We start from the raw sequence: 53,242 nt of genomic DNA, 5'->3' as shown, positions 1-53,242 counted from the left end.
ACCGCTGCCAGGCGTCTGAACACCACTCACGCCACCGTGGCCCGTCATATCGAGGCCATCGAAAAGAGCCTCGGCACCGCGCTGTTCGTCCAGCACGCCCAAGGCTACGAAATGACCCCGGCAGGCGAGGCGCTGCTCAAGCACGCCGAAGCCATGGAAAACGTCGCGCTGCTGGCTCAGGAAGAAATCACCCAGTCCACCGCGCCGCTGGGCAAGATCCGCGTCGGCGTCACTGAGGGGCTGGGTATCAAGTTTCTCGCCAGCCGCATGATCGGCCTGTTCGAACGCTATCCGGGGCTGGAAGTGGAAATGGTCGCCGTGCCGCGCTTCGTCAGCATCCTCAACCGCGAGGCGGAAATCAGCATTCATCTGGAGCGCCCGGCCGCCGACATGCTGGTCACGCGCAAGCTCACCGACTATCGGTTGGCGCTCTACGCCAGCCAACGCTACCTCGACAACGCGCCGCCGTTGCGCAGCCGCGAAGACCTCGCGCGGCATGCATGGATCGGTTATGTCGATGATCTGTTGTTCAGTCAGGAACTGATGTTCCTCAACAGCTTCTGCCGCAGCCCGCGCGTGGTGTTCCATAGCACCAGCGTCATCGCCCAGCAGGAAGCGGCGCGCTCGGGATTGGGCATTGCCGTGCTGCCTTGCTACATGGCCGCGTCGGACCCGGATCTGGTGGCGTTGTTGCCGGATGACAGCATCGAGCGCAGTTACTGGATCAGCACCCGGCGCGAGCTGCACAAATCGGTGCGGCTGCGGGTGGTCTGGGATTATGTCGTCGGCCTTTGCGAAGCGGAGCAGGGCCTGCTGCGCGGATAGTCCCACCCCACAAAAATCCCCCAGTGGGAGCGGGCTTGCTCGCGAAAGCGGTATGTCTGTGGCATAGGTATCGACTGACACTACGCCTTCGCGAGCAAGCCCGCTCCCACAGGGGGCTGCGGTTGTTGCCGGATGAAAGCATCGAGCGCAGTTACTGGATCAGTACCCGGCGCGAGCTGCACAAATCGGTGAGGCTGCGGGTAGTCTGGGACTATGTGGTGGGGTTGTGCGAAGCGGAGCAGGGGCTGTTGCGCGGATAGTCCAGCCCACACAAATCCCCCAGTGGGAGCGGGCTTGCTCGCGAAAGCAGTATGTCTGTGACATAGGAATCGACTGACACTACGTCTTCGCGAGCAAGCCCGCTCCCACAGGGGGTTCTGCGATGTGGCTTGAATCCGGGGTTGAATAATATATGGATATCCGTATATTCGGTTTTCCATATGTTCGAGCCCGCCCCCATGCTCACCCCCACCGAACTGTTCAAAAGCCTGGCCGATGAAACCCGTGTCCGCGCCACCTTGCTGATTGCCGAGCAGGGTGAGCTGTGTGTCTGCGAGCTGATGTGCGCCCTCGACGACAGCCAGCCGAAAATCAGCCGCCACCTCGCGCAACTGCGCAGCAATGGGTTGTTGCTTGATCGCCGTCAGGGCCAGTGGGTCTATTACCGGCTCAACCCGGATCTGCCGGATTGGGTTCGGCAGATCCTCAAGGTCACGGCCACGGCCAACACCGATTGGCTCAAGGACAATGCCTGTCGCCTGCACAACATGGATGGTCGTCCTGCCCGCGAAACCGCGTGCTGCTGAACTTCAAATATTCCCGGAGCTATCCATGCGTGTCCTGTTCATGTGCACGGCCAACAGTTGCCGCAGCATCCTTTCCGAGGCCGTGTTCAATCATCTGGCACGCGAGGGTTTCGAGGCTGTGAGTGCCGGCAGTTTCCCCAAGGGCCAGGTGTTACCACGCAGCCTGGCGACTTTGCAACAGGCTGGTATCGCTATCGACGGTTTGTACAGCAAGGGCAACGACGCCTTCGAAGGCAACCCGCCGGACATCGTCATCACCGTCTGCGACAAGGCTGCGGGCGAAACCTGCCCGGTGTACTTCGGGCCGGCGATCAAATGCCATTGGGGGCTGGAAGATCCCTCCGATGTGATTGGTGATGAGGCGGCAGTGGATGCGGCGTTCCGTGCCACCGTGGCGATCATCGAGCGCCGCTGCGCAACCTTCCTCGGTCTTCCTTTCAAAACACTCAGCCGCGTTGAGCTTCAGCGCGAACTGGATCGCATCGGCTCCCTCTGAGCCGGAGGACATATGTCAGAGCATCTGCCCAATCTTGATCACACCTTGTTCGAAGGCCGGAACACGCCACCTTCGCACGAACATCAACCGCGCATCCTGCTGCTCTACGGCTCGACCCGCGAACGCTCCTTCAGCCGTCTGCTGGTGGAGGAGGCCGCACGCTTGCTGGAGCACTTCGGTGCCGAGACGCGCATCTTCAATCCGTCCGGTCTGCCGTTACCGGACGACGCCCCGGTCGACCATCCCAAGGTGCAGGAACTGCGCGAGCTGGTGTTGTGGTCGGAAGGTCAGGTCTGGTGTTCGCCGGAACGCCACGGCGCGATGTCTGCGGTGTTCAAGGCGCAGATCGACTGGATTCCGCTGGAGCTCGGCGCGGTACGTCCGACGCAGGGCAAAACTCTCGCGGTGATGCAGGTCTGCGGCGGTTCGCAGTCGTTCAACGTGGTCAATCAACTGCGCGTGCTGGGGCGCTGGATGCGCATGTTCACCACCCCCAATCAGTCTTCGGTGCCCAAGGCGTTCACGGAATTCGACGAGGCGGGGCGCATGAAACCTTCGCCGTTCTATGATCGCGTGGTCGATGTGATGGAAGAGCTGGTGAAGTTCACCGTGCTGCTGCGCGAGCGCCAGGATTTTCTGGTGGATCGCTATTCCGAGCGCAAGGAAAGTGCCGAGCAACTGATGGCGCGGGTCAATCAACGCTCGATCTGAAATGCACAAACCTTCTAGCCTCAACCCGCCAATTGTGGATTACTGGCCCCAGCCCACCACTGTACGCACGCCATGAGCAACTGGATCGACCTTGCCCGCGACCGGGAAACCGGCATCGAAACCCTGCACGCGCATTTCGCCGGGCACGCGCACGCCTACGATCCGCACTGGCATGAAACGTATTTGATCGGCTTCACCGAGCAGGGCGTGCAGCGCTTCAACAGCCGTCGGGCGCGGCATGACAGCACGCCGGGCAAGGTTTTCATGCTGGAACCCGGCGACATCCATGACGGTGATGCGCCCAGCCCGGACGGCTTCACCTATCGCATGCTCTACCTGCAACCGGCATGGCTGGAGCAGGCGCTGGACGGTTTGCATCTGGGCAGTTATGGCAGCGGCTTGCCGGGGATCGGCAGTGTGCTCAACGATGATCCCGAACTGGCCCGGGCCACCTTGTTTGCGTTCAATGCGCTGCATCAGCAGGACGTGCGCATGGTGCGCGATGTGGCGCTGGATGCGTTGCTCGAACGACTGGCGATTCATCTGTACCGGCGACCGCAACCGACCACTGCCAACCGCGCGCCACTGATCGCCCGGCAGGCACGCGATTACCTGGTGGCCTACCACGAACAGGACATCAGCCTGCAAACCCTGGCCGACGTCTGCGGCACCGACCGCTTTCGCCTGACCCGCGCGTTCAAGGCAGCCTATGGACTCGCGCCACACGCGTGGCTGATCCAGCTGCGTCTGAGCCGTGGCCGGCAGATGCTTGCCGCCGGCATGCAGCCAGTGGAAGTCGCCGGCCGCCTCGGCTTCGCCGATCAAAGCCATCTCGGCCGCTGGTTCGTGCGTGCCTACGGCATCACGCCGGGCGCCTATCAGCAACGCGCCATCGGCACGTTTGGACGCTGAACAAACGTTCAAGACCGTCACCTTGCTCAACCATCACAGTGGGCCCTGACTTTCTACAGGGCCGTGCCATGCTTGCGTTCATCCTCTTTGCCTTCGTTGCCTCGATCACCCCGGGGCCGACCAACCTCATCGTCCTCAGCACCAGCGCCCGACGCGGCTGGCGGCCGTGCCTGCCGATCATTCTCGGCGCGGGGGCGGGTGCCGCGTCGTTGGTTTGGGTGGCCGGCGCTGGCGCCAGTACGCTGATGCTGCCCGGTGTGCGCCCGGTGATCAGTGCGCTGGGGATGGGCTGGATGCTGTGGCTGGCGTGGCAGATTTTCAACGCCCCCGTTACCGCCATCGACCCGGAAGCGGGGGAAACCAAGACTGAACTGGGTTTGATCGGCGCAGCCTTCTTGCAGTGGGTAAACCCCAAATCGTGGTTCATGGCGATTGCCGTGATCAGCGTGTTTACCGCGCAGGGGCAGGGGTTGAATGCGCTGTGTCTGGCGTTCTTTCTGGTGTCGTTGCCGTGCCTCGGCGTCTGGGCGTTGTTGGGGCGTGGGGCGGCGCGCTGGCTGAGCAATCCGGCGCAGTTGCGCTGGCTGAACCGGATTCTGGCGGTGTTGCTGGTGGTGTCATCCGCCGCTGCGTTGCTGCACAACTGAGGCGATGGTTTGAGTGAGATAACAGAGGTTTTTTTCACAAAATTTGCAGGTGAAGTGACGATAATGAGCGGGCAATCTGCAGGGGGTCTTGAGGCTGCGAGGGCAGGGTGGTGCAATCGGTTCGCCCTGCCATTGCGATGAGACCCTCGCTCACGACAATCACGAGGCACGTTATGACTCGCGACACCGCCGTAACCCGTTATGGAAAACTCTCAATCACCCTGCACTGGCTAATGCTGGCGCTGTTCGTCGGCGTTTATGCCTGTGTCGAAATCAAGGGCTACATGCCCAAGGGCAGCGAAGCGCGCGGCCTGCTGATGGGCTTCCACGGCCTGTTCGGCACGAGCATCTTCGTCCTGGTCTGGGTGCGCCTGCTCGGCCGCTTGACCCCGCGCCCGCCGATCACTCCGAAGCCGCCAGCCTGGCAGACCGGCATCTCGCACCTGATGCACCTGGCGTTGTACGTGCTGATGATCGCCACGCCGATCCTCGCCTGGCTGATGCTCGCTGCCGCCGACAAACCGTTCCCGTACTTCGGCTTCCACGTTCCGGCACCGGTCGCCATCGACCCGGACTTCGCCAAACAGCTCAAGTACTGGCATGAAACGCTGGGCAGCGCCGGCTACTGGCTGATCGGCTTGCACGCGGCGGCGGGGCTGTTTCACCACTACTGGGTGCGGGATAACACGCTGGTGCGGATGTTGCCGGGGCGCACGGAATAACCCTGACCTCCTTCAACCCCCAATCCCTGTGGGAGCGAGCTTGCTCGCGAAGGCGTCGTGTCAGCCGGCATCATCACTGACTGACACACTGCCTTCGCGAGCAAGCTCGCTCCCACAGGTTTTTGTGGCGTCTGGCAGGACGGGAAAGTTGCCGCAATCGTACTTCGCGTCCACTCTATGACCTGCCGACAAGGAGCGTCGCCGACCCTCCGTCGTGATCCAAGGGAGCTTGCAGCATGAGCGAAGACAACAAGGTAAAAGGCCCGGCGTCGTACTTCCCCTCCATCGAAAAAAAGTACGGCCAGCCCATCGATCACTGGCTGAACCTGCTCGCCGGCATTACCGACAAGAAACACATGGAACTGGTGGCGTGGCTCAAGGATGAACACGGCATGGGCCACGGCCATGCCAACGCGCTGGTCGCGCACCATTTGGCCGCAGGCAAACAGTGAGGGCAGGGCAGCGATGAACTTCACCCACAGGCCAGTGACGGCCGACGACGTCAAAACCCTGTGCGGCTTTCCGCAGGGCGTTCAAGAGTTGTACTTCATGTTCCCGAAAGCGCAGTACCCGCTGACGGAAGAACAAATGCACACCGCGATCAGCCAGCGCTTCGACTCCACGGCATTTCTGGCCAACGGCGAATTCGTCGGCTTCGCCAACTTCTACCGCGCTGAGCACGAGGGCGTCTGCTGCATCGGCAACGTCATCGTCGCGCCTTACGCCCGTGGCCAGGGCGTCGCGCGCTACATCGTCGAAACCATGACTGCGGTCGGCTTTGAAAAGTATCAGGCCAGGGAAGTGCAGCTGTCCTGTTTCAACGAAAACACGGCGGGGTTGCTGCTCTACCCGAAACTCGGCTTCGTGCCGTTCTCCATCGAAGAGCGTGCTGCGCCGGGTGGCAGGCGTGTGGCGCTGATCAACATGACGCGCGGTCGAGGCCAGAGTTCGAACTTGTAGCCGCGGCACCATACGGTCGATTCAGAAGCTTCCAGTCGCCAGAGGTGTGGGACTAAAATCCATGGTTACTTGATTGTTGGGGGCTGTTTGCCAGGTCGCGTCGCTGGGATTGCTGTCACTGCGGACGATACATTTCCACTCCACGACATCACCGGGTTTTGCGTTACTGAATTTTATCTTTCCGGACCAAGAGGGGGAGGGGGACGGCGTGAGTCGAACCGCTCTGGCCGGGTCCCAATTCCCTAACTCCGGCCGATCACCCACCGCATAGACGCTATAGCCTTGTGTCGTGACGCCGTTATCACAGCGGAAATTCGCCTCAAGCGAAATATACGTCCAGGTGGCACCGGCATAGCCAATAATTGGCTGCAAGGCCAGCAGCAGAGCACTCAGTGGCAACAAGTATCGAATGCGGCCCATGATCAGTTCCTCAGTTTTCCTACAGTCGGGCCAGCTTAGCCCTGCGAAAACTGTAAGAGACCTGTAAGAACTGACAGTCCGTCAGACTCCTTTGCGATACCGTCACTGGCGCCTTATTCCCACAGGCACCCGAGCCGTGCGCGGAACCTGTGGGAGCTAGCCTGCTAGCGATGGCGCCCGCCCAACCGCCACATAACCTGCTGAATCACCAAGGTCTCGACCATGCCAAACACCACAACACGCCTGACCTACCGACGCCCACAACAAGCAGACCTGCCCACCGTTTTCGCGATTTTCGGCGACCCGCAAACCAACCTGTTCAACCCCGCCGGCCCCATGACCGACGTCGCCCAGGCCGGAGCACTGCTGGATCGCTGGCTGCAACACTGGGAAACCCACGGCTACGGATGGTGGGCAATCAGCAGCGCACAAGCCCCTGGGCAGATCCTCGGATTCGCCGGCATCGCCGCCCATGACTACCTGGGCAAACAGGTCATCAACCTCGGCTATCGCTTCGCCGTCGAAGCGTGGGGCCACGGCTATGCGACAGAGGCCGCACAAAATGCGCTGACCCACGCCTTCAATCATCTCGGCTTGCCCGAGGTATTCGGTCTGGTCAGGCCTGACCACACCGCCTCAATCCGCGTCCTGGAAAAGATAGGCATGTGCCGCTTCGGCGAACTGGACGATGTCCCCGGCAAAGCCCCCAGCCTGGTATTCCGAATCCAGCGAGATGCCCGCTGATTCGACCCACCTCCCTCTGTAGGAGTGAGCCTGCTCGCGATGACGCCAGTCCAGCCCCCACCAATCTCAATCCAGCCAAAAAACCCTGTGGGAGCGGGCTTGCCCGCGAAGACGTCTGCCCAATCACCCCATCAACCACTGACCGAAATAAACAGAAAAATCACCCACGTTTAAACGAAGCCTCACGTAACCACCCAAGCCCTACAACGCCTTGCGCCATCGCCTACGAGTACGCCAGAATCCGCCGGCTTGTGCGTCTAGGGCGCGGGTTCTATCGTCTGTCGGTCACTGAAAAACAGTGATCGGGTTTGGTAGCCCTGAGTTCTCGTAGATTGCATAAGCATCATGATCTGCAGTGTCTGTCCGACACGGCTTTATGGTGGTCATGCACAGGGCGTCTTCGGGCGCGCCGGTTTTCTACGTCCCGGTCTACCAACCTGCGCATGGCCGCCACCCTCGTTTGGTAGCGAGAGTGATGGCTCCCTTTTTTGACGTAGGAGCTTCACCATGATCAAACCAACACCCAACCCGCCAGAAACCGACCTCGCATCGCCCTACGAATCCCTCGATTCCAAAAAACTCCACGAAGCCGCCGAACGCGCCCTCGACCATTACCTGTCCCCGGCCACCCAAATCATGGCCAGCCCGCACAAACCCGAACCCATGTACCTCGCCAACCCGAAGTGCGACACCGAATCCCTGCTCGCCAACGCCAGCGAAACCCTCGGTTCCGCCAGCGAAATGCTCAACAACTTCGCCGCCATGCTCGACACCTCCCACCGCAAGACCGCACTCTGCATCGCCCAAGTCGTCATGCTCGGCGAACTCGCCGTAAACCAGGCCCTCGACAACGTCGAAATCGCCCACTAGCCATGCTCGTGCGACGAGCCCGAACCCTCGTCGCACCACACGGTCTCAACCGCGCTGGCACAGGGCCACGCCTTGCGCCCCCAAGCCTCGGCTGGCACCCTTCGGCCCGTTCTTCAAGGATCAGAACAAGGAATCAAGGATTGAGTGGCTACGTTCCCAACCCCCCGAAAAACTTCCGCTACGAAGAAGCCAAACCCGTCGATATTCATGCCCAGCGTTGGGCGGAGTATGAGAAGCATGGGAAAGAGCCTGCGCGCGAGCCTGAGAAAATCGGCATTGCGTTGAGGATTGGGGTTTTCTTTGATGGTACTGGTAACAATGCGAATAACACGGCAGCAGGGTTGCTGTGTGGTGCGCAGCATCCGATTGCGCCGCAGGATATTCCTGCGAGTTGCATGCCTTACATGAGTGATCCGGATAGCAGTTATGGGGCCGGCCTCACGAATGTTAAAAAACTGCATGATCTGTATAAAAAGACTGAAAAAGCGGAGGGCTCAGGGGCCTTCAAATGCATTTCACGTCCCATCTATGTTGACGGAATAGGCACCGTCAGCAATAAAAAAGACAGCACGGTGGGCGCTGGCACGGGGCGAGGTGATACCGGTGTTGCAGCGCGTGTGCAGGCGTCTTTCGCGCAAATCAAACAAACCATTGATGAGGCCCTGCAAGATAGTCCCGGCAGTGAAATAGTGTCGCTGACTTTTGATACGTTTGGCTTCAGCCGTGGCGCCGCAGCTGCCCGGCACTTTTCCAATGAAATCGTGCGAGGCAAGCAGGGTCCACTAGGGAATTTGCTGAACATCTACGCCCGAGATTTCAGCCGAAATTTTGATAGCCAATACGGAAACGGTATCAAGATGGGATTTATAGGCCTGTTCGACACAGTGCCATCCATTGCCGGCTTCACCAATCTTGGTCAAGTGACAAGTCCTATTGCTCCCGGTGTGAAGCTTTACCTGGACCGCAGGTTCTTCAAAGATGTTGTCCATCTCGTTGCTCGCGATGAGTGCCGAGTGAATTTCGCGCTCAGCCGTGTTAAGCCCGACCATCCGGAGTACACCCTTCCCGGCGTTCATTCGGATATCGGTGGAAGCTACCTCGATGAAGTCGAGGAATGCGTGCTGGTCAGCCCCATGCAAGCCCTTGATGTCTCTGTCCAAACTGACGTCGCGACTACGTCGATCTACCGGGATGCTGCACGCCTGAAAAGTCAGTGGGTTGCCAAAGGGTGGCCTGAGCATCTTCTGGAAGTTGTGACACCCACCGCGCTCGTGCTCCCGAGGGACAACCAAGATCGACTGGCTCCTAGAGAAAAACGCGTGTACGCCGCGCTGCAGCTCAAAAGGCCAGTCAGCGGTAAGCTTTCACTGGTTTACTTGAGAGTCATGTATCAACTGGCAAAGGAAAAGGGTGTCCAGTTCATCGACATGCCAGAAAACGATGAGTACGCGGTTCCGCAAGAACTACAAGCCTTGTGTGATCGTTTTGTTGCCGGTGATTACAAAACCACTGATGAGGAAGAAACACTGCTTAAGCTCAAATACATCCACACCTCTGCAAACTGGAATCACCCCCTCGGAAGAAATGACGGCAGTGGCATTGAGGCCGTTTACATCAACGCTCCGGCGGCAGACGCAATTCGCGTACAACACCCACACGTACCTGATTGGAAGCTTTGGTAATGAGAGCATTGATTGTTCTGCTGGGCATTTTTCTGTTGGCAGGTTGCCAGACGGGCGCAGCCGAAAGTGGCGAAAGTGACCCTAAATCTCCTTGGTGGCAGTTAGGGTTTGTAGAGCCGGACTACATGAAGGTTTGGGTAGAAGACAGCTCAGTCCTGGACATCAAAAATAGAACGTTTTTCAAGGCGGGCGGAAGCACCGCTGCCGGAGGTGAACCAGAAGATGGCACAGAGTCAGCCCGTGGTTGGGGCACGGTCAGTGGTTCTGGTATTCCGGTAACCGGTGCCGATCTTCCCAAACTCATCTTTGTTCGTTGGCAGTCCATATCAGAGCAGAAAACCTACAAAGGTTTTATTGAAATTCCAGAATCAGCGAGGCAATTGATGGTGGATTCAACGCACCAGCGCTGCCCGGAAACTCCTGAAAGGACCGCTCGGTACATGGCTTCGCTTTACGTGGGGCTCGCCCCGGGTGGGGTACTTCAAGCATGGGTCAGAGACTCATGTCACCGACCGATCCAAGTCGCTCATGCCCAAGGCGAACTTGAACCGCTAGGCCCGGAGCAGGGGAAGCACGGCGGGCGCTATGCCTATCCAGTCAGTGAAAAGTCCAAGCGATATATCGAGAAATTCGGCATTCCTTACGGGAGTTGGTAAACGGTAAACCAATGAAGCTAAGCATTGTGGCGGTATGCGTGTTGTTACTAAGCGGCTGCCAGTCTGCCTCTCCGCTTTCCGTAAAAAACGACCCGAAAGCCGATTCGTGGGAGCTTGCGTTCACCGAACCCTATTACATGAAGGTCTGGGTTGAGGACAGTGCCGTCGAAGACATAAACGGCAAGCTATTCACGCGCACGGGAGAAGGCACAGCCGCTGGTGGTGAACCAGAGAATGGCAAAGAGTCCGCGCGCGGTTGGCATGCGGTAGGCGCGGCTGCGAAACCAGTGATTGGCGCTGGCTTGCCCAAACGCATTTACGTGCGCTGGCAATCCATCGTCGAGCCGCAGACCTATAAGGTTTGGGTGGATGTGCCTGAAGAGGCGAGGCAGCTGATGGCGCAATCGGTCAGTCAGCGGTGCCCGGAAACACCCGAGGAACAGGCCAGCTACAGCGCATCTATTTATCTGGGATTGGCTCCAGGGGGCGTTGTACAAGTTTTTGTTCGAGACGAGTGCCATCGCCCAGTGAAAGTCGCTAGAACAAAGGCAGAGGTTGAACCGCTAGGGCCTAATCAAGGTAAGAACCAAGGGCGCTATGCGTATCCCGTCAGCGAAAAGTCCAGGCGGTATATCGATAAATTCGGCATACCGTACGGGAGTTGGTAATCCTTAAACCAATGAAACAACTCATTACGATACTTTGCGTTTTGTTGATCTCAGGGTGCCAAGAAACTGATCCACTCTCAGCCAAAAATGACCCGAAGTCCGAATGGTGGGAGCTGGCATTTACTGAGCCGGACTACATGAAGGTCTGGGTTGAAAACAGTTCTGTTCAAGACATTAACGGCAGGATTTTCTACAAAACCGGCGGCGGCACCGCTGCAGGGGGAGAGCCTGAAGATGGAACAGAGTCAGCCCGGGGATGGACTGGCGGGGTTGGCGGCAGCGGGAGGAGGGTGATAGGAGCAGACCTGCCAGTTCGAATCTGGGTCCGTTGGCAATCAATTGTCGAACAGAAAACCTGGCAAGCATGGGTAGATATTCCGGAAGAGGCCAGGCAGTTGATGGTGACGTCCGTCAATCAGCGCTGCCCGCGAACTCCCGATCGGCAAGCAAGATTCATGGCATCGGTTTATCTCGGCCTGGCTCCCGGCGGTATCGTGCAGGTTTGGGTAAGAGACTCATGTCATCACCCAGTCAAGGTCGCGCGAGCACAGGCGGAAATTGAGCCACTGGGGCCGAGCCAAGGTAAGAACGAAGGACGGTACGCCTATCCTGTGAGTGAAAAGGCTAAGCGGTATATCGACAAGTACGGCATTCCATATGGAAGTTGGTAGTCGTGACAAATACTTGAATGGATCATTTGTAATGAAAGCAACGATTGCACTGCTGGGCGCTTTATTGTTGTCCGGCTGCCAAAGCAGTGGCCCAGAAACAGGCGAAAATGACCCTAAATACCCATGGTGGGAATTAGTGTTCGTTCAGCCGAATTACATGAAGGTCTGGGTAGAGGACAGCTCCGTCCAGGACATCAATAACAGAGTCTTCTTTAGAGCTGGCAAGAGCACGGCAGCCAGTGGAGAGCCCGATATCAGCACGGAATCTGCCCGTGGTTGGGGGACTGTGTCGGGGAGCGGGATGCCTGTGACAGGCGCCGATCTTCCAAAACTGATCTTTGTCCGCTGGCAATCCATAACAGAGCAAAAAACCTACAAAGGCTTCATCGAAATTCCGGAAGAGGGCAGGCAACTGATGGTGAAGTCAACACACCAGCGTTGCCCGGAAACACCGGAGAAAACTGCTCGCTTTATGGCGTCACTTTACGTGGGGCTCGCTCCCGGCGGCGTACTCAAAACATGGGTTAGAGATTCATGCCGAAATCCGGTTGAGATTTCTCGCGGTCAAGGGGAGATAGAGCCTCTGGGGCCGGAACAGGGGAAGCATGGTGGTCGTTACGCCTATCCGGTAAGTGAGAAGGCTAAACGCTACGTCGAAAAGTACGGCATTCCGTATGGAAGTTGGTAGGCGACACTTCTCTTGCCTGTCTTTCAGGGCGTTTGTCTTGAGTGAGTCACCTTTTTGACAGCTATCGCGTCAATGCTGAGCTCAACGAAGGTTCGCTTTCGGCCAATAGCTGTCTGTCGTAATCGACCGAAATCGACCCAGAGCGGACGTTGTCACTGCACCCGGCGTCTAGTAGAAAGGTCATCTCCAGTTCCACGTACTGAAACGAATTTATGACTACTGACTATGGTCAACGTGTTTGTAATCGATGCGGCGATTCAATTACTGGTTACTGTCCATCAATTGAAACGCTAGCGATCATCGGGGCTTTCCACGAGAAGGGTGATCAGGCGGTAGTAAATGAGATAGTCCTCCGAGAAAATATTGATCCTAATGTTGTCTGGGAATATTTCCGCCATCGGATGAGGCCTCTTTGCGAGCAAAAAATTGCCCGATGCTCATTCTGCGGAGGGCAGTTGAGGACTTGGCGTGCGCGTCAATGCATGCACTGTTTTAGGGAGTGGCACTGACGCAGGCGATTATCGAGCTGAATTTTCAGATTCTGAACTGCATTCTTCCTACTTCTGACTGACCGCTATGTGGCCGGAAACCGCCGTACCTGGCCTACCGTTTTCGGCCAAAAGCTGTACTTGCACAGCCTAGTGGCAAAACAGCAATTTTTGCGATAAGGCCGACGGAAAATGGCCGCCAGCGGGCCATTCAATGAGGATTCCACGTATGCCCACTTCGCTAACCTTTAGGTACCACAATGAAGTCGTATCGCAAGTTGATTTCAGCAATAGAGGCGTTTGATCGCTGGGAGCAGCCATGGGAGTTTTATGAGTCGGTATCATCTGCACCATCACTCGACACAAATGACCTCGAACAACTGCGGCGTGCCTGGGGTACTGCAATAGAGAGAGAATGGCTTGCGAGCAAGGACTTTGCCGACGGCTGCTCGCTTGCAGACGCTCGTCTTGCGTCGGGATTCCCATGGCTATCGAACAAAGCACGACAGCAGCTTGTCAACGGCGCTTCCTATCAATGGCTGTAACGCTTAACAGCTCGCCGAAGGCTGGATCAGCATTGGTACATCTTGTTCAACAGCCCATTATCTGAATGATAGTCAGGGTCGGTTCCAGCCCTTCGCTACAAGGCAACAACTGGCAGAGATCGGCCAAAAGCGGATATCGGCAAGCTACCGCTGTCGGCCAAAAGCAGTCATCGCGACGCTGCCGTACGATACACGCCTACCGGTAGATCATTAGGGCTTACCCATGCAATTTCATGGTTTCGAATTCGGGCATATTGAGGTTGAGATTCAAAACCGTGCGTATGACCTTCATAACTTCTACCAAGCCAGCACCATTAATTACGACATCGTGGATAGGTCGGCTGTACTTATCTTTACTCGACGGAATGAAGCCTGGGTGCCGCCCGCAGAAGCACGCAAGATTACTATCAGCTTTCTTGAGGTCGATTACTTTTCATCAAGTGGTCGGGATGATTACCCAATCGACGGCGACGATAGTGTTATTCATTTGATCGGAGCCGTGGAGTCCAGCGCAGAGACACAGGCCTTTTACCTGACAGATAACATCCAACCAGATCATCACCTTGTCATATGCTTCGAGTCTGGTCTTACATTACGAATACAGGCCGCTGAAGCACGGTGCAAAATCGATTTTTAAACGGCACAAACTCTGGTGTTCGACGTCAGCTTTGGGTCGAAAAAGGCTGTCTGCAACCGTCCGCATCGGCCGGCAGGGATATCCGTGGGGGCGGCTTTCGGCCATAAGCGGACGTTCGTAAGCGGCCGCTCACGGCCAAAAACTGCCGGTGATGATTGGTAAAATAAACTGCTGGGGCGGAGGTCTTTTTTGCGGGGATAACTATCAGTTAACTCTAGTCGAAACTGAACCATTTATACCCTGCCCAATAAAGAACGATTCAATATTAAAGACAAATTCTCGTTTGATTTTATATTTAACCCCGCCAACATCCTGATAAGTAATCGTACACGATAGCATTGGAAAAACAGTCAACATTTCAGTTTTATTAATTCGCAAAGCACTGTGCACGTAGAGTTCCCAGAGAGTGCTGTAAGCATGCGGAACAGCGATTATTAATGGCTGCCTATCTATAGAAGCGGGCAGTGCAAAATCTAAGATTCTGACTGTTTGCTTGCTCCAAAAATAGACCGTAGCCGGAGCGTGCTCGCCTTCTGAGTAAATACAATTATTCTCAATTCTGTGCTTATTAACTTCTGCACCAAGACTCGCTAGCAAATTTATTTTGTTGACTGCAGAAGCTATAGCGAACGACCAGCAAATTTCTATGTTCTTCGCTGAGCCGAGGCCAATATTATACATTTCCACTGAAATATTTTTTTTGTGGGTCTCCATGTTTAATTTCGCCAGCCGAACTAAATATTTTTTCCACGAAAATTATCTCAGGTCTGTACGAAGACTTTCTGTTTTCGGAGACCTGCATCACCGTGAAAAGGGTTGCAGTTGCAGAAACCGCTGCCGCAACGCTGGAGCACACTGCAGTAAGTTGATCTGTACTCAAGCCGAACATCATTATATTTCCTCTAAATACTTTTCCGCGCGAAAAGAATATTTACTAAAGGCTTGTTTTAAATCATCGCTTTATCAAGCCAAACCATCAAATACGACTCTCGTAGTAGGTATCCATTAAATCTTCATGAGCTGTAATGACGTCATTCAGCTTGAGAACCACTTGCTCTAGAGCTGCTGCTTCCGGCTCGCGCTCCGAGCGGCAGCATATTCTATGAGCAGCATGGCAGAAAAACAGGACCGCATTAGTCGTTAAATAGTACGCCAAAGATAATTTTTCAGCTTTCTGAGCTTTTTGCAATGCTTGCTTTACGTCTAAGTCATTGGGAGATATGTCAATCAATAAGCTGTTGAAAATATCTTCGGAAAATCCATGTATGGAATCGGATGTTGGCGCAAACAGGATGTGATAAAAAGCTTCTAATCCCACGGATCTAAATCGACTGCGAGCATCAGGCCAATGAGGGAAAACTTCGCTGTAATTCAAATTTTTGAATATTCCAGATATATTTTGCATGTGAGAAGAAAAAAATTTAGCTCGCTCGAGATATTTAGCATCTCCTAATGTTTCTGCGTAGTTTAACCAATGAGCTGCCCGCCTACTAGTAGAGGTTAGATACGACTTAATCAGCGACCTCGGCTTCAAAGAGTCCTTATCCTTTGTTACATACATTAGATTTATTGAATTTTCAATTGATACTCGAGCTAAAGATTCAACGGCAGAGTAGCAATTGATCTCTAGGCTTTTCAGCATTCCGTGATTTATGTCGTCGATATTCCCCGCCATCACATAGCACGCTACTTTGGAAATAAATTTATATTCTCCCGTAGCCTTAAGATCAATCGAAGTTAGAATTCTGTAGGCATCTCGTTGACACTCTCTCAAAATTACCAGTTGATCTTTATGTGTTTCGTGTTGTTGTGCGTAATCATTAATGCGCTGCATATCAATCAAAATGTGAAGCTCCTTCCATGGCAATATTCATTCAATTTCACTATGCCCGCCTAAAGTTAGAATGCTTGGGGGGTTGTTTGACAATGTTTTGAGAGTTTCATTGCTCTATGATTCTTGTTAGAGGCGAGGGAAGTTCAGCTAGAACAAATGGAAGCTCGCGGCGTAGCAGTTCTACCAACTCGTGATTTGGAAACTTGCTTGCTGCAATTTTCCAAACTTGACCAGCCTCAATCTGCTCTCCGGCATTCCAGTGTACTCCCCCCAAATTGAACCACGCCAGTTCATGTTCAGGATTTAACTCAATAGATCTTTGATGTGCACTAATTGACTCGCGAAAATTTCTTATTTTTTCGTGAGCGACTGCGACTTGAAACCAGCTCATATCGTCCGGTTGAATTTCTTCAGCTTGTAACAGAAGTATCGGCAAGCTTTCTTCAGGCCGATTAAGAAAATTAAGTGCAGTGCCGAGGCAGTAGCCGTAGTGCCCACCTGCAAGATCGTATGCGATACGATAGCAGCGCTCAGCTTCCTCCCAATTATCTTCTTTTTGAGCCCAATGCCCTAGGCGATCCCATAGATAGGCAACTGGCTCGCCATTTACATGACAGATAGCGGCCTCAAACTCGCGTTTAAATACCGTATAGGTCATACCCGTGTCGGGATCTTCCGACTGTAAATACAGCTTGGTCATCAAAATTTCTCGCACACCGCTGGAACAGTTGGGGTTAGCGTTCAAATATCGACTCCAAAACGGAATGCTTAGCTTTGCATTTTCAATTGAGCAGCGACAAAAGCTAGCCACCTGTTGACTACACCATGGCCAAATCCAAGATTCATTTCCCGCATCGCTCAGGAGCGTATTGATTTCGCGAAAAGCACCACGTCCATCACAGAGATTGAAGAGCGCATTTATACGCCAGCCTGAAATAGAGGAACTTTTACCCAATGCATTTTCGGCGAAAACAATGTTATCAAAATGCTCGAGTGCCTCTGTGTTCTCACCATTTCGCAGGCTATAGAGTCCTAACGCAAAGTGCGCCTCTGGAAGTTGAGGATTATGGCGTAGGGCTTCGCGGTAAAATATAGCAGCTCTAACCTCATCGCCTAATTTTTCATAACTGGTGCCGAGGTTCTTATAACACTCTGCGAATAGTGAGATACTATCATCGCCAACCATGAGTTGAAGAGCATTCTCATATTGCTTCACAGCCTCATCATCCCGCCCAAGTGCCGATAGCGCATTTCCTATTGAGTAGTGGGTACTGCCCGCATGAATTCGACCTTCATTAACTTTGGACGCCAGATAAGAAATGCTATTTTCAAGGCGTTCGGGATGCTTATTGCGTTTAGCCATACCAAGATTAATCTCTGCCATATAGCAGAAAATAATTGCATCATGATCCACAGATAGAACTGACACGAACTTATCAAATGCAGAGCTTATTATTTCGTCCTCGCCACTGTCGTACAACTTAGAAAGTATTTTTTCTGCTTGGGCTCTATCATCTGGAACATACAGACTAGGGCGAGAAGATTTTAAAATCCCTGGTAAATCTTCTGGGCTGGCAACCGTTTGCGCAACTCTAATATCGCGCAGAGACATTGCTCCAGCTTTCGCCAAACCTGCGATTGAATGCAGGTGCGATTCAGTAAGTACTTCTAAAAAATTTACGGTAAGAGTATGTTGCTGCGTCCAGTTTTTACCACTATGTTCGTACTGCCTCATTACCGTATCGGCAGAGCAGAAACGTAACGTAGCAGTTGGAACGTGGTAGCAGACAAATAAAGAGTGGGGCTGCATTAGCAGATAGTTTAGATTGGAACGCTTTATCTCTACACTTACCGAACCATCTAAATTTAGGCTGCCTTCCGCACCTTTAAGTTGAACATGGACCCTAACGTTGGTAGCACTTACGTGATCAATCACCTCTATCTGACAGTCGGTTCCATAGTCCTTTCGATCCTGCGCCTGCAGGATAAAGTCATCCGATAAAGAAAGAAAACTCTGAAAAGCAGCTTCCGCTTTGTTTTCCGTAACATGGTTTTTATGACGCATTGGTAGGTTGTTAAAGTGGTCCATCTTCTAGCCCCTAACCGTTGCGCACTGATATTGGCGTTTGAAAGAGTTGTAGCAGTCCTCTTCATTAATATGCATTGCTAGCTCCTATGTATCTCCTGAAAGACTGCTATTGGCCGAAAGCAGCCCCATCCGTAATTCCCTATCAGTCCAAGTCCCGCCAGATCAACGGATTCTATTACCGGTATCAATCAGCGACGATCTCAAACGCAGCACTCCCCCAAACCTCCCCATTAACCAAAACCCTAACCCCATGCCGCCCCACAAAATGCTTCCGCGTCGTAAAATCCCGAATCACCTGCCGCCTCCCCACAACCACTTCCCCAAACCCAGCCAACCCCACCGTCTTCAACTTGAAAACCTTCCCCGAAACCCCGCCATTCGCCTTCACATAGTCAATCGCATAATCAATCACCAACCGTTGCTCATGCGCCACCGTCGACTTCACCGTAAACGACAACGTAATCGCCTCACCCAACCTCACCACCGCCGGCTCAACCCGCACATCCAGCAACTCAACCTCAGCCTTGGCCCCCGCACCAATCACCGTCAACGCGCGCAGGTCTCCCTGTTTGATCAAACTACGCAACGCATGCTTGGCAATCCACGCCGTGTGTTTGTTCTCTAGTGGCCAGCCTTCAATCGTGTCCAGCACCCATTCCGGATGTTCCTTGGTCACGTCGTTCAGATGGTTCGCCACGGACTTGCGTACGTACAAACTCTCGTCGGCTTTCAACCGGTCAAGGATTCCGGCGGCCAGTTGCGGGTTGGCTTGCACGGGTTCCAGGCGGAATGACCAGGGCAGGCGGGGGCGGGTGCCTTCGCTGGCGAGGCGGCGGACGTGGTGGTTTTGGTCTTGGGGCCAGTCGTGCATGAGTTCCAGCGAGCGTTCGAGGTCGCTGCGCAGGAAGTGGCGGATGGCGAATTCGGAGGAGCCGAAGGTGGTGAAGTATTTGAGTGCTTGCATCGAGGTATCGAAGGCGTGGCCGCCGTAGCTGGCGACGTAGTGCGGCAGGCACATGCTGACGAATCCGCTGTTGAGGCGGGGGGCGAGTTCGCGCAGGACTTCGAGGGAATCTTCGTAGTCCAGCGGCAGTACGGCGTGCAGGCTTTCGCTGACGCGGGCCATGCGTTGCATCACCGACAATTCCGCCAGCCCTTGGTTGGCGTGCTTGAGAAACGCCTTGGCCTTGAACGCCGGGTACACGGCGCTCATTTCGCTGGCGATGTGTTGCAGGCGTTCGGCGTTGAAGATTTCCTTTAACGCCGGGGCGGCGCTGTCGGTGGTGCTCATGGTCAGGTCATCGGGGTGCTGACGAACGCTTCGAGGGTTTCGGCGTACGCGGTGTATTGGGCGATGTGCGGGTAGCGGCGGGTGTCGATCTGGTCGGGGACGACGAGGTCGGTGAAGCTCCAGGCGACGGCGAGGCTGATGCCGGCCTGGGTGAGGGTGCCGTCGGTGGGCAGGCCGGTTTTTTCCAGCTCCTGTTCGAGGGCGGTGAAGGCAGCGGCGAGTTGGCCTTCGACGCGCTCGACCCACGGTTGGTATTGGATGTCGGCCGGACGCAGGTTGCGTTCGTAGTAGAGCTGCACGGCTTTTTCACAGGCGGCGAGGCTGAGGCCGATCAGGCGCAGCGCGTGGGCGCGTTGTTTGAGGTCGGTCGGCAGCAGGCTTTTGCCGCTGGCGGCTTCGAGGTAGTCGAGGATGAGGGTGGAGTCCATCAGGACCACGCCGTCATCGAGGATCAGCGTGGGCGCCTTGACCACCGGGTTGATCTGCTGGAATTGCTCGAAATGGCGGAACACCGAGACCGATTCATGTTCGAGGTCGATGCCGAGGCGTTTGGCGGAGATCGCCACGCGGCGTACATAGGGGGAGTCCAGCATGCCGATCAGTTTCATGACGCGTTCCTTCAAGTCGAACCGGTGGGAAGGCATAACCTAGCCGAGCCTGAGGCAAATGTCAGTCGTCAAAACCGGCTTGTTCGTGAATCTCGTCCACATTCAATTCCAGCCGATACGCCACCGCCACGAACAACGCCTGACATAAACACAACGTCGCGCTCAGCGAACGGAACGCCAGTGCGCTGCCCTCATTGACCAGCAACAGGCTGTTGGCGTTTTTAGCCAAAGGCGAGAGCTGGCTGTCGGTGAGGATCAGGGTGTTGGCCTGTTGCTGGCGGGCGTAGCGCAGGCAGTGTTGGGTTTCCTTGGCATAGGGGGTGAAGCTGATGGCGATCACCAAATCACCGCTACGTACGCTGCGCATCTGCTCGCGATAACTGCCGCCAAGACCAGAAACCAGGTGAATGCGCTTGTGAGTGTGTTGCAAGTTGTAAACGAGGTAGTCGGCGACGGCGAAGGAGCGGCGCACGCCGACGACATAGATGTTGTCGGCGTTGACGATCAGGTCGACGGCTTTCTCGAACGCGACGTCGTCGAGTTCGCGGCCCAGGCGTTCGATGCCGGAGCGGGTGGCGTCGATGCATTCGCGGGCGAGGTCGCCGTCGCTGGCTGGCTGCGACTGGTTGGCGATCATGCTGCGGATGCGTTGCTGGTAGTTCTGCACTGGCGAGGCTTTATGGGTGTAGGCGCTGCGGAACAGCGCCTGCATTTGGCTGAAGCCGCTGAAGCCGAAGCGCTGCGAGAAGCGCACGATGGCGGACGGATGCACTTCGCATTCCCGCGCAATGTCGCTGATGCGATCGACCATGATCCGGTCGCTTTGCTGGCTCATGTAGGTGGCGATGCGCTTGAGTTGGCGCGGCAGGGTGTCGTATTCGTCGGTGATCAGTTGCAGCAGACGCTCGGCATTGATCGGGGGGCTGGCGAGAGGGCGCTCGTCGTTGGCCGGCAGATCGGGGCGGGGCATAAGTTATCCTTCGGGCTGATCAAATCACACTGTGGCGAGGGAGCTTGCTCCCGCTGGACTGCGAAGCAGGCCCACTGCTTTTTAAAGTTGAAGAGCAAGGGCCGCTTCGCGCCCCAGCGGGAGCGAGCTCCCTCGCCACAGTTATTTGCGGTGTGCCTGATGATAGGCGGGGTGCGGACAGTTGGCAGGGGAGATTTTCGGCGCCTGCGCAGCTGAAACGATGCACTGCACGGGCGGCATGGCTGAAAAAAATGCGACCAACTGCCGCCCGGTTAGCCGTTTGTCTTCTATATACAGCCGCTCGACTGAATTTCTTGCTATAAACGCACTCCGATGACCGCCATGAAGCCTGTGTCAGAGCTGTTTACGGCTGTTGTCGGACAAATTCCCGGTATTTACAGTTGCTGAGGCCTCAAACGGGCCTTAGACTGCCGCCCCTTCGTAAATTGAGTGCCGGGTGGCGTTTGCAATAAACGATGCCTTTTCGTCGACCGGACACGGTTCGCCGGAACGCTCCCTATTTCGCCTTAATGCACGTTTTTTTATAGAGATATCAATGACAAAGGACAAGTTGCTGGCGATGCCGGCAGATGACTACATGAATGCCGAGCAACACGCTTTCTTCACTGAGCTGTTGCAGAACATGAAAGTCGAAACCCACGAGCGCATTGAGCAAAACCGTATCGCCATCGAAAGCCTGGACACTCCGGCCGACCCGGCGGACGCGGCTTCGGTTGAAGAAGAGCGCACTTGGCTGGTGAACGCGATCGATCGCGACCAGCGCATGCTGCCGCAACTGGAACAAGCCCTTGAGCGCATCAAGGAAGACAGCTTTGGCTGGTGCGACGACAGCGGCGAGGCCATCGGCCTGAAACGTCTGCTGATCAGCCCGACCACCAAGTACTGCATCGAAGCTCAAGAGCGTCACGAGCAGATCGACAAGCACCAGCGTCAGGCCTGATTCCATGGCTGCCCCCTGAATGGGGGGCGCCTGCAAAAGATCGCAGCCTTCGGCAGCTCCTACACGAGCTGACGGGGCTGCGATCTTTGCATTTGTTCGTCTGCGATATTTCGCGCGCCGTTCCTTTGACCTGCTGCAGACCCCACGACTAACGGACCATGGATAATGGCGTTCTAGTGGCGTTTAATGCAGCCACAACAATGAGAACAAGCGTGGGGTGTTGATATGACGAGAGATGGATCTCTGGTTGGGGCTATGCCCGCACCAGTGCTGTTGCCGAAAAACCGCTGGATCGCTCCGACCCTGCAAAGCATCGCCCTGATGCTGTTGCTCGCCGGCATGACGCTGGGTGGATGGTCGCTGTACATCGGCATGCCGCTGGCGGTGCTGCTTGTCTGGCTGCCGCGCCTGCGCTCGCGTGCCGTCGCCGATGTTGTGCCTGCCGAGACCGGTAGCGCGATTTCCGAACTCACCCGCGATCTTTCCCACACCACCAGTCATAACGCGCTGTCAGCCGCCGGCGTGGCGTTTTCCGTCAAGCAACTGGCGAGCAAACTTGAATCGCAACTCGATGCGGCGGCGCAGATTGTCAACAACGCCGAAGTGATGATCGCCACCGAACACGCCACCTCACAGCTCAGCCGTGAAGCGCTGGAGGCTGCCAGCGAAGCGCATCACAGCAGCGCAGCCGGGCGCACTGAACTGGTGGATTCGATTGCGCGTATGCATCAACTCAGTCAGCGCGCCAATGCCAGCCGTGAGTTGATCGAAGCCCTGAGTCTGCGCAGCGATGACATTCAGCGCGTAACCCTGGTGATTCAGTCCATCGCCAGCCAGACCAATCTGCTGGCGTTGAACGCTGCGATTGAAGCAGCGCGGGCTGGCGAGCATGGTCGCGGTTTCGCAGTGGTGGCGGATGAGGTGCGTGGTCTGGCGGCCCGGACGGCCTCGGCGACCGGCGAAGTCGGGGAGATGGTCGCCGATATTCAGCAACGCACGGCGCAAGTGGTGGAGCAGATCCGCGAGCTGTCCAGCGATTTGCAGACCGGTGTCGAACAAGTTGAAAACACCGGCCAGCATTTGGAAAACATCGCGCGGCTGGCGGCCGGGGTGGAAACCCAGGTCGGTGAAATCGCCCGTGGCGCAGAAACCAACCGTGAGCAGCTCGACAGTCTGTTCAAGGCCATTGAGCAGATGCGCAGTGATCTGGCGATCAGCGATCAACAGACCCGGCGCCTGGCCGAGGCCGCCGTACAGATGGAAGGCCAGGCGGAAACCATCAGCGAGCGTCTGGCCGAAGTTGGTCTGGATGACTATCACCAGCGCGTCTATGACCTGGCGCGTGAGGGCGCGAGTCAGATTGCGGCGCGGTTCGAGGCGGACGTCGATCAGGGGCGGATCAGCCTCGATGATCTGTTCGACCGTCAGTATCAGCCGATTCCCGGCCCGCAACCGGCGAAGTTTCAGACTCGTTTTGATCGCTATACCGATCAGGTGCTGCCGGCGATTCAGGAGCCGTTGCTGCCACGCCACGAGGGCTTGGTGTTCGCCATCGCCTGCACGCAGCAGGGTTATGTGCCGACGCACAACCTGGCGTTCAGTCAGCCGTTGACTGGCGACGTGCAGGTGGACGCGGTGGGCAACCGCACCAAACGCAAGTTCGCCGATCGCACCGGGATTCGCTGCGGCAGCCATCAACAAGCGGTGTTGCTGCAGACTTACACCCGTGACACCGGGGAGCTGATGCACGACTTGTCGGTGCCGATCATGGTCAAGGGCCGGCATTGGGGCGGTCTGCGCCTGGGATATAAGCCGGAGAGTCCGCGCTGATCGATTGTTACCGCTCGTGCAATGAATCTGTGCACGGGCGTTGCTGTTTCCTCTGCGACGAAGTCACTAACATTGCTATTAGTTAGGTAGCTAATGAAGTCGAGAGGTCAGTATGTGCAGAGTCGATGTCGCAGTGATGATTGGCAGTGGTGTGCCCGCCGGATTGCGCGCGATGGGCCGCAGCGTCTGCTGGGTGGTGTTGCTCAACGGTGAGCGGCGTGGCACCGCGTTCGCCAGTCGCGACGAGGCGGAGGAGTGCAAGGCTGCCTGGCTCGCGCAACTGATGGCCGAGCCTGGCGACAGCCTGCACTGACATGTATTAACGGCCGTCGTGCAGGCGTACGTTCAATTCATCGACCATCACCGCTTCTTCGCCGTCGGCGCGCAGCCATTCCTTCAGAAGCTGCGCCTGTTGCGGCGTCCAGAAGTCGGCATCGATCAACTTGGTGTTGGCGTCCAGCGGATGCGCTTCAATGAAATCGTCGATTGCTCCGTCTTCCGATGGCAGGCCCAGTTGGTCGAACAGGGTTTTCAGATCATATGCTGGCAGTTCCATCGTGTACTCCTTTTGCGTGTGCCGGAATGGCGCTGTCGCTTGCTCTTTATCTGAGGCAGCCGTTGGACAAGAGTTCGATTCGTGATTCAAGCGAGCGGGCGAGGGCGCACGCTTCGTTATGGTCTTCGCGGAAACCTCTTACACGTCCGGTAGACGATTCCTTGATATGAAAGAACGCGTTACCCGCCGGTACTACCTGAAATCGCGGCGCGTAAGCGCTTTGTGCGTAGGGGGCAAGGTCCGGTAAGTCAGCGCCTTGCAGCACGAAAGGTTGATCGATGCCGGGGTTGGAAGGCTGGGCAAAGTGAGTCAGAGTGCACATATGAAGTCCTTTTCATGGGGTAGCCGACGGTTACAGGTCGGTTTGGGTAGTCGGAAGGAGCATCGCTGCTCTAGAATCGCCAGTGCCTGTTGGCGACAGGTGTCTATCTAAAGCAATTTTTTACCGGTGATATGTCGGAAAAAGGCTTTTTTTCGTCAGCTTTTTCCCTAAAGTTTGTAGTCCGTCTTCACTACGCTTAAGTGAGGACTTTTCCTTCAAGGCCTGGCGAACGTCGAGCCAAGTTTCTCGCGTGACTTTCCAGTAGTCTTGCGAACTCGCGATGAATGGGCGTTCTGCTTGTTTCAGGTTTACTGAAGTCATTCGGTAACAGCATCGGCCTGGCCGTTTTTTTTGCCGTGCGTGTTTTGGCGCAGGGTACTTTTCAGATGTGGGGATGTTTCTTTGGCAGTCAGTAATCTCGATATGCATGCTTTGTTCGTGTTGGGTGATTTGCGTGCAAAGCTGGTCAAGCAGTTTCAATCGCGTTTTGTTTACATCACCGAACAGAACGCCGAAGGCATTTATGTGGCCGAGATCGACACCGAAAGTGCGTTGGTAGTCGATGACAAACCGGGGCTCAAGCTCAAGGTCGGCGATCATTTCAGCGCTGCCGTTCTGCCCAGCCGTGAAGGCGGCAAGATGGATATTCGCTTTCGCGAAATCAAACTGACGGTGTATGGCCTGGGCGACTATGCCTTTGTCGATACCGCGGACGGTCACGCGATCCTGTTCAAGGAAGGCCATAGCGTGGTGACGGTGTTTGCCGCGCATCAGCAATTGCAGGAAGGCCTGACCAAGACCCTGAAAGCCGTGACCGGTAAAGCGGCGAAGTGGCGCAAGGGCGAACTGATCACGTTCAAGGCCAGCGAGTGAGCGGTGGTGTGAGTCGTGCCGACTTCCATTCGCAGAACCTCGATCGCGCGCGTGAAGAGGCCTTGCGGCTGTTTCACGCCAAAGCCGAGTTGCAGGGCGCGTGGCTGAACTGGGTGGCAGCGCAGATCTACACCTTGCGGCCTGCGGAATACGCCAGCATGGTCAGACGCGAGCTGCAAAGCTTGCAGGAAAAGTCTGAAACGTAACCTCGTCGGGAACCGGTCCCGGAAAAAGCAGGAACCTCGGCTACAGTCAGTTGACTGAGTATTCAGAGGCTTGCGGTCTTCTGCCAGGCCATCCTGCTATTGCTGAGAACAGCGCGAGGTGCAAAAGCATGAAAGGATTTCGACGGTTACTGGCCGCCAGCGTGGTCTCGTTCGGTGTGCTGGCATTGGCGCAACCGGTAACGGCGGCGCAGACGCCCATCCATTTTGCCGACCTGAACTGGGAAAGCGGCAGCCTGATCACCGATGTTCTGCGGATCATCGTCGAGAAGGGCTATGGCCTGCCGACCGATACGCTGCCGGGCACCACCATCACCCTGGAAACCGCCCTGGCCAACAATGACATTCAGGTCATTGGCGAAGAGTGGGCCGGGCGCAGTCCGGTGTGGGTCAAGGCCGAAGCCGAGGGCAAGGTCGCCAGCCTGGGGGATACGGTCAAGGGTGCCACTGAAGGCTGGTGGGTGCCGGAATACGTGATCAAGGGCGATCCGGCCAAGGGCATCAAACCCATGGCCCCGGACTTGCGCAGTGTCAATGACCTGAAGAAATACAAGGACGTGTTCGCTGATCCCGAGAACCCGAGCAAAGGGCGTTTCCTCAACAGCCCGATCGGCTGGACCTCGGAAGTGGTGAACAAACAGAAGTTGACCGCTTACGGCCTGCAGGATGACTACACCAATTTCCGCAGCGGATCGGGTGCGGCGCTGGACGCTGAAATCACCTCATCGATTCGTCGAGGCAAACCGGTGCTGTTCTATTACTGGTCGCCAACGCCGCTGCTGGGCAAATTCAAACTGGTGCAGCTGGAGGAGCCGCCGTTCGATGCCGAGGCGTGGAAGACGTTGACCGATGCCGACAACCCGAATCCGAAACCGACCCGTTCGCTGGCGTCGAAGCTGTCGATCGGGGTCTCTGCACCGTTCCAGAAAGAGTATCCGCAGATCGCGGCTTTCTTCAGCAAGGTGGATTTACCTATCGAGCCGCTGAACAAGGCGCTGGCCGAGATGAGCGAGAAGCACACCGCGCCACGCCAGGCGGCGGAAGCGTTCATGAAGGCGCATCCGGAGGTGTGGCAGGCGTGGGTGCCGAAGGATGTGGCGGAGAAGGTGGCGGCTGATCTGAAGTAGGTGACGAGTCCGCTGGCCTCTTCGCGAGCAAGCCCGCTCCCACAGGAAGACGCGTTCCAATTGTGGGAGCGGGCTTGCTCGCGAAGCTTTTACGCTTTTAAAACTTCGTCTGCACCGCCAATTCAAAGGTACGCGGTGTGCCCAGATAGTACGCCGGCGAAACATGCGCAAACTCGGCATACACCTCATTGGTCAGGTTACGCACCCGACCAGTGACGGTGGTGTGCGAGTCGACCTTGTAGCTGAGGAAACTGCCGAACAGCGTGTACGACGGCACGGTCATGGTGTTCGCCGTATCCGCATACACCGAGGCCACATACCGTGCATCGACCCCACCTTGCCATTGCGGCGAAAAATCATAAGTCAGCCATAGATTGCCGACCCGATCCGGAACGTTGGTTGGCGTGTTGCCCTTGCGCGACACCACTACGCCGGCGGCATTCTTTTCGGTGAAGTCGTCGTATTGCGCATCGACCCAGGCGAAGTTGCCTTCGGCCAACAGCTTGTCGGTGATCCGCAGGGAGCTGGCGATTTCGATGCCTTTCGAGGTTTGCTGACCCACCGGGATGCTGCTGGTCGGGTCCAGCGGATCGGTCACGGCGAAGTCTTTGCGCTCGATGGTGTACGCGGCCACCGTCGCCGAGCCACGGCCGTCCAGGTAGTCGAACTTGCTGCCGATTTCCCACTGTTTGCCCGTTGAAACATCGAAGTCTTGAGTACCGTTCGGCTGCTCGGCGGCGGTGCTGTATTGCACGTAGACGTTGGCCGCTGGAATGAACTGGTAGGTCAGGCCGACGCGCCCGGTGACCGGCTCCCAACTGCGTTTGAGGTGCTTCGGATTGGCGGCCGTCACGGTGCGATGGTTGGTCACGTCGAGGTCGATGTCGTCGTAACGCAGGCCGCTGAGCAACGCCAGTTTATCGGTCAGTGCCAAGCGGTTTTCCACGAACAGCGCTTTGGTGGTGACCTCGTTGGTCTTGTCGCTGATCAGCGCCGGGTTGGTGCCGGGAATGTCGTAGAAGTGCCCAGGCCGGTAGTGGTTCGGATCGACCGTGCTCGCGCCTTTGATATTCAGTGGCGAGTTGGTGGTCTGGTTGACCTTGTACTCGAAACCGCCGGACCAGGTGGTGTCGAGGCCGAACAGGGTGTTGTCGTGGCGCAGTTCGAACTGGTTGCCGTTCTGCTCGCCCTGATGCCGTACTTGATAGGCGGTGGAGCGGTTCACCGCGCTGTTGTCGGCGTTGTACTGGTAGGTCTCGAGATTGCGGTAATCGCGCTGGCTGTCGAGGTGATACAGCGTGTTGCGCAGGGTGGTGCTGTCGTTGATCCGGTAGTCGATGATCGAGCGCACCCAGATCGTGCGCTGTTCGTAGCGCCCGTCCTCGACGTTGTAGTTGTTGAAGCGGTTGTGTTTGTCGATCTTCAACTCGCCGGCCTTGGGGTTGAGCACCGGCGTGCCCCAGTAGGGGCTGTCTTCGTGTTCGTCCTGATATTCCAGGGCCAGGGTGTGCGACAGATCTGGCGTGAGGTCGCTGAGCAACGAGAACGCTACGCTCCAGGCATCGCGTTCCTGCCGGTCGATGTAGCCGTTGCTGGTGTTGTGGCTGACATCGAGCCGCGCGTAGTGCTGCACGTCGGCGCTTGGGTCGGTCAGCGCGTGATTGAGGCCGAACGCGGTTTCGGTGGTGTCGTAACTGCCGTAGCTGACGCGACCTTCAGCGGCTTGTTCGTCGCGAGTTGCCAGTTTGGTCACGTAGTTCAGCGAACCTCCCACCGAGCCTGCGCCGTTGATCAGTGACGAAGGCCCGCCCACCAGCTCGACCCGATCATAGATCCACGAATCCACCGGCCGGGCGAGACCACCAGAGACGGTGACGCCGTTGAACATCTGGGTGATCTGGCTGCTGGTAAAGCCGCGGTAGGAGACGAATCCGCCAAAGCCTGGCGGCGCGCTGGCATTGACCCCGGGCAGGGTATTGGCGGCGTCCTGGAAGTTTTGCGCGCCGTGACGTTCGATGTCGTTGCGGTTGGCGACGGCCACCGAGGCCGGCGTGTCGCGCACGCTCAAGCCGAGGCGCGAGGCCATGCCGCTGGATTGATCGAGGCTCAGGCCCGGTTCGCTGGTGGATTCGCCGTCGATGGTGATCGGCGCCAGGTCCACGGTGGATTGCGCCCAGGCGTTAAGGGACAGGCAGCCGCACAGGCTCGCCAGCAGAGGAATATGTTTCATCGTTGAATCCTGAATGCTTGTCTAGGAGTCAGCGCACAGGCGAACGCCGCGCGTTGGCGCAGTGGGCTGAACAATCAAAAGGGCGAAGACACTCAGGCGAGCGGTGGGGCGCGAGGGTTGGCCGAAGGCCAGGTGAAGCGGGCAGGGAGGTCGGCGCTGACGATGGGTGCCAGCGGCGGGCTGTGTTGCTCGGGCAGAACCGCGAGGGTCAGGCTGGAGTTGAATGCCGGGCCCATGCCGCCGCCGACCGAGCACAGCGGACAGCCGAACGCCTTGGACAGGGTCGGCAGTTGCTCTTCGGTGGGATTGCTGGCCAGCGGCGCCTGAGTGGCCGGGTCGACCGCACAGAACTGGCCGCCGATACCGTTGAGCTGCATCCCGACCATTTGCCCGTGACCGATGCTGCAGGCGAACACGTTGAACAGGACGCAGCAATAGAGCATCCAGGCCAGCAGTGAGCGATCGGAACGGGTGAATTTCATGGGGCGGCACTTTACCGTACCGCCGATCGGTCGTGCACTTCAAAAAATGCCAACTAGGATGTTTTGTTCAAATCCCTGGAAAGGATTCTCGACCATGACCTTTGTGTTGGCTCAATGGCTGGTGACGATATTTGCAGTGATCGCCCTGGTACATGTGTATTGGGCGCTGGGTGGACAATGGGCGGCGGTAGCGGCGGTACCGCAAGTGCCGGTGCAAGGTCTGGTGGCAACGGTGCGACCGGCGTTCAAACCGTCAGGCTGGATTACCTTGGTGGTGGCCGCAGCATTATTGGCGATTGCCGCGCTGGTATGCATGCGGGTCGGCTGGGGCATGCCGGCGGTGCACCACAAGGCGTTGCAATGGGTGATCAGTGCGATTGCATTGTTGATGTTTGCCCGGGCGATCGGTGATTCGAATCTGGTGGGGTTTTTCAAAGAGGTGAAGGGTTCGCGGTTTGCGCGACTGGATACCTGGGTGTATTCGCCGCTTTGTCTGGTGTTGGGGGCGGGGTTGTTGGCGGTGGCTTGGGTCTGACCCGGCTCATGGGTTGGCAGTACCGGCCTCTTCGCGAGCAAGCCCGCTCCCACAGGGGAAATGCATTCCAAATGTGGGAGCGGGCTTGCTCGCGAAGAGGCCCGCTCAGACACCATAGGTGTAGAAACTAACTACCACTCTCGGTCCTGCGACTACTCACCTCAGCCGGCACATCATCCCCGGCCATGCGCTTGCGGAACAGCGCCGCCCGCGCCAGCAGCAGCGTGGTCACCGGTACGGTAATCGCCAGCAGAATCGGAATCAGCCACGCGTGCAGCACGGGCCCGGACTTGAGCACCGAGAAGCAGATGATCGATGCCAGCGCCACACACCAGGCGCCCAGCGTCGATGCCAGCGCCGGTGGGTGCATGCGCTGGAAGTAATCCTTCATGCGCAGCAATCCGGTAGCGCCAATCAGCGCAAACACTCCGCCGAGCACCAGCAGGATCGCCACCGGAATCTCGACCCACAGCGACAATTCAGCATTCATTCGATCACCTCGCCACGCAGCAGGAATTTCGCCAGGGCAAACGAGCCGACGAAGCCGAACAGCGCGATCAGCAGCGCCGCTTCGAAGTAAGTGTCACTGGAATAACGAATGCCCAACGTCAGCATCATCAGCATGGCGACGATGTACAGGTAATCCAGAGCGAGTACCCGATCCTGTGCCGAAGGCCCCTTGAACAGGCGAATCAAGGTCAGGACCATCGCCAGCGAGAATAGAAACAGCGTCAGCAGAATCGCGTTCGACAGCAGCGGGCTCATTCGAAAATCTCCATCAACGGCTGCTCGTAGGCAGTCTTGAAGTGGTGGATGAAGTGCGCCTCGTCATCCAGATCCCAAACGTGCAGCAGCAGGATGCTGCGATCCAGCGCCAGCTCCGACCACACGGTGCCGGGCACCACGGTGCAGATCATCGCCAGAGCGGCCAGACCGTGGGCGTCGCGCAGGTCCAGCGGCACTTTGACGAAGCGCGAACGCGGCGGTCGGCGACCGGCGTTGAGCACGCCCCAGGCGACGATCAGGTTGGAGAGGATCACGTCACGACCGACCAGCAGGAACAGGCGCAGGATCTTCAGCGGGCGGCGAATGCGTACCTGTTTCGGACGCAGCTTGCGCATCATCAGCGGTGCCGCGAACCCCAGTATTGCACCGAGCAGCAGATTGCCCGGGCTGACAGACAGGTTCAGCGTGAGCCACAAGGCCCACAGTGCCAGTGACAGCCACGGCGCGGGAAATATACGCTTCATGGTTGCACCTCCAGCATCGCCGCCTTGGCTTCAGGGCTTGGCACGGCGCGAGTGCCGAGCACCGCCATCACGTATTGCTGCGGATTGTTCAAGGCGTCGGCGGTGGCCTGGGTGTAGCGCAGCAATGGCTCGGCCTTGAAGGTCAGTGCGATGCTCAGCCCCAGCAACAGGAAGATCGGCGCACATTCAAGCTTGCGCAGCAGCGGCGAAGGGCGCTCTTCGGGTGTCCAGAAACGCTGGATACCCATACGGGCGAATGCCATCAGTGAGGCCAGTCCGGAGAGGATCAGCAGCGCCAGCAACGCCCATGCGGCATTCGAGATTGGAGCATCAGTTCCCAGCCCCAATGGATTGAGCAGGGCACCGATCAGGTTGAGCTTGCCGATGAACCCGGACAGCGGCGGCATACCGATGATCAGCAGCGCGCAGGCAATGAAGCTCAAACCGAGAAACGCCATGGTCCACGGAATGACCTGACCGACCACCGCTTTCTGTTCGTCGTCGAGGTTGATGCCCTTGGGCGGTTGCAAGGATTCCTGCGGACGTGGCAACAACTCGTTTTCGTCCTCCAGCGGGATTTCGTTGGCCGAACGCGAACGCTCAATCAGTTCGGCCAACAGGAACAGTGCGCTCAGGGCCAGGGTCGAGCTGACCAGATAGAACAGCGCTGCGCCGATCAGGTTCGGCTGGGCGAAACCTACCGCCGACAGGAGAATCCCCGCCGACACCAGAATGCTCAGGCTGGCCATGCGCTCCAGACGTTGCGCGGCCAGAATCGCCAGCGCCGCACAGGCCATGGTCGCCATGCCGCCGTAGATCAGCCAGTCACCACCGAAGAATGCCGAAGCCCCGGCTTGCCCGGAGAACAGCAGCGTCCACAGGCGCAGCAGGGTGTAGACGCCAACCTTGGTCATGATCGCGAACATCGCCGCCACCGGTGCGCTCGCCGAGGAGTAGGCCGGCACCAGCCAGAAGTTCAGCGGCCACATACCAGCCTTGGCCAGGAACGCCACGGCGAGAATCCCCGCGCCGGCGTGCAGCAAGCCACGGTCGGCTTCCGGCACCAGTGGAATCTTCAGCGCCAGATCGGCCATGTTCAGGGTGCCGGTGACGCCATAGATCAGCGCCGCGCCAATCAGGAACAGCGACGAGGCCAGCAGGTTGATCGAGATGTAATGCAGCCCCGACGACACCCGCGCCCGACCCGAGCCGTGCAGCAACAGGCCATAAGAGGCGGCGAGCAGCACTTCGAAGAACACGAACAGGTTGAACAGGTCGGCGGTGAGGAACGCGCCGTACAGGCCCATCAGTTGAATCTGGAACAGCGCGTGGAAGCTCGACCCCGCGCCGTCCCAGCGCGCCATGGCAAACAGCAGGGCGCTGACACCGATGATGCCGGTCAGCACCAGCATCAACGCCGACAGGCGATCGACCACCAGCACGATGCCGAACGGCGCTTGCCAGTTGCCCGGCAGGTACACGCCGATGGACCCGGGCACACCGGTGGTTTGCGTCCACTGCAGCAGCATCACCGAAATGAACAGGCCGACGAGGCTGGAGAACAGATTGATTTTCGCCTTCAGCGGGCGGTGCTTTTCGCCGAGCATCAACATGATGGCGGCGGTCAGCAGCGGCAGCAGGATCGGTGCGGCGATCAGGTGAGTCATTGCCATCATTCCTTGGGCTCCCGGCCGTCGACGTGGTCGGTGCCGGTCAGGCCCCGCGACGCCAGCAGCACCACCAGGAACAGCGCGGTCATGGCAAAGCTGATGACAATGGCCGTCAGCACCAGGGCCTGCGGCAGCGGATCGGTGTAGTGCAGCAGGTCCTGGGTCACGCCGTCCTTGATCACCGGCTCTTTACCGATGAACAGGCTGCCCATGCTGAAGATGAACAGGTTGACCGCGTAGGACAACAGGCACAGGCCCATGACCACCTGGAATGTCCGTGGCCGCAACACCAGCCAGACACCGGACGCGGCGAGTACGCCGATGGCGATTGCGATGACTTCTTCCATCAGACGGCTCCTTTGCTGGCGACGGACTTGGGCAGCGACGCGGTCTTGTGACCACGCACCGATTGGTGGGCGAGAGCGGTCAGAATCAGCAGCGTCGAGCCGACCACCACGGCGTACACGCCGATATCGAAGAACAGCGCACTGGCGATATGGATCTCGCCCAGCAGCGGCAATGCGAAATGCCAGGTGTGGGTGGTCAGGAACGGATAGCCGACCGCCATCGCCCCGAGACCGGTGGCGGTGGCAAACAGCAGGCCGGTGCCCATCCAGCGCAGCGGTCGCAGGCTCATTTGCGCCTCGACCCACTGGGTGCCAGCGACCATGTATTGCAGGATGAACGCCACTGACATCACCAATCCGGCGACGAAACCGCCGCCCGGCTGGTTGTGGCCGCGCATGAACAGGTAGAACGACACCACCAGCGCAATCGGCAGCAACAGGCGCACCAGCACTGCCGGCACCATCATGAAACCGAGCGCGGTGTCGCTGGCTGTACGCGGGTTGACCAGATCGGTGACCACGTCCGGCGCGAGCAAGCGTTGCTGGGCCGGCAATTGCAGGCTTTCTTTCGGCGGGCGGAAGCGGCGCAGCAGGGCGAACACGGTCAGCGCCACGGCCACCAGCACGGTGATTTCACCGAGGGTGTCGAAGCCACGGAAGTCCACCAGCATCACGTTGACCACGTTGCTGCCACCGCCCTCGGGCATGGCACGGCTGAGGTAGAACGAGGAAATGTCGTTGGGCGTCTGCCGCGTCAGCATGGCGTAGGACAGCAGTGCCATGCCGGCGCCGACCGCAATCGACAGCAGCAAGTCGCGCAAGCGGCGCACCCGGGCCTTGCGCAGGCTCGATGGCAGTGGCGAGACTTCTTCGATGCGTCGTGGCAGCCAGCGCAGGCCGAGCAGGATCAGCACCGTGGTCACCACTTCGACCGCCAGTTGCGTCAGCGCCAGATCCGGCGCCGAGAACCAGACGAAGGTCACGCAGGTCATCAGCCCGCAGACGCTGACCATGGTCAGGGCGGCGAGACGGTGATACTTGGCCTGCCATGCCGCGCCGAGGGCGCAGGCAATCGCCAGCAGCCACAGGGTGACGAACACGATGGAGCCCGGAATTTTCGGCCGGTCGCCCCAGCTCAGGCTGCTGTGCAGCATCGGGATCAGCCCGGCGAGCACCGCCGCCAGGACCATCAGGAACAATTGCATCTGCAGGCGCCGGGTGCCGAGTCGGCGTTCTACCCGACGGGCCATGCGCATCATGATCACCAGACTGCGCTCGAACAAACGCTTGCCGTTGAAGCGGCCCACCAGCGGCGGGTATTTGAAGCGGCCACGCTTGAGCTGGTTGCGCAACAGCAGATAGACCACGATGCCGCCGGACATGGCGATCAGACTCATGATCATCGGTGCATTCAGACCGTGCCAGATCGCCAGGCTGTACTCGGGCAACGTGCCGCCCACCACCGGCAGCGCGGCGGCCGCGAGCAGCGGGCCGACCACTTGCGCCGGGAAGATCCCGACGACCAGACAGGTGAACACCAGCAGCTCCACCGGCGCACGCATCCAGCGCGGCGGTTCGTGCGGGGTGTGCGGCAGGTCGGTAGCCGTCGGGCCGAAGAACACATCGACGGTAAAGCGCAGCGAGTAGGCGACGCTGAACGTACCGGCGATGGTCGCGACGATCGGCAGTGTTGCTTCGACCCACGCGGTGGCGTTGATGAACACGGTTTCGGCGAAGAACATTTCTTTCGAGAGGAAACCGTTGAGCAGCGGCACGCCGGCCATCGACGCACTGGCAACCATCGCCAACGTGGCGGTGAACGGAATCAGTTTGATCAGGCCGCTGAGTTTGCGGATGTCACGGGTGCCGCTCTCGTGGTCGATGATCCCGGCGGCCATGAACAGCGAAGCCTTGAAGGTCGCGTGATTGAGGATGTGGAACACCGCCGCGACCGCTGCCAGTGGGCTGTTCAGACCCAGCAGCAAGGTGATCAAGCCCAAATGGCTGATGGTCGAGTAGGCCAGCAGACCCTTGAGGTCGTTCTGGAACATTGCGCAGTAGGCGCCGAGCAACAACGTACACGCACCGGCGCCGCTGACGATGTAGAACCACTCTTCACTGCCGGACAGCGACGGCCACAGGCGCGCGAGCAGGAACACTCCGGCCTTGACCATGGTCGCCGAGTGCAGATAAGCCGAAACCGGGGTGGGCGCCGCCATGGCGTGCGGCAGCCAGAAATGGAAGGGGAACTGGGCGCTTTTGCTGAGTGCGCCGATGAGGATGAGGGGAAGCAGAACAGGGTAGAGGGCATGTGCGCGAATCAGATCGCCGGCGGCCAGGACCTTGTCCAGGTCATAGCTGCCGACGACATGGCCGAGGATCATGACCCCCGCCAGCAGGCACAATCCTCCCGCACCGGTGACCATCAGCGCCATATAGGCGCCACGCCGGGCGTCAGAGCGGTGGTGCCAGTAGCCGATCAACAGGAACGAGAAGAGGCTGGTCAGCTCCCAGAAGAACACGATCTGGATCAGGTTGCCGGAGATCACCAGCCCGAGCATGGCGCCCATGAACGCCAGGAAGAAGGCGAAGAAGCGCGGCACCGGGTCGTCCGGCGACATGTAATAACGCGCATATAAAGAGACGAGTGCGCCGATGCCCAGCACCAGCAGCGAGAACAGCCAGGCGAAGCCGTCCATGCGCAGGACGAAGTTCAGACCCAGGCTGGGCAGCCACATGAACTCTTCGCGAATCACCCCGCCGTGGGCGATTTGCGGGTACAACAGCGCGACCTGCACGGTGCCGATCAAAGCGACCAGACCTGCCAACAGGGATTCGGTATTACGCGCGTTGTGTGGCAGCACCGCTGCCAGACAGCTGCCAATGAATGGCAGAAGCAGTAGAACTATCAGGGACATAGGCTTCTAATCTGCGGAAGTTTGTGAAGCATCATACGTGCCAGCTCCCTGATTACCAAACCCGAGGATGTCTCAGAATCCTACAAAGTAGTCTGAAAAATTTGGTTTGGCATTGTTTCAGGGGGAGGGATGTTGTGACGGATGGACCTTTCGCGAGCAAGCCCGCTCCCACATTTGAAATACATTTCAAGGTGGGAGCGGGCTTGCTCGCGAAAGCGATAGGGCAGACGCTAAAAATATCGAGGATCAGCCCTGGGTTTCCCGCTCCAGCTCAGCGTCCACTTCGTCAACCTTACCCTTGGTCTTCAACTCACTGACAATCACCGCCGCGACAATCAACCCCGCGCCAACCAAGGCAATCGCCGGCAAGCGCTCCCCGGCAATCCGCCCGACGATCCCGGCCCACACCGGCTCACCGGCATAGATCAAGGTTGCCCGGGTCGGTGAAACACTCTTCTGCGCCCAGTTCATCGCCACCTGAATCGCCGCACTCGCTGCGCCGAGACCCAGCGCGGTCACCAGCAAGGTCCAGGAAAAATCCGGAAGCGCTTCGCCGGTCGGCACCACCAGCAGGAACGACAGCACCGAGGTCACCGCCAGTTGCACCACGGTCACCCGGCGCACATCGACCTGACCGGCGTAGGTGCTGATCAGAATGATCTCGGCGGCAATCGCGATGGCGCTGATCAGCGTGGCGATTTCCCCGGGGCTGAAATTCAGCGAAGCCCCGGACGGACCGGACAACAGCATCAACCCGGTAAACGCCAGCATGATGCCAATGCTTGGCATCAACCCCGGACGACGGCCCAGCACCAGCCATTGCAGCAACGGCACGAAGGGCACGTACAGCGCGGTGATGAATGCCGACTGACTGCTCGGGATCGTTTGCAGGCCAACCGTCTGCAAGCCGTAACCAAGCATGATCGCCACGCCGATGAAGGCGCCGGCCTTGAGTTCGAACAGGGTCAGTTCACGCAAGTGACGCCAGGAGAACAGCGCGACGATGCAAGCCGCCGCCGCAAAGCGCAGGCCGACGAAGAACATCGGGCCGCTGACGGTCATGGCGTGTTGCACCAGCAGGAACGTGCCGCCCCAGACCATAGTGATCAGCACCAGCACGCACTCGGCCTTGCTGAAGCGGGAGAAGCGAAGAGGCGTGGGGGAGCTGTTCACTGACGTCATGACCTTGCGCACTATAAAAGGCAGGACGCACAATGCGCCCAACGTTGCGCAGTATACTGCCCAACCCCACCGAGTGAGCAATATAGTGCACAAAGATTCCAGCCAACGGGCGTCCGTCCTGCAACACGTCAGTCATAACGTCCGGCGCCTGCGCCACGCTGCCGACATGAGCCAGACCGCGCTGGCGGAAAAGTCCGGCGTCAGTCGGCGCATGCTGGTGGCGATCGAGGCCGGGGAAAAGAATGTCAGCCTGACCACCCTAGACCGCGTCGCCGAAGCGCTCGACGTGGCCTTCAGCGACCTGATCCAGGCCCCCGACGCGCGCGATACCAGCCGCATCAACGAGGTGGCGTGGGCCGGAGTGATTCCCGGCAGCAAAGCGGTGTTGTTGTCCAAGGCGACCGCTACCCGTGAAGTCGAGCAGTGGGAATGGTGCCTGCAACCGGGCGAGGTCTATCCCTCGCAACCGGATGCCGATGGCTGGAGCGAACAGATTTACGTATTCGAGGGTTGCTTGACGTTAACGGTTGGCGACGTGACCAACACCATTTCTGCCGGTGAGTTTTTCATGTTTGCCAGCAACCAGCCGCACGGCTATCGCAATGACGGAGCGGTCGCGGTGCGGTTTGTGCGCAATGTGGTGATTTGAAATGAATCAGAACGCAGACATCCTGATTATCGGCGGGGGCCTTAGCGGTACGATGCTGGCCGTGCAATTGCTGCGACTGCCCGGCCAACGCCAGATCCTGATCATCGAGCCACGCGCTGAACTTGGGCGCGGTGAAGCTTACAGCGCGGTCGAGCTGGGGCATACGCTCAACGGCAATGCGGCGCGCATGAGTGTCGACCCGGACAACCCGGATGATCTGACTCAATGGCTGACCGCGCACATTGCCGCCGGCGGCTGGCCGCAATCTGCCGAGCAGAACGTGCCGATCAGTGAGCTGTTCCCGCCACGCGGATTGTTTGGCGTGTATGTGCAGCAGCGTCTGGCCGAAGCGCGGGTCGTTGGTGCGCAGCACGGTTCGACGGTCGAGCACATCTGCGCCGAAGTCGTCGATGTGCAAACCGATGCCGACTCGGTGCAACTGAGCTTGAGCAATGGGCAGACGCTGCGCGGTGCCCACGCCGTGCTCGCCACGGGCATGTTCCCCGCCGCCCGCACGCCGCAGAAAGAGTCCAGTGGCCTGAACGCCGCTGCGCTTGATCCGTGGGATGTTGCGGCCATGCGCCAGCTCGATCCGCAATCGACCGTGCTGATCATCGGCTCCGGCCTGACCATGGTCGATGCGGTGGTTTCGCTGGAGCAGGCCGGGCATCGCGGGCCGATCGAAGTGTTTTCCCGTCATGGACTGTTGCCCCACGTGCGTCGACAACCGCCGGCGTGGGTGGATTTCCTCGCCGAGGATCAGAGCATTCGCACGCCGCGACAGTTGTTGCGCGAGCTACGTCGGCATTGTCGTGAGGCGATCGTCCAAGGCATCGACTGGCAGGCGCCGCTGGACACGGTGCGGGCGCACATCGGACGGCTGTGGAGTCAGGCGACTGACGTGCAGCGTCGACAATTCGTACGTCATGTACGGCCGTGGTGGGAGAGTCATCATCACCGTTCGCCACCGTTGAGTGCGGCATTGGTGGAGCGCTTGCACAACGAGGGGCGGTTGCGGATTCAGGCGGCGTCGTTCAAGGGGCTTGAGCCGGTGGTGGGCGAGGGTGTGAGCATTCGGATTCGGCGTCGGGGCGAGGTGGAAACCTGTGTGGTACAGGGGGCAGCGCTGATCAATTCCAGCGGCATCGAGTACGACTGGCGCCGCGTCGCGCGGCCGCTGCCCCAGCAATTGTTGGCGCGCGGGCTGGTGCGCCCCGGGCCGTTGGCCTTGGGGATTGCGGCGGCGGTGGACGGTGCGGTGCTGGACGCTGAAGGGCAGGCCGGCAGCCGATTGTTCGCGATGGGGCCACCGTTGCGCGGGATGTGGTGGGAGAGTACGGCGGTGACGGATGTGGCATTGCAGGCGAAGGCGCTGGCGGCGCGGCTGGTGGAATGAAAGCAGACCGGCTGCACAGATCCCTGTAGGAGTGAGTCTGCTCGCGATAGCGTTGGGTCAGTCACCTCATTGCTGAAGGGGCTGACGCTATCGCGAGCAGGCTCACTCCTACAGTTGAACGGGGCCGCTCAGTCATCTCGGCAGTGCATTCATCAACCAGCGCTGGCGAATCTGTTCCATTCGCCCATCGGCGCGCAAGGTTTCCAGTGCCTGCTGCCAGCGTTGCACCTGACCCGGATCGGTCTGCCGCGAAAAGGCAATGTAGGTGTCCTGTTTCATCAGCGGAATCTGATACTGCAAGCGTCCCGGTTCCATGCCTTGGGTGCGGGCCAGCGCGGCGGTGGAGAGTGTGTCGGAGACCACGAAATCGGTTCGGCCAAGGCTGAACAGCCGCATCATCTGTTCCGGGGTTTCGACGCCGTCGAGATTCTTCAGGTTCTGCTGTTGCAGGTAGCTGTAGATCAGCCATTTGCGCGGCACGCTGATACGACCGGCCTGATCCGCCTGCTGCAGGGTTTTTACCGGCGGCTGGTTGTTGGCATGGGCATACAGCGCGGTTTCGACTTCAATCAGCGGCCCGACCCATTGATAGCGGTCATCGCGCTCGTCGGTACGCAGGACGGTGAAGACGCCGGTGTTGGGTGTTTCGCTGGCGGTGCGCAGGGCGCGCAGCAACGGCACTTGTTGCAGGTCGATCCGGTCGCCGGTCTGTTCGGCCAGCGCGCGCACCACATCCACGCCGTAACCCACCAGTTGATCGCCTTGCTGGAAATGCAGGGGCGGGTGGTTGTCGGTGAGCAGTTGCAGATCGGCCGCATCGGCCGCCAGGGCCAGGAGTGACAGCAGACACGCGGCAATCCGTTTCATGAATCGTCCCTGAAAAATTGATCGCGAAGCTTAGTACGGGCCGGTGGTGGTTGTCGTGAGGAATGTACGGGGCTTTTGTGTCAGAAACAAAGGCTGATTGGCAGCATCGGATTGACCTCAAAACAATTGTGGGAGCGGGCTTGCTCGCGAAAGCGGTGTGTCAGGCAACATGCTTGTTGACTGACACGGCCTCTTCGCGAGCAAGCCCGCTCCCACATTGGCCGATGCGGCGGCTGAAAAGTTACGCCACCACGCGATAGCACGGCACATACGCCGCGCCACCCGGCAGTTTCATCCGGTGCTGGGCGACGAAGGCTTTGAGCAGCGCGTCGAGCGGTTGCATGATCGCCGCGTCACCACGGATCTGGTATGGCCCGTGTTCTTCGATCAGGCGGATGCCCTTGTCCTTGACGTTGCCGGCAACGATCCCGGAAAACGCCCGGCGCAGGTTGGCCGCCAGTTCGTGGGGCGGCTGGTCGCGGTGCAGCTTGAGATTGGCCATGTTCTCGTGGGTCGGATCGAACGGGCGCTGGAAGCTCTCGTCAATCTTCAGCAGCCAGTTGAAGTGGAACGCGTCGTTACGCTCGCGGCGGAACTGCTTCACCGCTTTGAGACCGGCGGTCATTTGCCGGGCGACCTCGGCCGGGTCGTCGATGATGATCTGATAGTGCTGCTTCGCCGCATCGCCGAGGGTGGCGGTGACGAACGCGTCGAGTTGTTCCAGATACGGCGCGGCATGTTTCGGCCCGGTCAGGATCACCGGGAACGGGAGGCCGGCGTTGTCCGGGTGCATCAGGATGCCCAGCAGGTACAGGAACTCTTCGGCGGTGCCGGCGCCGCCCGGAAAGATGATGATGCCGTGGCCGACACGCACGAATGCTTCCAGACGTTTTTCGATGTCCGGCAGGATCACCAGCTCATTGACGATCGGGTTCGGCGCTTCGGCGGCAATGATCCCAGGTTCGGTCAGGCCGAGGTAGCGACCGCCGTGGATGCGCTGTTTGGCGTGAGCGATGGTCGCGCCCTTCATCGGGCCTTTCATCACGCCGGGGCCGCAACCGGTGCAGATGTCGAGGCTGCGCAGGCCCAGTTCGTGGCCGACTTTCTTGGTGTATTTGTATTCTTCGGTGTTGATCGAGTGACCGCCCCAGCACACGACGATTTTCGGCTCGACGCCCGGACGCAGGGTGCGCGCGTTGCGCAGCAGGTGGAACACGTAGTCGCTGATGCCTTGCGAAGAGCTGAGGTCGATGCGTTGGCTGTCGAGTTCGTTTTCGGTGTAGACGATGTCACGCAGGGCGCTGAACAGCATTTCCCGGGTGCTGGCGATCATTTCACCGTCGACGAAGGCGTCTGCCGGGGCGTTCAGCAGTTCGAGGCGCACGCCGCGATCCTGCTGGTGAATGCGAATTTCGAAGTCCTTGTAGGCTTCGAGGATAGTCTTGGCGTTGTCGACATGCGCGCCGGTATTGAGGATGGCCAGGGCGCACTGGCGGAAGAGGGTGTAGGTGCTGCCGGATCCGGCTTCGCTCAGTTGCTGAACTTCACGTTGAGAAAGGGTTTCCAGGCTGCCTTTCGGGCTGACCGAGGCGTTGATTACGTGTCGTTGGGTCATGCAATGATCCTTAAAACGATGTCATTCCAGTGGCAGGCGAATGGCATCCGAATAGTGTGTATCCATGAATGAAGATGGCACGATCTGCGCTGTACCGCCATGTCCCCCGTTGGACGCTGAAAAGATGAAAAGGGCCCCCAGCATAGCTAAATCCCCGATAGAGGCGATAATGCGCCGGCGAGTTTTTTCCGTTGCCCTTTTTATCGCTCAAGGAAGTCATGCCCGATGTTCGAGATCCAGCCGATGGACCCAGCAACGTTTCGCCAGCAGACCCGCCGCAGCACGCTGATCATTGCCGTGCTGTTTCTGGTGTTGGCGATGGTGCTTTCGACGGCGGCGGTGGCGCTGTTCGGCGAACCCGGCGGCGACAATCTGCGCTTCAATGTCGGCGGGGTGTTCGTCGCGTTCCTGCTGACAGCGGCGCTGATGCGCGGGCAGTTCTGGCATCAGACCTGGATGGCCCCGGCGGTCTATAGCTGGCGGCTCAAGCGCAGCCTGATGAGCGTGACCAACGTGATGCATCAGGTGACGGCGGCGGTGGAGCAGAACGATCCGACCGCGATGAAGGTGCTGCGCTTCTATCATCTGGGGCTGACCCAGATGCACGAACTGGACGGTAACTCCAGCGATCATGCGCAACTACATCGGGAAGTCGAGGCGCACAAGGAGCGGATGCAGGCGCTGGGTCTGGAGATCGACCAGAAGCGTCTGGATCCGGCCTGGCTGCAAGCCTTGAAACCCGCCGCGCGTTAAAACGGGATACGGCTGGCGCGGCGCAGTTGCCAGCGCCGCAGCAGGCGCCCGTAGACCAGCAGGTTGATCACCAGCACCACGCTGCCCAGCGCCAACTGGATCTGCGGCGTCAGGCCGGCGGGGTAGATGATCGGCCAGACGTAGTGCTCGATGAAGCCGCCGGCGTATTCGGTCTGCCCGGCGGCGTGGCGCATCAGGTTTTCCCAGTAGGTCAGCGGACAGGTCAGGTGTAACACCTCGACCGCCACGCCCCACGCGGCCGCCGGCAGGTGCAGCCACATCAGGCGCGGCCACTTGAGTACCAGCAGCCCGCCGAACAGCACGAACAGAATGAAGCACAGATGAAACAGCACCAGCCCGTCGGCTGCGATTCGGTACAGCATGTCGTCTCCCTGACGCGGTTGTGAAGGCTCCCATGCTACGCCGACAGTCGCACCGGGGCGCGGCGATTTAGCGCAAGTGCGCAAGATTGTTCAAGCCGCGACAGGGCATTTGCTGGCAGAGTCTGCGACCGTTTCCTCGGTTGAAGAGCGTTATGTCTGACTCACTTATGCCGCGCAGTGCGTTTCTTCGCGGCGCTGCGGCGATCATGCCGTTATCCCTGGCGACGGCGCCTTGGGGGCTGCTGGCCGGCTCCATGGCGATCGAAGCCAATCTCACGCCGTTACAGGGGCAGGGCCTGTCGAGCATCGTGTTCGCAGGGGCCGCGCAACTGGTGGCGATCGGCATGCTCAAGGGCGGTGCCGGGATTTTCTCGATTCTGTTGACCACGCTGCTGCTGACCTCGCAGCACTTGCTGTACGGGATGAGCATGCGCTCGGTGATTTCGCCGCTGCCCGGGCGCTGGCGCATCGGCCTGGGCTTTTTGCTCACCGATGAGCTGTTCGCCCTGACCAGCCAGCATGACCGTCAGCAGTTCGATCGCTGGTACGCATTGGGCGTCGGCCTGACGTTCTATATCGCCTGGAACCTCTTCACCCTGGCCGGCATCGTCCTGGGCAGCAGCATTCCGGGGCTTGAGCACCTGGGGCTGGACTTCTCGATTGCCGCCACCTTCATCGCGTTGATCACCCCGGTGGTGCGTAACGTGCCGACCGTGGTGTGCGTGGCGGTGTCTTTGTTCTGCTCGGTGTTGTTCAGCTATTGGCAGTGGGGCTCGGCGCTGGTGTTGTCAGGGCTGGCCGGGATGACCGCAGGATTTGTCTGCAACAAGCTGTATCGGGGGCGCACATGATGGTCTGGGCAGTGATTTTCGGCATGGGGATTCTGGTGTTCCTCAACCGATACGTGTTTCTCGAACCGCGCCTGCCGGTACGTTTGAGCAGTAATGCTCGGCAGTTTCTCGGGTTTGCCGTACCGGGCATGCTCACCGCGATTTGCGGGCCGATCGTGTTCATGCCGGATAAACAACTGAATTTGCAATGGGATAACCCGTATTTGCTGAGTTCGTTAGTGGCAGTAGGTTTGGTTATCTATACCCGTAATACCTTGCTGAGCATGCTATTGAGCATGGCGTTCTTCTTTTTGCTGCGCTGGTGGCTGTAAGTTGGACGGGTAAAATTGTTCTACGCTTTAAGGATGTACAGTCTTTTTATACAAGCGGGGGTGCGCATGACGACCGAGCAAGAACGTCCAGATGAAGACGAAGATGTCGATGAGCCGAGCGAAGAAGAGATCGAGCGTGAAAAACGCAAAGAACAAACGTGGAAACACGATGATGGCAAAGAGCTGTCATGGCCTGATCTGAAGCCTTGATCGATCAGATACGAAAAAGCCCCGCCAGTGCGGGGTTTTTTCTTGGGTTCAAAGATCTTCCAACTGCGTGAAATCGGGGTGTGCAGCCCGATATCCCAGGGTTTTGTCGATCCAGGCATTGAGCTCGTTGACCATCACCGGCGGATGGCCGGGATAATTCTTGAGGGTGGTGCGCAAGATACGTTCAATGTCGGGAACTGAGCGCAGGTTTCGGGTCTTGATGTAGTGGCCGATAAAACAGTCGAGTTGAAAGCGTTCTGTCATGGACAGATAGATACACTCCAGGCCGTTGGCCTGTTTGATTGCAAAATCGTCGCGCAACTTAGTTCTCTGCAAGGCTTGTAAAAGTTGTAGGGGATTCCTGGTTTTTTGTTGACTCTTTGGTCAACTGGTATGCCAAACGGAAATGCGGCGCGCATGCTATCCGTAGTGCTACAAAATGTATCTAAGCTGATTGAAGAGTCAGACAAGCGGTTGGTTTTAATCAAACGACTGCTTCAATTGATGTATCGATATTGAAACATTAAGTGTAAAGAAACAGTTTCACTTGCATGGTGACGCAGGTCATGTGTAGGCACTGCCGAAGGTCGACCGTTGCCACATTGAATACACGTGCCATGGCGACCATTATTTAGGGCAGCGCTTCAATCAGTTCGGCACCCTGATTGCGTGGGTTGCCCACCGCTTTGCTGACTTTGTGCCACTGAAACGTTTCGCTGTTTTCACCTTCGAACAGCAACATCTGTTCGGCGCGCTCGACGGGCGTGGCCGGGTCCAGCCATTCTCGGGCGAGCTCGGCGCAGAGTACGATCGGACGCCGATCGTGAATATCGAGCAGGCCACCGGCACTGTCGGCGGTGATGATCACAAAACCATCGTCCTCCCGTGCTGGTGCATCGGGTGTCGGCAGTTGACCGATGGCAGCGCAGAAAATCGGCCGATTATCCGCTCGTCGAATCAGCCACGGCTGGCGGAGTTTTTCCTCGGTATCGACCCATTCGAACCAGTTGTCGACCGGCACGATCAACCGATGACGCCAGATCGCCCGGAAGAACGGGCCATGTGCGACCTTTTCCACACGGGCGTTGATCGGTGCCGCGCGGTCCTTGGCCCAATGCGGGCGCCAGCCCCAGCGCAGGTTGTCGGCATACAGCTGTTGATCATGTTGATGAAGGACCGCGAGTGACGTGGTGGGTGCTGCGTTATATCGCTCCAACGCGGCATCGCCGACATGATTGATCAGCGCATCGGGAATGCTCAGCACCGCGACAAAGTCGTGAATGCCGCGGTACTGCGAGAGTCTTCCGCACATGCGCCGAATCTCCGGTTGGACGCTTTCAGCTTAGTTGCCTGCGGCCAATCAATCCTGCGCCTCCTGACCGGTGAACGTATCGCGCCAGGCCAGCCAGCGGCGTTCAAGCATGGCGAGCAGGCCGTCGCTGAGTTTGCCGAGCAGGGCGAGCACGATGATCGCCGCCAGCACGATGTCCGGTCGCGAGGTTTCGCGGCCGTCGCTGAGCAGATAACCCAGGCCCTTGGTCGCGGCGATCAGCTCGGCGGCCACCAGAAACATCCACGCCAGACTCATGCCGCTGCGTAGCCCGGTGAACAGGCCGGGCAGGGCGGCGGGCAGCAGAATCCGCCGCACCAGTTGCCAGCGGCTGAAACCATAGATGTGCCCGACCTCGACCAGTTTGCGATCGATGTTGCGAATCGCCGCGACCACGTTGACGTACACCGGAAAAAACGCGCCGATGGCGATCAGCACGATTTTCGAGGTTTCGTCGATGCCCAGCCACAGCAGCAACAGCGGCACCCAGGCCAGGCTCGGAATCGAACGCAGGGCGGCGAACGTCGGTTCCAGATACGCCTCGGCCTCACGGCTCAGGCCGACCCAGGCGGCAAACACCAGCGCGAGGCTGGCGCCAATCGCAAATCCCAGCAACACGCGGATCAGGCTCGCGCCGATGTGTTTCCACAGTGCACCTTCGGCGAGGTCGGTGAGGGTCAGGGCAATCTCGCTCGGGGCGGGCATCTGATAGGACGGTAGCCAGCCGATGCGCACGATGAATTCCAGGGCGATCACGATCAGCAGCGGCAGGGCCAGGCCCTTCAGGCGCCGGCGCCATGTCGGGTGGAGAGGAGGGCGGGGCCTCGACAAGCTGCGAGGTGCCGGCAGTTCGTTACTGCGAGTGGTCATACGTTGGCTCCACTCACAGTCCATCCGCAACTGGCGCGGATGGGCCGTGAGTCTGGTCGATTACTGGCGGGCGACGGCTTGTTGCACGCCGCTGTCGAGCAACTGATCGATGACTTGATCGACATTCACCCCACGCCGCACCAGTTCCTCAGAGACCAGTATCGGTGCCGCCGCCTTCGAGGCCAGCACGTCGTTGGCGGTCAGTTGCGGGCTGCTCAGGTCAGTGCGCGACAGTTGCAGTTTGGCCACGTCCAGCGGCAAACCGGACTCTTTGGCGAGCAGCGCGGCGAACGCTTCGGGATTTTTCAGCGCCCATTCGCGCGCCTGCTCGTAGGCTTTGATCACCGTGTCGATGGTTTGCGGATGCTCTTTGGCGTACTGCTCGGTGACGCTGACCACGCCGTAGCTGTTGAACGCCGGATTGCGATACAGCAGACGCGAACCGGCCTGCACTTGACTGGCGGCCATGTGCGGGTCGAGCCCGGCCCAGGCGTCGACATCGCCTTTTTCCAGCGCGGTGCGGCCGTCCGGATGTTGCAGGTGCACCAGTTCGACGTCGTCTTTCTTCAGCCCGGCCTGTTGCAGGCTGCGCAAAGTGAACAGGTACGGATCGGTGCCTTTGGTGGCGGCGATTTTCTTGCCCTTGAGATCGGCGACGCTCTGGTACGGCGAATCCTTGCGCACCACCAGCGCAGTCCATTCGGCGCGGCTGTAGACGTAGACCGATTTGATCGGGCTACCGTTGGCCCGGCTCAGCACAGCGGCAAGGCTGGCGCTGGAGGCGAAATCGACGCCACCACTGTTCAGATATTCCAGCGAACGGTTACTGCCCTGGCTAAGCACCCAACTGACTTTGGTCTGTGGCAGGGCCTTTTCGAGAAAGCCGAAATGCTTGAGCACCAGACTCACGGGGGAGTAGTAGGCGTAATCCAGATGCACCTCGGCGGGAGGGGCTTCGGTGGCGTGGGCCAGAGGTTGCAGGCTCAATGCCATGGCGCTGGCGACCAGCAGCGTTTTGAGTCGGGCAAACGGTAAGAACGATGTCATGGGGGGCGCTCCGGCGAAGGCACTGTTTTTTATGTCCAAAAATATATTTTTATCGGCTGCGTCCTGCATGAATGGAATATTGCAGGCTCTGTGCCATGTGCGTTTTGGCTAATGTTTACGGGGTTTTCACCCGTTTTGGCGCCTTTCAACTGTTGCTTGGGCAACACTGTGGTATCGCACTGTTGCGCAGCGGACAGTGAGCATTCGCAGCACTGAGCTTATGCATTAATCGAATTTAAAATTGGTTTATCAAGAGCGTTATGGTCTATGAAAAATCCCGTCGCAGGACCTCCCATGAAGCTCTCCCGTTTGCTCCGCAGCACACTGATGATTGCCCTGTTCGCCGCACCGCTTGCCTACGCCGCCGAGCCGGTGGTACTGCATGTCGGTGATCAGAACTACTACAACATCCGCGCCTCGGTGGAAGCCTCGGGCGTGTTGAAGGACGCGCCTTATACCGTTGACTGGAAGCACTTCCAGGCCGCTGCGCCATTGGCCGAGGCGTTGCAGACCGGGTCGCTGGATCTGGGTTTTCTGGGCGATTCGGGTTTCCTGTTTCTCGCCGCCAAACAGGCGCCGGTAAAACTGATCGGAGTGTCGCGACAAAACCCGGACACCATCGCCTTGCTGGTGCCGAAAGATTCGCCGGTGAAAACCATTGCTGATCTGAAGGGCAAGAAAGTCGCCTACTGGCCCGGCGCCTGGAGTCAGCAGTTGACCTTGCGTGCCTTGGAGCAGGGCGGTCTGCCGGAAAATTACGTCGATTTCGTCAAGCTGATGCCGATCGATGCGGCGGCTGCGTTGCCGCAGGGCAGCATTGATGCCTTCCCGGTGTGGGAACCGTACATCTCCCAGCAAATCGTGTTCTCCGGTGCGCGGCCGATTCTCACCGCGAAAAACCTGATGCCAGGCCTCAGCGCGATTGCCGCGTCGGCGCCGTCGATCGACAGCAAACGCGCAGCGATCGCCGATTTTCTCGGACGTTTGAAGCGCGCTCGAGCCTGGGTCGACAGCCATACCGACGAATACGCAGACTTGTGGGCGAAGAAGGCCAACCTCGATCAGGAAGTCTCGCGACACTGGTTGCGCCAGGCGCACATGACCGTCGGGCCGGTGGATCAACAGGCGGCGGCAGACCTGCAGGGCACCGCGGACTTCCTGTTCAAGGTCAAGGCACTGCCGGCGCCGCTGGCTACCGCCGGGGTCATCGATACCTCGTTTCAGCGGGCATTGGCCGACTGAGCGAGCGCCGTAACCAAAGCCTGTGTACCCTATCCACACTTGGCTCGCGAGGCCGGGTGCAGGGATGGATCAGGGCGAGGGAGTTTTGCCAGTCGACAACAGGGCCGCAAGGGTCAGGCGCAAGGCAAAACATGAAACACGCGTTCAAACTTATCTGTGCAGCGGCCATCGCCTTTGGGTTGGCCGGCTGCATTGCCGCGCCCATCGAGATGACCACGCAAACCGAAACCCGGCTCAAGGCCCAGGCACCGGTGCGCTTTCTGCTGACCTTCGACGATGGCCCTAGCGCTTCGAGTTTCTGGAACCCTTCGGCGACAGTGCTCGACAGCCTGAAGGTCAACCCGGTGCAACCGGACATCAAAGCGGTGTTCTTCGTCCAGACCCGTGCGCCGCGTGCGGGCAACAGTGAAATCGGTCGCGGGATCATGCGGCGCGAGCACGCCGAAGGGCACATCCTCGGATTCCACACCGCCACCCATTGGCACACCAATCATCGCTCGCTCGATCCGCAAGAGCTGGAGCAGTCGTTGAGCAACGGCACGGCGGATATCGCCGCGATTACTGGAGCTGCGCCGATCCTGCTGCGCCCGCCATTCTGGAATTACGACAAGCGCACCTTCGCCGCTTATCAACAGCACGGCCTGCATGTATTGCTGACCGATTTGAGCGCCAACGACGGCAAGATCTGGGGCTTCAATGCCAGCCCCCGACGTCGGGCGAACATGCTGCGCCAGCTATCGGAAGTCCGCGAGCGAATTGCCCTCGGCGAATTCCCTACCGTGGACGGGGTGATTCCGGTGGTGGTGACCTTTCATGACCTCAACCGTTACACCGCGCGGCACACCCGCGAATACCTGCAGATCCTGCTCGACAGTGCCGCCGCCACTGGTGTGAGGCTGGCGGACAAACCGTTCTACGATGATCGCGCGGCGCTGCAGAAAGCGGCGTTGGCGCGCACGGTTCAGCAAAGTTCGGATGCGGTGCAATTGCCGGGGATGTGGAACTGGATCTGGGATCGCGACGCCCACTGAGCCTGCGCTGAAAATGTGATCGGGTTGGCAGTTGCCGGGGCGGCAGGTTGCCGACGGCTCATCTATGCTCATCGGGTCGACCGACTCATCGCCTGCGAGGCGTGCGCTCATGCTAGCCATTGCCGACATCTGCCGGATTGTCGAATCCGGCTTTCCGTCGCTTGAATGCGAATGCACACAAGTGGAGCAGGGACTGCTGCGGATCAAGGTCTACGAGCCTGACTCCGGTCGAGTCGAGTTGTTGCTCAATGGCGTGTCGCCGGAACATCTGGTGACGATCCGCGATATTTCCAACTTCATTGGTGAATTGCGCACGGAAATGAGCGCCGGGCGCCGGGCATTCGCCGGTTGAAACCTTACAATCGGCGCTGAAACGCCTGCACGATGCGCAACGTCGCGTCGCTGGTGGGCAGATTCTGCACCGCGTCCAGCGGATGCCAGATGCACTCGGTGATCTCGTTTTGCGGGCGCAACTGCTCAAGGTCGGGCACTGAGGCCTCGTAGACATGATGCTGGGTGCTGCCACTGCGCAGTTCCATCAGATACAACATTTGTTCGGCCTTCAGCGCCGTTTCTTCCTGCAACTCGCGCATCGCCGCTGCGGCCTTGGTTTCCCCAGGCTCGACCTTGCCGCCGGGCAATGTCCAGCGGCAGTGGGGTTTGCGCACCAGGAGAACGTGTCGTTCCTGCTCGCAAATGACGGTTGCGCGTACTTTCATCTGTTACCTGTTCACTGCTTGTTACATTAATGAAACAAAAGTGCAATATTCGAGCCGGGCCCCGGTTTATAGGTTCCCTCGGATTTTTTGAGCGTTTGGCGTGGCTGAAAGTGCCAGCGATTTGGCACATCGCTGGCTGCGAAGTAACGGCCCGTGGCGGTTTGCAGCCAGGGCGTGCGGCTTGCATCGATTGGCAGCAGAGAAGAAGCAATGGCCTATGCCGCTGCGTTGCCGGGTTACAGACAACGCTTGGCGCGGGCGCGAAGTCACACCGCGAGTTGATGCAAATGTAACGAAAGAGCCCCGGTAGTTGCCGGGGCTCTTGTTGAGGGCAAGGTCGGTATCAGTGAACTTTGGTTCGGCTGATGGAGCGGGTTTTCACTTCCTTGGCATATGACTGCAATCGTTCTTCATCACTCTGCAGCACCTCGCAAGACCTCAGGACCGCCTGCGCATCCGCTTCATTGCCATTCTTGCGCAGCTGTTCGGCAATGCGTTTGAGGTCGACCGCCGACCATCTCAGATCCGATGCAACGGCTTGCAGGTCGCGCTGAAGTTCGTGTTCGTATTCATTGAGCCGCATGATCACCTCCGGAACATTCTCGGTAGAACAGAGTAGCCGCATTTGCGGGCGATGTTTTACAGCTCGTCTGTCACCCGGCGGAACGTATGTAAATATTTGTCCAATTTCCCGTATGGGCGTGGTCCGCTGTGGATGTACACCCGGTTACACGTTACATTCGCTTTTTTTCAGATCAGGGAAACACCATGCGGATATGGATCGGGATTTTGGCGTTGGCATTACTGGCAGGGTGCTCATTGCCAGCATCGCTGGTTCCGGGCGAGCCAAATCTCAGCAAGACCACCACCAAAGCGCCTAAAGACTATGCCGCGTGCTTGTTGCCGTTGTGGCAGCAGGACATTCCGAAGACCACGCAGACCTCCATTTCCAACGGCTACCGGATCAAGGCGCCGAGCCTCGTCACCGCTGACGAGATTCTCGACATCATCAAATACAAGGACGGCAGCCGGGTCTCGTTGTATCAGGGACCGCCATGGGCCAAGTCCGGGTCATTGCGCAAATCGGTGCGTGACTGCCTCTGACGCAGCGCTTCAGTTTTAGCAGCCAGCCGTAAAAAAAGCAGAAACCGTATCGTCGGTTTCTGCTTTTTTTGCTTTTCACGCAGGCCGCGATGCTGCGCCCCCAGGCTATGACCAAAACTCATGGCCCCATGATTTTTAATGGTTACAGCCCGCATCAGCCCCGGTGTTAAAAAATCGCAAACACAGCTCATCAATAACAACCAGAGAGCGTTTGCAGCCATGTCCCATTTTCCCCGCCGCACCTCCCCACGCCCGTTATTGAGCGCACCGGCCATTCGGCCCGTGTGAGCTATCGAACATCCCTCGTATCGCACAAGAGTAATGACTGATGAAAGAACTCGACCTGTACATCGGTGAAGGTTTCGAAGGCCCGGGCGTGAACGCCGCTCACATCAACATTCTGATCGGCCCGCGCACCGGCCCGGCCGGGCAGGCGTTCGCCAACAGCCTGGCATCGCCAAGTCAGGGCCACTGCCCGTTCATGGTGATCGCCCAGCCGAACATCCCGGTCAAGCCGATGACCCTGTATGTGAACAAGGCCGCAATCAGCAGTGACCTGCACGGCAACGCCACCTGGGGCGCCTCGCAGGCCGGGATCGCCAAAGCCGTGCTCGAAGCACTGCTCGACGGCACCTTGCCGCCGGAAGCCGAAGACGAGTGGGCCATCGTTACCGCCAACTGGGTCAATCCGGCCTGCGACGACCTCGATGCGGTGTACCTGAACAACTACAACGCCTGCCGCACCGCGATCCGCGCCGCCCTGACCGGCAAGCCGGAAACCGCGCAACTGGCCGATGTGGTCAACCACATCAGCAACCCTTTCTACACGCCAAAAGCCTGAGGTCCGCGCCATGCAATACATCCGTTTGGGCAACTCCGGCCTGCAAGTTTCCCGCCTGTGCCTGGGCACCATGAACATGGGCACCCCGGACTGGAAACCGTGGATCTTCAACGAAAAACAGAGCGAGCCGATCGTCGCTCACGCGCTGGACAACGGCGTGAATTTCATCGACCTGGCGGACTTCTATTCTGCCGGCGTCGGCGAGGAAGTGGTGGGGCGCATCGTCAAGCGTCTGGCCCGTCGCGAAGACCTGGTGATCACCACCAAGGTCGGCTATGGCACCCGCAGCGGGATCAATGCCAGCGGCCATTCGCGCAAACACATCATGGACAGCATCGATGCATCGCTGAAGCGTCTGGACATGGATTACGTCGACGTGTTCATGCTGCATTACTTCGACGTGAACACCCCGGTCGAGGAAACCATGTCGGCATTGAACGATATCGTGCGCACCGGCAAGGCCCGCTACATCGGCGTGTCGACCATGCTCACCGGGCAACTGGCGAAGATCCTCATGGCCTGCGAGCGCAATGGCTGGGTCAAGCCGATCAACATGCAGCTGCAACTGAACTGTGC

At 58.5% G+C, this 53,242-nt stretch carries 64 protein-coding genes and 1 pseudogene (2 of these 65 cut by a window edge); 38 read left to right on the top strand and 27 right to left on the bottom strand.

Annotated features, from left to right (window positions below):
• The 9 genes from ACVHNU_RS13500 to ACVHNU_RS13460 all read left to right on the top strand — a co-directional run.
• On the top strand, positions 1-825 hold the 3' portion of the coding sequence (locus ACVHNU_RS13500; RefSeq protein ID WP_473019974.1) for a LysR family transcriptional regulator. It extends 60 nt beyond the left edge of the window; 825 of the gene's 885 nt are visible here — the last part of the coding sequence; the start codon falls outside the window, past its left edge; its stop codon occupies positions 823-825.
• Between the two features lie 458 nt (positions 826-1,283).
• Entirely contained in the window at positions 1,284-1,631 is a 348-nt protein-coding gene (locus tag ACVHNU_RS13495; RefSeq protein WP_103484235.1) for a metalloregulator ArsR/SmtB family transcription factor, read from the top strand.
• A gap of 25 nt (positions 1,632-1,656) precedes the next feature.
• Positions 1,657-2,127, top strand: coding sequence for an arsenate reductase ArsC (locus ACVHNU_RS13490; RefSeq protein ID WP_400505594.1), 471 nt, complete (start codon positions 1,657-1,659; stop codon positions 2,125-2,127).
• Between the two features lie 12 nt (positions 2,128-2,139).
• Positions 2,140-2,838, top strand: coding sequence for an arsenical resistance protein ArsH (arsH, locus tag ACVHNU_RS13485; RefSeq protein ID WP_473019973.1), 699 nt, complete (start codon positions 2,140-2,142; stop codon positions 2,836-2,838).
• 72 nt (positions 2,839-2,910) lie between these two features.
• Entirely contained in the window at positions 2,911-3,750 is an 840-nt protein-coding gene (locus tag ACVHNU_RS13480) for a helix-turn-helix domain-containing protein (protein WP_473019972.1), read from the top strand.
• Between the two features lie 68 nt (positions 3,751-3,818).
• Positions 3,819-4,397, top strand: coding sequence for a LysE family translocator (locus ACVHNU_RS13475; RefSeq protein WP_473019971.1), 579 nt, complete (start codon positions 3,819-3,821; stop codon positions 4,395-4,397).
• 173 nt (positions 4,398-4,570) lie between these two features.
• Positions 4,571-5,119, top strand: a complete 549-nt coding sequence (locus ACVHNU_RS13470; RefSeq protein ID WP_473019970.1) for a cytochrome b — start codon at positions 4,571-4,573, stop codon at positions 5,117-5,119.
• Between the two features lie 236 nt (positions 5,120-5,355).
• A complete protein-coding gene (locus tag ACVHNU_RS13465; RefSeq protein WP_367084156.1) occupies positions 5,356-5,571 on the top strand; it encodes a DUF4287 domain-containing protein in 216 nt (71 codons plus the stop codon).
• 13 nt (positions 5,572-5,584) lie between these two features.
• Positions 5,585-6,079, top strand: a complete 495-nt coding sequence (locus ACVHNU_RS13460) for a GNAT family N-acetyltransferase (protein ID WP_473019969.1) — start codon at positions 5,585-5,587, stop codon at positions 6,077-6,079.
• A gap of 21 nt (positions 6,080-6,100) precedes the next feature.
• Here the strand turns inward: ACVHNU_RS13460 and ACVHNU_RS13455 are convergent, their stop codons facing one another.
• The gene (locus tag ACVHNU_RS13455) at positions 6,101-6,499 is read right to left on the bottom strand and encodes a carbohydrate-binding module family 20 domain-containing protein (protein WP_473019968.1); all 399 of its coding nucleotides are present in this window, start codon (positions 6,497-6,499) and stop codon (positions 6,101-6,103) included.
• A gap of 222 nt (positions 6,500-6,721) precedes the next feature.
• On the opposite strand from ACVHNU_RS13455, the gene ACVHNU_RS13450 reads away from it, so the two are divergent.
• From ACVHNU_RS13450 to ACVHNU_RS13410, 9 genes are all read left to right on the top strand, one after another.
• Positions 6,722-7,243: a GNAT family N-acetyltransferase gene (locus ACVHNU_RS13450; RefSeq protein WP_473019967.1), complete on the top strand. Its 522-nt coding sequence runs from the start codon at positions 6,722-6,724 to the stop codon at positions 7,241-7,243.
• 507 nt (positions 7,244-7,750) lie between these two features.
• A complete protein-coding gene (locus ACVHNU_RS13445) occupies positions 7,751-8,113 on the top strand; it encodes a DUF6124 family protein (RefSeq protein ID WP_473019966.1) in 363 nt (120 codons plus the stop codon).
• A gap of 140 nt (positions 8,114-8,253) precedes the next feature.
• Positions 8,254-9,795 carry a phospholipase effector Tle1 domain-containing protein gene (locus ACVHNU_RS13440; RefSeq protein ID WP_473019965.1) on the top strand — a complete coding sequence of 514 codons (1,542 nt, stop codon included), beginning with the start codon at positions 8,254-8,256 and terminating at the stop codon, positions 9,793-9,795.
• Entirely contained in the window at positions 9,795-10,451 is a 657-nt protein-coding gene (locus ACVHNU_RS13435; RefSeq protein WP_473019964.1) for a DUF2931 family protein, read from the top strand. Before ACVHNU_RS13440 ends, ACVHNU_RS13435 begins: the two co-directional genes overlap by 1 nt.
• Positions 10,452-10,462: 11 nt before the next feature.
• Positions 10,463-11,119 (top strand): DUF2931 family protein, encoded by a 657-nt coding sequence (locus tag ACVHNU_RS13430; protein ID WP_473019963.1) that lies wholly within the window; start codon positions 10,463-10,465, stop codon positions 11,117-11,119.
• An 11-nt stretch (positions 11,120-11,130) separates the two neighbouring features.
• Complete coding sequence (locus tag ACVHNU_RS13425; RefSeq protein WP_473019962.1) at positions 11,131-11,790, top strand: DUF2931 family protein; 660 nt, start codon at positions 11,131-11,133, stop codon at positions 11,788-11,790.
• Between the two features lie 31 nt (positions 11,791-11,821).
• Entirely contained in the window at positions 11,822-12,478 is a 657-nt protein-coding gene (locus tag ACVHNU_RS13420; RefSeq protein WP_103484209.1) for a DUF2931 family protein, read from the top strand.
• 748 nt (positions 12,479-13,226) lie between these two features.
• Entirely contained in the window at positions 13,227-13,511 is a 285-nt protein-coding gene (locus tag ACVHNU_RS13415) for a hypothetical protein (protein ID WP_473019961.1), read from the top strand.
• A gap of 223 nt (positions 13,512-13,734) precedes the next feature.
• Positions 13,735-14,148: a hypothetical protein gene (locus ACVHNU_RS13410; RefSeq protein WP_473019960.1), complete on the top strand. Its 414-nt coding sequence runs from the start codon at positions 13,735-13,737 to the stop codon at positions 14,146-14,148.
• Between the two features lie 204 nt (positions 14,149-14,352).
• On the opposite strand, the gene ACVHNU_RS13405 is transcribed toward ACVHNU_RS13410, so the two are convergent.
• The 6 genes from ACVHNU_RS13405 to ACVHNU_RS13380 form a co-directional block, all read right to left on the bottom strand.
• Positions 14,353-14,862, bottom strand: a complete 510-nt coding sequence (locus tag ACVHNU_RS13405) for a hypothetical protein (protein ID WP_473019959.1) — start codon at positions 14,860-14,862, stop codon at positions 14,353-14,355.
• Between the two features lie 262 nt (positions 14,863-15,124).
• Complete coding sequence (locus ACVHNU_RS13400; protein ID WP_473020071.1) at positions 15,125-15,982, bottom strand: DUF5677 domain-containing protein; 858 nt, start codon at positions 15,980-15,982, stop codon at positions 15,125-15,127.
• 106 nt (positions 15,983-16,088) lie between these two features.
• Complete coding sequence (locus ACVHNU_RS13395; RefSeq protein WP_473019958.1) at positions 16,089-18,071, bottom strand: tetratricopeptide repeat protein; 1,983 nt, start codon at positions 18,069-18,071, stop codon at positions 16,089-16,091.
• A gap of 184 nt (positions 18,072-18,255) precedes the next feature.
• Entirely contained in the window at positions 18,256-19,362 is a 1,107-nt protein-coding gene (locus tag ACVHNU_RS13390; protein ID WP_473019957.1) for a DNA alkylation repair protein, read from the bottom strand.
• Positions 19,363-19,364: 2 nt separating this feature from the next.
• Complete coding sequence (locus ACVHNU_RS13385; RefSeq protein ID WP_134786682.1) at positions 19,365-19,970, bottom strand: glutathione S-transferase; 606 nt, start codon at positions 19,968-19,970, stop codon at positions 19,365-19,367.
• A 61-nt stretch (positions 19,971-20,031) separates the two neighbouring features.
• Positions 20,032-20,940 (bottom strand): MurR/RpiR family transcriptional regulator, encoded by a 909-nt coding sequence (locus tag ACVHNU_RS13380; RefSeq protein ID WP_103520071.1) that lies wholly within the window; start codon positions 20,938-20,940, stop codon positions 20,032-20,034.
• A 556-nt stretch (positions 20,941-21,496) separates the two neighbouring features.
• Between ACVHNU_RS13380 and ACVHNU_RS13375 the strand changes: the two genes are divergently transcribed.
• The 3 genes from ACVHNU_RS13375 to ACVHNU_RS13365 all read left to right on the top strand — a co-directional run bounded on the left by ACVHNU_RS13375 (position 21,497) and on the right by ACVHNU_RS13365 (position 24,044).
• Positions 21,497-21,901, top strand: a complete 405-nt coding sequence (locus ACVHNU_RS13375) for a TraR/DksA family transcriptional regulator (RefSeq protein WP_003225981.1) — start codon at positions 21,497-21,499, stop codon at positions 21,899-21,901.
• Between the two features lie 225 nt (positions 21,902-22,126).
• Positions 22,127-23,731: a methyl-accepting chemotaxis protein gene (locus ACVHNU_RS13370; RefSeq protein ID WP_473019956.1), complete on the top strand. Its 1,605-nt coding sequence runs from the start codon at positions 22,127-22,129 to the stop codon at positions 23,729-23,731.
• Between the two features lie 112 nt (positions 23,732-23,843).
• Entirely contained in the window at positions 23,844-24,044 is a 201-nt protein-coding gene (locus tag ACVHNU_RS13365; protein ID WP_003225978.1) for a hypothetical protein, read from the top strand.
• A gap of 6 nt (positions 24,045-24,050) precedes the next feature.
• Here ACVHNU_RS13365 and ACVHNU_RS13360 read toward each other — a convergent pair whose 3' ends face one another.
• Together ACVHNU_RS13360 and ACVHNU_RS13355 are read right to left on the bottom strand one after the other, a co-directional pair.
• Positions 24,051-24,287, bottom strand: a complete 237-nt coding sequence (locus ACVHNU_RS13360; RefSeq protein ID WP_003225976.1) for a DUF2789 family protein — start codon at positions 24,285-24,287, stop codon at positions 24,051-24,053.
• 46 nt (positions 24,288-24,333) lie between these two features.
• Positions 24,334-24,609, bottom strand: coding sequence for a hypothetical protein (locus ACVHNU_RS13355; protein ID WP_103520069.1), 276 nt, complete (start codon positions 24,607-24,609; stop codon positions 24,334-24,336).
• 402 nt (positions 24,610-25,011) lie between these two features.
• Here ACVHNU_RS13355 and ACVHNU_RS13350 point away from each other — a divergent pair, with 402 nt between their 5' ends.
• The 3 genes from ACVHNU_RS13350 to ACVHNU_RS13340 all read left to right on the top strand — a co-directional run bounded on the left by ACVHNU_RS13350 (position 25,012) and on the right by ACVHNU_RS13340 (position 26,833).
• Complete coding sequence (locus ACVHNU_RS13350; RefSeq protein WP_003225973.1) at positions 25,012-25,482, top strand: hypothetical protein; 471 nt, start codon at positions 25,012-25,014, stop codon at positions 25,480-25,482.
• 8 nt (positions 25,483-25,490) lie between these two features.
• Complete coding sequence (locus ACVHNU_RS13345; RefSeq protein WP_103484200.1) at positions 25,491-25,688, top strand: hypothetical protein; 198 nt, start codon at positions 25,491-25,493, stop codon at positions 25,686-25,688.
• 128 nt (positions 25,689-25,816) lie between these two features.
• Positions 25,817-26,833, top strand: a complete 1,017-nt coding sequence (locus ACVHNU_RS13340; RefSeq protein ID WP_003225969.1) for an ABC transporter substrate-binding protein — start codon at positions 25,817-25,819, stop codon at positions 26,831-26,833.
• A gap of 97 nt (positions 26,834-26,930) precedes the next feature.
• Here the strand turns inward: ACVHNU_RS13340 and ACVHNU_RS13335 are convergent, their stop codons facing one another.
• Positions 26,931-29,063, bottom strand: a complete 2,133-nt coding sequence (locus ACVHNU_RS13335; RefSeq protein ID WP_473019955.1) for a TonB-dependent receptor — start codon at positions 29,061-29,063, stop codon at positions 26,931-26,933.
• Positions 29,064-29,155: 92 nt separating this feature from the next.
• Entirely contained in the window at positions 29,156-29,545 is a 390-nt protein-coding gene (locus ACVHNU_RS13330) for a DUF2946 domain-containing protein (protein ID WP_262142581.1), read from the bottom strand.
• Between the two features lie 94 nt (positions 29,546-29,639).
• Between ACVHNU_RS13330 and ACVHNU_RS13325 the strand changes: the two genes are divergently transcribed.
• Entirely contained in the window at positions 29,640-30,080 is a 441-nt protein-coding gene (locus tag ACVHNU_RS13325) for a DUF3995 domain-containing protein (RefSeq protein WP_473019954.1), read from the top strand.
• A 127-nt stretch (positions 30,081-30,207) separates the two neighbouring features.
• Here the strand turns inward: ACVHNU_RS13325 and ACVHNU_RS13320 are convergent, their stop codons facing one another.
• The 7 genes from ACVHNU_RS13320 to ACVHNU_RS13290 all read right to left on the bottom strand — a co-directional run bounded on the left by ACVHNU_RS13320 (position 30,208) and on the right by ACVHNU_RS13290 (position 37,447).
• On the bottom strand, positions 30,208-30,570 hold the full coding sequence (locus ACVHNU_RS13320) for a Na+/H+ antiporter subunit G (RefSeq protein WP_473019953.1): 363 nt from the start codon (positions 30,568-30,570) through the stop codon (positions 30,208-30,210).
• A complete protein-coding gene (locus tag ACVHNU_RS13315) occupies positions 30,567-30,845 on the bottom strand; it encodes a K+/H+ antiporter subunit F (RefSeq protein WP_003225959.1) in 279 nt (92 codons plus the stop codon). Before ACVHNU_RS13315 ends, ACVHNU_RS13320 begins: the two co-directional genes overlap by 4 nt.
• A complete protein-coding gene (locus ACVHNU_RS13310; protein WP_473019952.1) occupies positions 30,842-31,330 on the bottom strand; it encodes a Na+/H+ antiporter subunit E in 489 nt (162 codons plus the stop codon). Before ACVHNU_RS13310 ends, ACVHNU_RS13315 begins: the two co-directional genes overlap by 4 nt.
• On the bottom strand, positions 31,327-33,006 hold the full coding sequence (locus ACVHNU_RS13305) for a monovalent cation/H+ antiporter subunit D (protein ID WP_003225955.1): 1,680 nt from the start codon (positions 33,004-33,006) through the stop codon (positions 31,327-31,329). The genes ACVHNU_RS13310 and ACVHNU_RS13305 overlap by 4 nt, the downstream gene beginning before the upstream one ends.
• Complete coding sequence (locus tag ACVHNU_RS13300; RefSeq protein WP_003225953.1) at positions 33,003-33,347, bottom strand: Na+/H+ antiporter subunit C; 345 nt, start codon at positions 33,345-33,347, stop codon at positions 33,003-33,005. The genes ACVHNU_RS13305 and ACVHNU_RS13300 overlap by 4 nt, the downstream gene beginning before the upstream one ends.
• Positions 33,347-36,265 carry a monovalent cation/H+ antiporter subunit A gene (locus tag ACVHNU_RS13295; protein ID WP_473019951.1) on the bottom strand — a complete coding sequence of 973 codons (2,919 nt, stop codon included), beginning with the start codon at positions 36,263-36,265 and terminating at the stop codon, positions 33,347-33,349. Before ACVHNU_RS13295 ends, ACVHNU_RS13300 begins: the two co-directional genes overlap by 1 nt.
• 246 nt (positions 36,266-36,511) lie before the next feature.
• Entirely contained in the window at positions 36,512-37,447 is a 936-nt protein-coding gene (locus tag ACVHNU_RS13290; RefSeq protein WP_473019950.1) for a DMT family transporter, read from the bottom strand.
• Positions 37,448-37,532: 85 nt separating this feature from the next.
• On the opposite strand from ACVHNU_RS13290, the gene ACVHNU_RS13285 reads away from it, so the two are divergent.
• Both ACVHNU_RS13285 and ACVHNU_RS13280 read left to right on the top strand, forming a co-directional pair.
• Positions 37,533-38,096: a helix-turn-helix domain-containing protein gene (locus ACVHNU_RS13285; RefSeq protein ID WP_226500202.1), complete on the top strand. Its 564-nt coding sequence runs from the start codon at positions 37,533-37,535 to the stop codon at positions 38,094-38,096.
• Between the two features lies 1 nt (position 38,097).
• The gene (locus tag ACVHNU_RS13280; RefSeq protein ID WP_473019949.1) at positions 38,098-39,492 is read left to right on the top strand and encodes an FAD/NAD(P)-binding protein; all 1,395 of its coding nucleotides are present in this window, start codon (positions 38,098-38,100) and stop codon (positions 39,490-39,492) included.
• Positions 39,493-39,624: 132 nt separating this feature from the next.
• On the opposite strand, the gene ACVHNU_RS13275 is transcribed toward ACVHNU_RS13280, so the two are convergent.
• Positions 39,625-40,359, bottom strand: coding sequence for a substrate-binding periplasmic protein (locus ACVHNU_RS13275; protein WP_103521392.1), 735 nt, complete (start codon positions 40,357-40,359; stop codon positions 39,625-39,627).
• 241 nt (positions 40,360-40,600) lie between these two features.
• Entirely contained in the window at positions 40,601-41,974 is a 1,374-nt protein-coding gene (gene ppnN / locus ACVHNU_RS13270) for a nucleotide 5'-monophosphate nucleosidase PpnN (RefSeq protein ID WP_003225941.1), read from the bottom strand.
• A gap of 225 nt (positions 41,975-42,199) precedes the next feature.
• On the opposite strand from ppnN, the gene ACVHNU_RS13265 reads away from it, so the two are divergent.
• A complete protein-coding gene (locus ACVHNU_RS13265; protein ID WP_473019948.1) occupies positions 42,200-42,727 on the top strand; it encodes a DUF3087 domain-containing protein in 528 nt (175 codons plus the stop codon).
• Here the strand turns inward: ACVHNU_RS13265 and ACVHNU_RS13260 are convergent.
• Positions 42,724-43,110 carry a DUF2784 domain-containing protein gene (locus ACVHNU_RS13260; RefSeq protein ID WP_226500206.1) on the bottom strand — a complete coding sequence of 129 codons (387 nt, stop codon included), beginning with the start codon at positions 43,108-43,110 and terminating at the stop codon, positions 42,724-42,726. The genes ACVHNU_RS13265 and ACVHNU_RS13260 overlap by 4 nt on opposite strands.
• 152 nt (positions 43,111-43,262) lie before the next feature.
• Here ACVHNU_RS13260 and ACVHNU_RS13255 point away from each other — a divergent pair, with 152 nt between their 5' ends.
• From ACVHNU_RS13255 to ACVHNU_RS13245, 3 genes are all read left to right on the top strand, one after another.
• Entirely contained in the window at positions 43,263-43,961 is a 699-nt protein-coding gene (locus ACVHNU_RS13255) for an AzlC family ABC transporter permease (protein ID WP_473019947.1), read from the top strand.
• Positions 43,961-44,272 (top strand): AzlD domain-containing protein, encoded by a 312-nt coding sequence (locus tag ACVHNU_RS13250; protein WP_177434727.1) that lies wholly within the window; start codon positions 43,961-43,963, stop codon positions 44,270-44,272. Before ACVHNU_RS13255 ends, ACVHNU_RS13250 begins: the two co-directional genes overlap by 1 nt.
• A 66-nt stretch (positions 44,273-44,338) precedes the next feature.
• Positions 44,339-44,482: a hypothetical protein gene (locus ACVHNU_RS13245; RefSeq protein ID WP_177434724.1), complete on the top strand. Its 144-nt coding sequence runs from the start codon at positions 44,339-44,341 to the stop codon at positions 44,480-44,482.
• 48 nt (positions 44,483-44,530) lie between these two features.
• Here ACVHNU_RS13245 and ACVHNU_RS13240 read toward each other — a convergent pair whose 3' ends face one another.
• From ACVHNU_RS13240 to ACVHNU_RS13225, 4 genes are all read right to left on the bottom strand, one after another.
• On the bottom strand, positions 44,531-44,803 hold the full coding sequence (locus ACVHNU_RS13240) for a hypothetical protein (protein ID WP_103484188.1): 273 nt from the start codon (positions 44,801-44,803) through the stop codon (positions 44,531-44,533).
• A 310-nt stretch (positions 44,804-45,113) separates the two neighbouring features.
• Positions 45,114-45,794 carry an SOS response-associated peptidase gene (locus ACVHNU_RS13235; protein ID WP_473019946.1) on the bottom strand — a complete coding sequence of 227 codons (681 nt, stop codon included), beginning with the start codon at positions 45,792-45,794 and terminating at the stop codon, positions 45,114-45,116.
• Positions 45,795-45,842: 48 nt separating this feature from the next.
• Entirely contained in the window at positions 45,843-46,682 is an 840-nt protein-coding gene (locus ACVHNU_RS13230; protein ID WP_201137310.1) for an ABC transporter permease, read from the bottom strand.
• Between the two features lie 60 nt (positions 46,683-46,742).
• Positions 46,743-47,729 (bottom strand): aliphatic sulfonate ABC transporter substrate-binding protein, encoded by a 987-nt coding sequence (locus ACVHNU_RS13225; RefSeq protein ID WP_473019945.1) that lies wholly within the window; start codon positions 47,727-47,729, stop codon positions 46,743-46,745.
• Between the two features lie 294 nt (positions 47,730-48,023).
• Between ACVHNU_RS13225 and ACVHNU_RS13220 the strand changes: the two genes are divergently transcribed.
• The 3 genes from ACVHNU_RS13220 to ACVHNU_RS13210 all read left to right on the top strand — a co-directional run bounded on the left by ACVHNU_RS13220 (position 48,024) and on the right by ACVHNU_RS13210 (position 50,354).
• On the top strand, positions 48,024-48,971 hold the full coding sequence (locus tag ACVHNU_RS13220) for an ABC transporter substrate-binding protein (RefSeq protein WP_262142327.1): 948 nt from the start codon (positions 48,024-48,026) through the stop codon (positions 48,969-48,971).
• A gap of 131 nt (positions 48,972-49,102) precedes the next feature.
• Positions 49,103-50,002, top strand: coding sequence for a polysaccharide deacetylase family protein (locus ACVHNU_RS13215; RefSeq protein ID WP_262142326.1), 900 nt, complete (start codon positions 49,103-49,105; stop codon positions 50,000-50,002).
• Positions 50,003-50,111: 109 nt separating this feature from the next.
• Positions 50,112-50,354 carry a DUF1652 domain-containing protein gene (locus ACVHNU_RS13210; protein ID WP_003225919.1) on the top strand — a complete coding sequence of 81 codons (243 nt, stop codon included), beginning with the start codon at positions 50,112-50,114 and terminating at the stop codon, positions 50,352-50,354.
• Between the two features lie 4 nt (positions 50,355-50,358).
• Here ACVHNU_RS13210 and ACVHNU_RS13205 read toward each other — a convergent pair whose 3' ends face one another.
• Positions 50,359-50,721, bottom strand: coding sequence for an NUDIX hydrolase (locus ACVHNU_RS13205; protein ID WP_103484182.1), 363 nt, complete (start codon positions 50,719-50,721; stop codon positions 50,359-50,361).
• A 100-nt stretch (positions 50,722-50,821) separates the two neighbouring features.
• Between ACVHNU_RS13205 and ACVHNU_RS13200 the strand changes: the two are divergent.
• Positions 50,822-51,003, top strand: a pseudogene (locus ACVHNU_RS13200) (DUF2188 domain-containing protein).
• A gap of 61 nt (positions 51,004-51,064) precedes the next feature.
• On the opposite strand, the gene ACVHNU_RS13195 reads toward ACVHNU_RS13200, so the two are convergent.
• The gene (locus ACVHNU_RS13195) at positions 51,065-51,304 is read right to left on the bottom strand and encodes a hypothetical protein (protein ID WP_003225914.1); all 240 of its coding nucleotides are present in this window, start codon (positions 51,302-51,304) and stop codon (positions 51,065-51,067) included.
• A gap of 185 nt (positions 51,305-51,489) precedes the next feature.
• On the opposite strand from ACVHNU_RS13195, the gene ACVHNU_RS13190 reads away from it, so the two are divergent.
• The 3 genes from ACVHNU_RS13190 to ACVHNU_RS13180 form a co-directional block, all read left to right on the top strand.
• Entirely contained in the window at positions 51,490-51,825 is a 336-nt protein-coding gene (locus tag ACVHNU_RS13190) for a hypothetical protein (protein ID WP_103484181.1), read from the top strand.
• Positions 51,826-52,153: 328 nt separating this feature from the next.
• Positions 52,154-52,666 (top strand): formaldehyde-activating enzyme, encoded by a 513-nt coding sequence (gene fae / locus ACVHNU_RS13185; protein WP_473019944.1) that lies wholly within the window; start codon positions 52,154-52,156, stop codon positions 52,664-52,666.
• 10 nt (positions 52,667-52,676) lie between these two features.
• Positions 52,677-53,242 carry the 5' portion of an aldo/keto reductase gene (locus ACVHNU_RS13180; RefSeq protein WP_473019943.1) on the top strand. Its footprint extends 469 nt past the window's final position, so only the first 566 of its 1,035 coding nucleotides appear in the window; the start codon lies at positions 52,677-52,679; the stop codon falls past the right edge of the window.

It is taken from the genome of Pseudomonas sp. Ors-4-3C, assembly GCF_055755035.1.
The sequence above is the reverse complement of the archived record's forward strand: the minus strand, read 5'-3'. Positions and strand labels throughout refer to the sequence as shown.

What these genes read in the sequence shown, in the direction of transcription:
- ACVHNU_RS13495 (WP_103484235.1), top strand. Translation starts at nt 1,284, where the DNA reads ATGCTCACCCCCACCGAACTGTTCAAAAGCCTGGCCGATGAAACCCGT.
- ACVHNU_RS13490 (WP_400505594.1), top strand. Translation starts at nt 1,657, where the DNA reads ATGCGTGTCCTGTTCATGTGCACGGCCAACAGTTGCCGCAGCATCCTT.
- arsH (WP_473019973.1), top strand. Translation starts at nt 2,140, where the DNA reads ATGTCAGAGCATCTGCCCAATCTTGATCACACCTTGTTCGAAGGCCGG.
- ACVHNU_RS13480 (WP_473019972.1), top strand. Translation starts at nt 2,911, where the DNA reads ATGAGCAACTGGATCGACCTTGCCCGCGACCGGGAAACCGGCATCGAA.
- ACVHNU_RS13475 (WP_473019971.1), top strand. Translation starts at nt 3,819, where the DNA reads ATGCTTGCGTTCATCCTCTTTGCCTTCGTTGCCTCGATCACCCCGGGG.
- ACVHNU_RS13470 (WP_473019970.1), top strand. Translation starts at nt 4,571, where the DNA reads ATGACTCGCGACACCGCCGTAACCCGTTATGGAAAACTCTCAATCACC.
- ACVHNU_RS13465 (WP_367084156.1), top strand. Translation starts at nt 5,356, where the DNA reads ATGAGCGAAGACAACAAGGTAAAAGGCCCGGCGTCGTACTTCCCCTCC.
- ACVHNU_RS13460 (WP_473019969.1), top strand. Translation starts at nt 5,585, where the DNA reads ATGAACTTCACCCACAGGCCAGTGACGGCCGACGACGTCAAAACCCTG.
- ACVHNU_RS13455 (WP_473019968.1), bottom strand. Translation starts at nt 6,499, where the DNA reads ATGGGCCGCATTCGATACTTGTTGCCACTGAGTGCTCTGCTGCTGGCC.
- ACVHNU_RS13450 (WP_473019967.1), top strand. Translation starts at nt 6,722, where the DNA reads ATGCCAAACACCACAACACGCCTGACCTACCGACGCCCACAACAAGCA.
- ACVHNU_RS13445 (WP_473019966.1), top strand. Translation starts at nt 7,751, where the DNA reads ATGATCAAACCAACACCCAACCCGCCAGAAACCGACCTCGCATCGCCC.
- ACVHNU_RS13435 (WP_473019964.1), top strand. Translation starts at nt 9,795, where the DNA reads ATGAGAGCATTGATTGTTCTGCTGGGCATTTTTCTGTTGGCAGGTTGC.
- ACVHNU_RS13430 (WP_473019963.1), top strand. Translation starts at nt 10,463, where the DNA reads ATGAAGCTAAGCATTGTGGCGGTATGCGTGTTGTTACTAAGCGGCTGC.
- ACVHNU_RS13425 (WP_473019962.1), top strand. Translation starts at nt 11,131, where the DNA reads ATGAAACAACTCATTACGATACTTTGCGTTTTGTTGATCTCAGGGTGC.
- ACVHNU_RS13420 (WP_103484209.1), top strand. Translation starts at nt 11,822, where the DNA reads ATGAAAGCAACGATTGCACTGCTGGGCGCTTTATTGTTGTCCGGCTGC.
- ACVHNU_RS13415 (WP_473019961.1), top strand. Translation starts at nt 13,227, where the DNA reads ATGAAGTCGTATCGCAAGTTGATTTCAGCAATAGAGGCGTTTGATCGC.
- ACVHNU_RS13410 (WP_473019960.1), top strand. Translation starts at nt 13,735, where the DNA reads ATGCAATTTCATGGTTTCGAATTCGGGCATATTGAGGTTGAGATTCAA.
- ACVHNU_RS13405 (WP_473019959.1), bottom strand. Translation starts at nt 14,862, where the DNA reads ATGGAGACCCACAAAAAAAATATTTCAGTGGAAATGTATAATATTGGC.
- ACVHNU_RS13400 (WP_473020071.1), bottom strand. Translation starts at nt 15,982, where the DNA reads ATGCAGCGCATTAATGATTACGCACAACAACACGAAACACATAAAGAT.
- ACVHNU_RS13395 (WP_473019958.1), bottom strand. Translation starts at nt 18,071, where the DNA reads ATGGACCACTTTAACAACCTACCAATGCGTCATAAAAACCATGTTACG.
- ACVHNU_RS13390 (WP_473019957.1), bottom strand. Translation starts at nt 19,362, where the DNA reads ATGAGCACCACCGACAGCGCCGCCCCGGCGTTAAAGGAAATCTTCAAC.
- ACVHNU_RS13385 (WP_134786682.1), bottom strand. Translation starts at nt 19,970, where the DNA reads ATGAAACTGATCGGCATGCTGGACTCCCCCTATGTACGCCGCGTGGCG.
- ACVHNU_RS13380 (WP_103520071.1), bottom strand. Translation starts at nt 20,940, where the DNA reads ATGCCCCGCCCCGATCTGCCGGCCAACGACGAGCGCCCTCTCGCCAGC.
- ACVHNU_RS13375 (WP_003225981.1), top strand. Translation starts at nt 21,497, where the DNA reads ATGACAAAGGACAAGTTGCTGGCGATGCCGGCAGATGACTACATGAAT.
- ACVHNU_RS13370 (WP_473019956.1), top strand. Translation starts at nt 22,127, where the DNA reads ATGACGAGAGATGGATCTCTGGTTGGGGCTATGCCCGCACCAGTGCTG.
- ACVHNU_RS13365 (WP_003225978.1), top strand. Translation starts at nt 23,844, where the DNA reads ATGTGCAGAGTCGATGTCGCAGTGATGATTGGCAGTGGTGTGCCCGCC.
- ACVHNU_RS13360 (WP_003225976.1), bottom strand. Translation starts at nt 24,287, where the DNA reads ATGGAACTGCCAGCATATGATCTGAAAACCCTGTTCGACCAACTGGGC.
- ACVHNU_RS13355 (WP_103520069.1), bottom strand. Translation starts at nt 24,609, where the DNA reads ATGTGCACTCTGACTCACTTTGCCCAGCCTTCCAACCCCGGCATCGAT.
- ACVHNU_RS13340 (WP_003225969.1), top strand. Translation starts at nt 25,817, where the DNA reads ATGAAAGGATTTCGACGGTTACTGGCCGCCAGCGTGGTCTCGTTCGGT.
- ACVHNU_RS13335 (WP_473019955.1), bottom strand. Translation starts at nt 29,063, where the DNA reads ATGAAACATATTCCTCTGCTGGCGAGCCTGTGCGGCTGCCTGTCCCTT.
- ACVHNU_RS13330 (WP_262142581.1), bottom strand. Translation starts at nt 29,545, where the DNA reads ATGAAATTCACCCGTTCCGATCGCTCACTGCTGGCCTGGATGCTCTAT.
- ACVHNU_RS13325 (WP_473019954.1), top strand. Translation starts at nt 29,640, where the DNA reads ATGACCTTTGTGTTGGCTCAATGGCTGGTGACGATATTTGCAGTGATC.
- ACVHNU_RS13320 (WP_473019953.1), bottom strand. Translation starts at nt 30,570, where the DNA reads ATGAATGCTGAATTGTCGCTGTGGGTCGAGATTCCGGTGGCGATCCTG.
- ACVHNU_RS13315 (WP_003225959.1), bottom strand. Translation starts at nt 30,845, where the DNA reads ATGAGCCCGCTGCTGTCGAACGCGATTCTGCTGACGCTGTTTCTATTC.
- ACVHNU_RS13310 (WP_473019952.1), bottom strand. Translation starts at nt 31,330, where the DNA reads ATGAAGCGTATATTTCCCGCGCCGTGGCTGTCACTGGCACTGTGGGCC.
- ACVHNU_RS13305 (WP_003225955.1), bottom strand. Translation starts at nt 33,006, where the DNA reads ATGATGGCAATGACTCACCTGATCGCCGCACCGATCCTGCTGCCGCTG.
- ACVHNU_RS13300 (WP_003225953.1), bottom strand. Translation starts at nt 33,347, where the DNA reads ATGGAAGAAGTCATCGCAATCGCCATCGGCGTACTCGCCGCGTCCGGT.
- ACVHNU_RS13295 (WP_473019951.1), bottom strand. Translation starts at nt 36,265, where the DNA reads ATGTCCCTGATAGTTCTACTGCTTCTGCCATTCATTGGCAGCTGTCTG.
- ACVHNU_RS13290 (WP_473019950.1), bottom strand. Translation starts at nt 37,447, where the DNA reads ATGACGTCAGTGAACAGCTCCCCCACGCCTCTTCGCTTCTCCCGCTTC.
- ACVHNU_RS13280 (WP_473019949.1), top strand. Translation starts at nt 38,098, where the DNA reads ATGAATCAGAACGCAGACATCCTGATTATCGGCGGGGGCCTTAGCGGT.
- ACVHNU_RS13275 (WP_103521392.1), bottom strand. Translation starts at nt 40,359, where the DNA reads ATGAAACGGATTGCCGCGTGTCTGCTGTCACTCCTGGCCCTGGCGGCC.
- ppnN (WP_003225941.1), bottom strand. Translation starts at nt 41,974, where the DNA reads ATGACCCAACGACACGTAATCAACGCCTCGGTCAGCCCGAAAGGCAGC.
- ACVHNU_RS13265 (WP_473019948.1), top strand. Translation starts at nt 42,200, where the DNA reads ATGTTCGAGATCCAGCCGATGGACCCAGCAACGTTTCGCCAGCAGACC.
- ACVHNU_RS13260 (WP_226500206.1), bottom strand. Translation starts at nt 43,110, where the DNA reads ATGCTGTACCGAATCGCAGCCGACGGGCTGGTGCTGTTTCATCTGTGC.
- ACVHNU_RS13255 (WP_473019947.1), top strand. Translation starts at nt 43,263, where the DNA reads ATGTCTGACTCACTTATGCCGCGCAGTGCGTTTCTTCGCGGCGCTGCG.
- ACVHNU_RS13250 (WP_177434727.1), top strand. Translation starts at nt 43,961, where the DNA reads ATGGTCTGGGCAGTGATTTTCGGCATGGGGATTCTGGTGTTCCTCAAC.
- ACVHNU_RS13245 (WP_177434724.1), top strand. Translation starts at nt 44,339, where the DNA reads ATGACGACCGAGCAAGAACGTCCAGATGAAGACGAAGATGTCGATGAG.
- ACVHNU_RS13235 (WP_473019946.1), bottom strand. Translation starts at nt 45,794, where the DNA reads ATGTGCGGAAGACTCTCGCAGTACCGCGGCATTCACGACTTTGTCGCG.
- ACVHNU_RS13230 (WP_201137310.1), bottom strand. Translation starts at nt 46,682, where the DNA reads ATGACCACTCGCAGTAACGAACTGCCGGCACCTCGCAGCTTGTCGAGG.
- ACVHNU_RS13225 (WP_473019945.1), bottom strand. Translation starts at nt 47,729, where the DNA reads ATGACATCGTTCTTACCGTTTGCCCGACTCAAAACGCTGCTGGTCGCC.
- ACVHNU_RS13220 (WP_262142327.1), top strand. Translation starts at nt 48,024, where the DNA reads ATGAAGCTCTCCCGTTTGCTCCGCAGCACACTGATGATTGCCCTGTTC.
- ACVHNU_RS13215 (WP_262142326.1), top strand. Translation starts at nt 49,103, where the DNA reads ATGAAACACGCGTTCAAACTTATCTGTGCAGCGGCCATCGCCTTTGGG.
- ACVHNU_RS13210 (WP_003225919.1), top strand. Translation starts at nt 50,112, where the DNA reads ATGCTAGCCATTGCCGACATCTGCCGGATTGTCGAATCCGGCTTTCCG.
- ACVHNU_RS13205 (WP_103484182.1), bottom strand. Translation starts at nt 50,721, where the DNA reads ATGAAAGTACGCGCAACCGTCATTTGCGAGCAGGAACGACACGTTCTC.
- ACVHNU_RS13195 (WP_003225914.1), bottom strand. Translation starts at nt 51,304, where the DNA reads ATGCGGCTCAATGAATACGAACACGAACTTCAGCGCGACCTGCAAGCC.
- ACVHNU_RS13190 (WP_103484181.1), top strand. Translation starts at nt 51,490, where the DNA reads ATGCGGATATGGATCGGGATTTTGGCGTTGGCATTACTGGCAGGGTGC.
- fae (WP_473019944.1), top strand. Translation starts at nt 52,154, where the DNA reads ATGAAAGAACTCGACCTGTACATCGGTGAAGGTTTCGAAGGCCCGGGC.